Raw genomic sequence first — 43,759 nt, 5'->3', positions numbered from 1 at the left:
TGCTGTCGGGGATGACGCTGGCGCTCAGGGCTTCCAGGGAGTCGAAGCCCAGGCTGTTGAGCATGGCTTGCTCGTCGTCCTGACGCGGGCCGATGTGGCGCGCGATGAATTCGTTGTGGGTGTCGAGGAGGGTAGTCATACATGTTCCTCAAGCGTCGGCGTGGTCTTTGATCAGGAGGTCGTAAGCGTTCTGGTCGAGCAGGTTGTCCATTGCACCGGTGTCGCTGGGGCGCAGGCGGAAGAACCAACCCGTACCCAGTGGGTCTTCGTTGACCCGCTCAGGGGAGTCTTCCAGCGTCGCATTCACGTCGACTACTTCACCGTCCAGCGGCATGCTGATGTTGCTGGCCGCTTTCACCGATTCCAGTACTGCCACTTCATCGCCGGCGCAGTAGGTACGCAACTCGGGCACCTGAACGAAGACCACGTCACCCAGCGCCGCTTGGGCATAAGGGGTGATCCCAACGGTGACCAGGCCATTACTCTCAAGACGTAGCCATTCGTGATCGACGGTAAAACGCAATTCGCTCATATCAACTCCTCAAAGGTCAGGCGTACCCGCTGCTGTGGCGGATGACGATGTTTGCAGGCTCGTGACGGGCAGCGAGCGTTGCCTGAGGGTTGAGAGCAAGTGTGGTGCCAATATTATTTATTCTTTACAAATCAATTACTTAATGTGTTTTTGGTGTTCTGTGAAGGGCCCTTTCGTATTGAAATCAATACAGGTGGCGGGGGGTGAGTGGACGAAGGGGAGGCCAGGCGGGGGAAACGCGGGAGTTGCGGCGTTATGTCTTGTATTCGATACGCTGTATCGATTTTCAGACAACGGTGGGTTCAGGCCTTGCCCGCAATGCCGTATTTACGCAGACGGATGGCGATGGCGCTGTGCGAAGATTGCAAGCGTGCGGCCAGTAAACGGCTGGAGGGATAACTGCTGTAGAGCTGTTCCAGCAGGTTCTTTTCAAAACCTTCGACGGCATCCTCCAGACTTCCAACCTCGCCATCGTTCTGCCGCGCCACGGCCGTCCTGGCGATATCCAGGTCTTCAATGTCCACCAGCGGGCTCTCGCAAATGGCGGCGGCGCGGAAGATCACGTTCTGCAGTTGCCGCACATTGCCCGGCCAGCGATTGCCGAGCAGCGCCGGATAGGTGCCGGGCGCCAGGCGGCAGACCGGACGCTGAATCTGTGCGCAGGCTTGTTGCATGAAGTGTTTAGCCATCAACAGGATGTCATGGCCGCGTTCACGCAATGGCGGCACTTGCAGATTGAGCACGTTCAGGCGGTAGAACAGGTCCTCGCGAAAGCTGCCTTCGCTGACCATCTTTTCCAGATCGCGATGGGTCGCGCTGAGGACCCGTACATTGACCTTGACCTCACGATCGCCACCGACCCGGCGGAAGCAGCCATCGCTTAAAAAACGCAGCAGTTTGGCCTGAAGGTAGGGCGACATTTCACCGACTTCGTCGAGGAACACCGTGCCCTGGTCGGCCAGTTCAAGGAGGCCGAGTTTGCCGCCACGCTGGGCACCGGTGAAGGCACCAGAGGCGTAACCGAACAGCTCGCTTTCGGCGAGGCTCTCGGGCAGCGCTGCGCAGTTGAGGGCCAGAAAAGGCGAATTATGTCTTGCGCTGATCGCGTGGCAGGCACGGGCCACCAGTTCTTTACCAGTCCCGGTTTCACCCTGAATCAGCAGCGGTGCGTCGAGCGCCGCGACCCGTTGTGCACGGGCCTTGAGGGTGCGAATCGCCGGGGACTCACCGAGCAGTGCATCGAAACCTTCGGCGTGGTCGTGGTGCAAGGCCGACAGTCGTTCGCCGATACGGTTCGGTTGATACAGGGTCAGCAGGGCGCCAGCGTCGGTGATCGGCAGGGCATCGAGCAGCAGGGTCTGGCCGCCGAGCGTGACCTCACGCATGGACAGGCGGTAACCGTGCTCGATCAATGTGAGTTGCAAGCTGGGGTCATCGAATAGCGCGGTCAGCGGCTCACCCGCCGGTTCACGGCCACACAGTGCGATCAGCGCCGGGTTGGCCAGCAGCACATGGCCGCGACCATCCACCGCCAGGACCGGGTCGGTGCTGGCCGCCAGCAAGGCATCCAGTTGCAGGCGTCGGCGTTGTCCCGGGAGGATGTCGACCATCGTCACCGATTGCACGCCTTGCACACCGAGAAAGGCTTCGCGCAGCTCCTCCAGGACATCGGCTTCAAGGGTCGGGGCATCGATGTAGACGTTTGGGGGCGCCATCTCGACGGCATCCAGATTGAAACTGCGTCGACCCAGCAGCGCGAGCACTTCCTGGGTGATGCCGACGCGGTCGATGAATGTGACGTGGATACGCATAGGTGGCCTGCAAGGGTTGCGAACGGGATCGCTGCGTCAATGAGTATGCCGGGCTCCGTTCGTTTGTGGCGAGCGTGACGCTCGTATCAGGTGCTGCGTGCCTTGCTCGAACAGGCTGCCAGATCCTCGAGGAAGGCCTGAAGTATCGGCGGCGGGGCAATGCCACGCCGGGTGATCACATCGAAGGGTGACATCAGCTGCAAGCTGGTGGGTGCCAGTTGGTGCATTTCGCCGGTCTTGATCCACTGGGCGGCAAAGTGCATGGGCAGAAAGCCCAGGTAGGCTCCGGAGATCAGCAAAATGGCCAGGGCTTCGATGTTATCCACGGTAGCCGCAGCCTTGTTGACGCCCAGATGCTCCAGGTCGTATTGCTGCATGTAGCCCCTGGCGACAATTCGGCTGGCGCCAATTTCTTCGAGCAGTTCGCTACCCTCGGCCTTGCTGCCATAGAGCGGGTGACGCCGCCCGCAATACAGCCCCAATGCTTCCTGATACAGCGGTGAGTGCAGCAGGCCTGGAACGTGGATCGGGAAGTGCCCGATGGCCAGGTGCAGTCGGCCGTCGAGCACGCGTTCCTCCAGTTCTGCGGGGGTGCCCACATACACGTTCAGATGCACATCATGCCCCCTGGACACGAAGCGCTGGGTGGTTCGCGGTATCGGTGAACCGGGGTCGGTAATGGTCGTGTCGATGATCCCCAGGTTGAGCTTGCCACTGATGTGCTGCTTGAGCACGTCGGCGTCCATGCAGAAATTTTCCACCGCCGAGAGCAGGCGCTGAGTGGCCTCATGGATTGCCACGCCTTGCTCGGTCAGGCGAAAGCCGCTGCGACCGCGTTGGCAGAGTTTGACCCCAAGTCGGGTTTCCAGATGGGTCATCTGTTCGCTGATGGTCGACTGGCCGGCATTCAACGCCGCCTGCGCGGCAGAAAAACCCCCGCACCTGACAATCGCGGCAAACACCCTGAGCAGCTTCAGATCGACATCGTGCAGCTGAATCACCTTGGACCTCCCATCTGTGGATGAATCGGAAATACCGATATGAGTATCTGATGTTTAGCATTTTTACCACGAAAACCTGCGCTCATAGTCATTCCAACGGCGGTCGTCCAGCAAGCCCGCTTAGCCAATAACAAGAATTGGAGATACCTGAAATGTCGAAGAATGGTTATGAATCCGGTCGCCTGAACTTACCGTTCGTGGGGCACTGCACCTTTGCAAAATCCGCGGTGTGCACCGATTGGGATGCGCTCGATGCCGACGTGGCGGTCCTTGGCGTCCCTAACGATATGGGGACTCAGTGGCGTTCCGGCGCACGCTTCGGACCACGCGGGATTCGCGAGGCATCGACGCTGTTCTCCTTCGGCCACGCCGGTGCCTATGACCACGAAGATGACGTCATGTACCTGACCGCATCGGACGTGCGCATGGTGGATGTGGGGGACGCCGATATCGTGCATACCGACATGGTTACGAGCAACGAGAACACCGAGTATGCCGTCCGCAAAATTCTTGATGCCGGTGTCATGCCCGTTGTGCTCGGTGGCGATCATTCAGTTCACGCTCCGGTGATCAAGGCATTCGAGGGCCGCGGTCCGATCCACATCATCCACTTCGATGCACACCTGGACTTCGTCGACGAGCGCCATGGCGTGCGCTATGGACATGGCAACCCGCTGCGTCGTGCTTCGGAAATGAACCACATCGTCGGCATGACCCAGATGGGCATCCGTAACGTGTCTTCTTCCAATCGCGATGACTACGAAGCGGCTCATAGCGCCGGCTCGAAGATCCTTTCGGTCCGCGATGTGCGCCGCCTCGGCACTGAAGGCGTGCTGGAGTTGATCCCGCAAAACATCAACTACTACATCACCATCGACATCGACGGTTTCGACCCGTCCATCGCCCCCGGTACAGGCACGCCCAGCCATGGCGGCTTCCTGTATTACGAAGTGCTGGAAATCATCCAGGCCTTGGCCAAGCGCAGTAAAGGCAACATCGTTGGTATGGATCTGGTCGAGGTGGCGCCCGTCTATGACCCTTCCGGCATTACCTCGATTCTGGCTGCGCAACTGTTGCTCAACAGCATCGGCTTCATCTTTCACGAGCGGGCTCAAGCGCGGCACTTAATGAGCGAAACCACCCCGGCCTGATTGTCCGGATCGATCATCGAACCACAGTGACCCGGCGTCACCTGGCCGCCGGGCAGAGAGAATAAAAATGGACACGATCGTCAAGCATTACCTGCAAAAATTCGGAGTATCCGAAGCCACCCAAACCTTCCTCGGCAAGGTTCAGAAGATGTTCATCGGTGGCGCCTGGGTCGAGGCCAGCGACGGGCAGACTAGCGATGTCATCGAGCCGTCGACCGAGGGGCTGATCACCCGTATTCCGATGGGTACCACGCAGGATCTGGATCGCGCCGTGCAAGCCGCCCGTGCACAGTTTGACGGCGGCGCCTGGCGTCAGGCCAAGCCAGCGGAACGCGAGCGGATGATGCACCGCTTGGCTGACCTGATTGAAAACAACGCCGCTGAACTGGCCGAAATCGAATCGATCGACATGGGTAAGTCCGCTGCCCAGGCACGGGATGTCGATATTCAGGGTACGGTCGATACCCTGCGTTATTTCGCCGGCTGGGCGACGAAGCTCCACGGGCGTACCGTCGAGCCGTCGTTACCCGGCAACTATCTGGCTTATACGCGTAAGGAACCAGTGGGTGTCGTCGGTGCCATCGTGCCCTGGAACTTCCCGTTGCAGACCATGGCCTGGAAGCTCGGTGCTGCCCTGGCAACCGGTTGCACCGTGGTGGTCAAACCCGCCGAGCTGACCTCGCTGTCGGCCTTGCGCTTCGCCGAACTGGTTCAGGAAGCCGGGATACCAGATGGGGTGATCAACATCGTGACCGGACGCGGCAGCGTGGTCGGTGCGGCCATGGCCACGCACCCAGGCATCGACAAGCTCACCTTTACCGGCTCGACGCCAGTAGGCCGCACCGTCGGACGCGCTGCGCTGGACGAAATGAAGCGACTCACCCTCGAACTCGGAGGAAAATCACCGGTAATCGTGCTGGCCGATGCGGACCTTAAGGCCACCGCCCAAGCCATCGCCAACGGGGTGTTCTTCAACTCGGGGCAGGTATGCGATGCCGGCACACGCGCTTATATTCATCGCAGCATCTACGACGAATTCCTGCGCGAGCTGATCGCCTACACACGGACGTTGAAGATTGCACCGGGTCTGGATCCAGACTGCTTCATCAGCCCGTTGGTATCAGCGTTGCAGAAGGAGCGAGTGACCGATTACATCGAAACCGGCAAGCGCGAGGGCGCCGAACTGGTCTACGGCGGTCAGCCTGTCGACGGCCCGGGGTTTTTCGTCGAGCCGACGATTTTTGCCCATTGCCGCAATGATATGCGCATCGTCCAGGAGGAGATTTTTGGTCCGGTTCTGGTGACCGCGCCTTTCGACGATGAAGAGGAGGCGTTGGCGCTGGCCAATGATTCACCTTACGGGTTGGCGGCCGCACTCTATTCCAATGACCTTGGACGTGTGCACCGTCTGATTCCACGGTTGCGGGCGGGTTCGGTCTACGTCAATGCCCACAGCACCATCGACCCGTCTATGCCGTTCGGTGGTTACAAGCAATCTGGATTCGGCAAGGATCTGGGGTCGGAACAACTCGATTACTTGCTGGAGACCAAGGCGGTCTGGATCACGCTGCCCTGAGTCTCGGCTGACGCTCATCTTTACCCGGCGCCAGTGGCGCCTTCAGAAATCGGGAACGGCAAGGACGCGCCCGGGCTTCGTTCACCCGAAAGAATGCGGTTATCTCGTCATGATCTTCCAACAATAAGAGTACGTCATGAACACTAACGCCAAGTCCGCCTCGAGCGTGTCCAGCCTTGACGACAAGTCCGTCGTCGAGGGGCATTCGATTGACTTCATCCCCGAGAACGAGCGCACCGACAAACTGTCGAGTCAGGGTCCGTTCTGGTTCCTCGGCAACTTCACGTTCTTTACCATGACCATCGGCTTCGTCGGTCCCAGTGTCGGACTGACCGCCTTATGGACCACGCTGGCCGGTACGCTGGGCATCATGTTCGGCACGCTGTTCATGGCCTTTCATGGCTCGCAGGGGCCGCACCTGGGGCTGCCACAGATGATCCAGTCGCGTGCGCAGTTTGGCTATCGTGGCGTTATTCTCGTGCTGCTGGCGACGCTGTTTGTGTTTGCCGGTTTCAACATCGTCAATCTCGTGTTGATGATGCAGGGCCTGCACACGCTATTCGGCTTCAACCCCGCGGTGGTGGCGGTGGCCGTGACGGTGCCGGCCGCCATATTGGCCATCCTCGGCCATGACTGGATGCACCGCAGTTTCAAATGGGCGTTGTATCTGTCGATTCCACTTTACGGTCTGGTGACGTTGGCGGTGTTGATGGGCTGGGTTCCCGATGCGCCGTTGCCGGCACTCGCGGTCGGTGAGGTTGCTCCGGCGCCACTGGGTTTCAACTGGACCGGTTTCATCGCCCAGTTCGCGGCGGCGGCGAGTTACAACATCGCTTATGCACCCTATGTTTCCGACTATTCGCGCTACCTGCCAAAGAACACCTCGAGCGGGAAACTGATCGCGGTGGTGTTTCTCGGGGCCTCGTTGTCCGGCGCCTGGATGATTTCCGTGGGTGGCTGGCTGGCCGATCACCTGCATTCCACTGACGTGCTGGTAGCCCTCGGCCAAGTGGGCAACACGGTGTCGCCGCTCATCGGTACCGCAGTGGTGGTCGTCACGATTCTGGCCTTCCTGCCGGTCATCGCCATGAATATTTACAGCGCGAAGCTGACCACGCTGACCTGCGTCGACTCTATCAAGCACATCGAGCCGACGCGCAAGGCGCGCATTCTGGCCATTGGTTTCGTGATCCTGCTGCAACTGGGCGTCGCCCTGAGCATCCAGAGTTCGGGTAAAGGACTGTCAGTGCTGGGTATCTACCTGGTGGTGATGTTGTACTTCCTGGTGCCATGGACCTCGGTCAACCTGACTGACTATTTCTTCGTCCGCAAGGGCCGCTACGCCATCCCGCACTTCTTCATGCCGCACGGCAACATCTACGGCAGTTGGGGCCTGCGCGGCATCGCCGCGTACGCGATCGGCTTCATATCCATGATCCCGTTCTTTTACATCTTCGACGGCGTTGAACAGCGTGAGGTCTATGTCGGCCCACTCGCAAAAGCACTCGGCAGCATCGATATCGCCTGGCTCGTCGGGTTGATCGTGTCGGGGTTGGCGTACTACTGGCTCAGCCGCTCGATTGACCTTGCGGGTGAAGAAGCCGTCATCCAGCACATCGAAAAAACATCTCCGCAATACACCACTGGCGACAAGCTGACCAAGCAGGCATTGCCGGTTTTCAACGGATCGACAGTCGGGAGATAACCATGACTATCCAAAAATACGATTACATCATCATCGGTGCAGGCTCGGCAGGTTGTGTACTGGCCAACCGTCTGAGCGAAGACCCCGACACCTCAGTGCTGGTGCTGGAGTTCGGCGGCAGTGACCGCAGTGTGGTGATCCAGATGCCAAGCGCGTTTTCGATCCCGATGAACACCAAGAAGTACAATTGGCGCTACGAGACCGAGCCGGAGCCTTACCTCAATGGACGTCGCATCCACTGTCCGAGAGGCAAGGTTCTGGGCGGTTCATCGTCGATCAATGGCCTGGTCTACATCCGTGGCCACGCTTATGACTTTGACGAATGGGCATCGCTTGGAGCTCAGGGCTGGGGTTACCGCAATTGCCTGCCTTACTTCAAGCGGGCAGAAAGCTACGAGGCAGGTGGCGACAGCTACCGTGGGCAAACCGGGCCGTTGCACACCACCAACGGCAATAACATGAAAAACCCGCTGTACGGCGCCTGGGTTGAAGCCGGTGCCGAAGCGGGCTACATCAAGACCGACGACTGCAACGGCTTCATGCAGGAAGGTTTCGGTGCCATGCACATGACAGTGAAAAATGGTGTGCGCTGTTCCACGGCCAATGCTTATCTGCGGCCGGCCATGGGGCGCCCGAACCTGACCGTGGTCACTCACGCGATGACGCGGCAGATCATCCTTGAAGGCAAAAAAGCCGTCGGGATCAGCTATGACCACCAAGGCCAGACTCACCAGGTCTATTGCAACCGGGAAATCCTCGTGTCGGCAGGTCCCATCGGTTCGCCGCACCTGTTGCAACGTTCCGGTATCGGTCCGGCTGAAGTTCTGCGCAAAGCCGGGGTCGAGGTCCGGCATGACCTGCCGGGGGTAGGGGAGAATCTGCAGGATCACGCAGAGGTCTACATCCAGTTCGGGTGCAAGGAACCGGTGACGCTCAATAGCAAAATGGATCCCCTGAGCAAGCTGTTGATCGGCCTGCGCTGGCTGTTGTTCAAGGACGGGCTTGGCGCCACCAATCATTTCGAGGCCGGTGGTTTCATCCGCTCCGAGAAGGGCCTGCGCTGGCCGGACATCCAGTTCCACTTTCTGCCCGCGGCGATGCGTTACGACGGTAATAAACCGATCAAGGGCCACGGCTTCATGGTGCTCACCGGGCCGAACAAACCCAAAAGCCGCGGCTATGTGCGAGTCCGTTCCGCTGACCCTTACGAGCATCCGCAGATTCAATTCAACTACCTGCAAAGCGAACAGGACCGGGAAGGTTTCCGCCGCTGTATACGCCTGACTCGGGAGATCATCGGGCAGCCTGCGATGGACCGTTTCCGCGACGGTGAGATCGCGCCTGGGCCGCAGGTGAGCAGCGATGAAGAGATCGACGCCTTCGTGCGCGAGAATCTGGAGAGCACCTACCACCCTTGCGGCTCGTGCCGCATGGGCGAGGACGACATGGCGGTGGTCGATTCCGAGCTGCGTGTGAGGGGTATCGCGGGTTTGCGAGTGATCGACTCTTCGGTGTTTCCAACGGAGCCCAATGGCAACCTCAATGCGCCGACCATCATGCTGGCCGAGCGGGCATCTGATCTGGTTCGCGGGCGCAAGATGCTGCCTGCGTCCGATGCAGCCGTCGGTCTAGCCAAAGATTGGGAGACCAGCCAGCGAACATCGCTGCCGGGACGCAACGTCAGGGTTTGATCCAACCGAGCGTATCGCCTGCGCCAGGTTAACGGGAAGTTGGCCTGGCTCAGCCACGAAGGCGTCTCGTGTGGGGTTTCAACGTTGACGTGATTTAAGGCACTGAGTCTGAGGATGCGCTGGAGGTGGTGCGCTGACGACGGCAGGGAAGTGCCGAGCCTGCCTAAATCAACTTTTCCGGTACGCGATGTTGGGCAAGTACAGCTGCACCTCCATGGCGTCATGAAGGAGTCTGAGGACCTCAATCACTTCGCTTGCATTCTGATAACGGCCGGACTGAACCAGGTCATTGATAACCTGTTCCTGGTGAGGGGTGAGAACAACTTGAGATCTCATTTTGCGGGGGAAGGTTTTTCCGATGCGGTCATGCGCATGGGCCTTTCTTCCCGACGTCGTTAAGTAGCGAAGCAGAATGCCTGGGCAGGCCTATGGAAATCAAGGCTGCGAGCAGCACGAATGCGCTCGATATCCATAAGCACGCACCCAGTCCATGCACCTGATAAACCCAGCCGGAGAGCACAGTGCCTATCAGCCGTCCCATGGCGTTCGACATGTAATAAAAACCCACATCCAGCGACACGCCGTCTTCCTTGGCATAGGACACGATCAGGTAGCTGTGAAGTGAGGAGTTCACCGCGAACAGCGCACCGAAAACCATCAATCCCCCTAACAGCACCACCTGTTGCGACAGCCCGGTGTTCAACCCGAGGGCGATTGCCACAGGAAGCCCCGCCAGAGCCAGCGCCCAAAGGAATGCGGTGCGGCCATCAGGGACATGTCCACGTTTCTTGCCAGTGATGCGCGGGGCGAACGATTGCACGATGCCGTAGCCAATCACCCAGGCCGCGAGGAATCCGCCGACCTTCCAGAAATCCCAACCAAAGACGCTGCTCAGGTAAACCGGCAAGGCCACCACGAACCAGACATCACGAGCACCGAATAGAAACATCCGCGCTGCTGAGAGAATGTTGATCGCCCGGCTCTTGGAAAGGATTTTACGAAACCTGGGCTTGGCCTTGGCTTTGCCCAGGTCCTTCTTCAGCAGAATCAGGCTGCTGATCCAGATCAGCGCCAGGACGCTCGCCATGGCCAACAACGCACCCTTGAAGCCCATCAGGGCGAGCAATGCCCCACCGAGAAAGAAACCGACACCCTTGAGTGCATTCTTCGAGCCGGTGAGGATGGCTATCCATTGGTAAAGCTTGCCCTGTTGCCCATCGGGCACCAGAAGTTTGATGGAGCTTTTGGCACTCATCTTGTTCAGGTCTTTGGCGATCCCGGACAACGCCTGAGCGCCCATCACCCAGGGGATGGTCAACAAGGCTAAGGGCACCGTCAGCATCAACAGCGCCGCGACCTGGATGCCCAGCCCAATGTTCATCGTCCGGTTCAGACCCAGCCGGGCGCCGAGATAGCCGCCCACAAGGTTGGTGATCACGCCAAAGAATTCGTAGAAAAGAAACAACGCCGCGATTTGCAGCGGGCTGTAGCCCAACGCGTGAAAGTGCAGCACCACCAACATGCGCAAGGCACCGTCGGTGAGGGTGAAGGCCCAGTAATTACCGGTGACGAGCAGGTACTGCCGCACTTCTGGAGCGAGGGCTGACAACGCTTTCATGACCGCTCCTTAGACTGCCAGCCCGACCATTCTGGCCAGTTCGACGGTGCGGTTGGCATAGCCCCATTCATTGTCGTACCAAGCGTAGAGTTTGACCTGGGTGCCATTGATGACCATGGTCGACAGTGCATCAATGATCGACGAGCGAGGGTCGGTGCGGTAGTCGATGGACACCAGCGGGCGTTCCTCGAAACCGAGGATGTCCTTCAGCTCGTTTTCCGAAGCATCCTTGAGGAACTGGTTCACTTCCTCGACGGTCGTGGCGCGCTCGACTTCGAAGACACAGTCGGTCAGCGAAGCGTTGGCCAGCGGCACACGTACCGCGTGACCATTCAGACGTCCGCGCAGCTGCGGGAAAATCTCGGCGATGGCGGTTGCCGAGCCGGTGCTGGTCGGGATCAGGCTCATGCCCGAAGCACGCGCCCGACGCAGATCCTTGTGGGGCTGGTCGAGGATGCTTTGGGTGTTGGTCAGGTCGTGGATGGTGGTGATCGAACCGTGGCGAATGCCCAGTTTCTCGTGGATCACTTTGACCACTGGAGCCAGGCAGTTGGTGGTGCATGAGGCCGCTGTGACGATGCGATGTTCGGCGGCATTGAACAGCTGATGATTGACGCCCATGACGATGTTCAACGCACCTTTTTCCTTCACTGGGGCGCTGACCACCACGCGCTTCACACCTTGCTCGAGGTAAGCCTGAAGCACAGCGACGGTCTTCATCTTGCCGCTGGCTTCAATCACCAGATCGCAGTCAGACCAATCGGTGTCGGCAATCGCCTTGTTGGCAGTTACCTTGATTCGTTTGCCATCGATGACAATGCTGTCGCCCTCGGAGTCGGCCTGGTAGTTCCAGCGGCCATGCACCGAGTCGAAGTTCAGAAGGTGCGCGTGAGTCGCCGCGTCACCTGCTGGATCGTTGATCTGCACGAACTCAAACTCTGGCCAGCTCCAGGCTGCTCGCAGAGCGAGGCGACCGATCCGGCCAAAACCATTGATGCCAACTTTGATAGTCATGTTGTTGTGCTCTGTATCTGTTGTCAGTGGGAGTTCGACTGGGCGTCGAACTGGCCGATGTGTTCGATATGGGCTGGATGCTGAATGGCGTGGCGGCTATTAGCGGTGCAGAGAAACAGGATTTTCATCGAGCGATCTCGTAGTCGAGGGCGCAATCAGGCGATTTTGCTTTCGCAGCAAGCGGCTGCCCGTTCAGGACGGTCACCCATTTGATGCGCTCATGAATTTCGTGATGGGTGTGACGGAATGCGTCGGGTTTGGTGTTGGTGGCCGGATTCTCAAAGCTCCAGGCCAATGCCTCGCCGGCATCAGGTAGAGACAGGCATTGCGCTGCGGGTTATCGAATATATGATTTCCCGTATGAGAGGTAAAGCGTCAGCAGCAGATGAACTCGATAAGACCGTTGAACTCTGCTGAGCATCATTATTGCCCCCTGAATCCAGAGAGAGCGGGAGATCCAACCGGGGACGGCCGGAGGCGACCTGTGGGCGCAGGAGTGCTGGACATCAATACGCTTGGCTACTCCTGCGTGTAGCCAGCCGTGTTGGATCTCGAATTCCAATCGAACAGGGGCGGATAAATCGCCCCTGGTTTTGCTGACGGATGAGATCGACCGCATCGAACCGGTTGCAGCCCCCCAGTACCTGAATCCAGATCAGGTTCCAGGGTATTGCGCGATGATCTGATCGATGCCTGCTTTAGTCAGGCCGACAATCTGATAAGCGTCGTGCTTTCCATCGACTTCCATCCCTGGCGAGCCTGCCGGCATACCGGGCGCAGCGATCCCGACCAGGTCATCGCGTTCGCTCATCGCAATTATTTGCTCAGCGGGTACGTGGCCCTCAACGAACTTCCCGTTGATCACCGCGGTGTGGCACGACGAGAGTCGTGGAACGACACCGAGGTCCTGTTTAACCGCACTCATGTTGGTTTCTACATGGTCAATGACGGTGAAGCCGTTGGCCTCAAGGTGCTGAATCCACTTCTTGCAGCACCCGCAGTTCGCATCTCGATGAACATCGATTGTCAGGGCCTGTGCCGCGTGAGCAGTTGAACCAATGAACAGTGCCGCGAATGTCGCGATGCGTAATGTTCGCAGACGAAAGTTATTGTGCATGGGTAATATCCTTGCCTTGGCAGCGGTGTGAACCTTTGAAGTTTCGACACCCGCTGCATGGGTGTGCTTGATGTTTCTACCTTGAGCGGGGGAGAAGTCTCCCCGATCACTCAAAGGGCTTGATGGTGTTGCTCAGGCAAATGACTCAGAACCACATCCGAATACCAGCCACAAATCGAGCCTCGTTGGTCTTTTGTCCTTCGTCTTCGGCCAGGTCGGCGGTTTTGCCGTAGGAGCGATTCCAGGTCACCCCGATATAGGGCGCAAATTCGCGGACAATTTCATAGCGCAAACGCAAGCCCACTTCGGTATTTGCCAAGCCCGAGCCAATGCCGCGCTGAGGATCGTTTTTCCCGTAAAGGTTCATCTCGGCGGTGGGCTGCAAGATCAGGCGATTGGTGAGCAGAATGTCGTAGTCACCCTCGAACCGAGCGGCGCTCTGGCCGTTCTCGCCGATGTAAGCAGTCGCTTCGGTTTCGAAGTTGTAGAGGGCCATCCCCTGAATACCAAGAGCCCCCCAAGTCTGTGGTGAGCCGGGTTTGAAGTCTTGGCGTACACCGGTGACGACATCCCACCACGGACCGATCGAATGCCCCCAAAGCGCCTGGAGTTCGGCGCTCTCGGTTACGCCGTTGGTACGTTCACCTTCCGAGCGCAACCACAGGCGATCAACGTCTCCACCAATCCATCCCTTTGCATCCCAGCTCAGTGCGCTGCCGTTGTCAGCATCCTGGTACTCGAACTTATCAAGCAGGATGAAGGCGTTGAGTTTTTTGTCGTGCACGCCATGACCAGCGACGGATGGAAAGGCGGCGGCACGATCAGCGTCGGTCAGTACCGGAATGGGGGTACGACTGGTGGTGGTCGCTCCTGAATCCATACTCATATTGCTGTGGTCCATGCTCTCCATGCCGTCCATTTGGCCTTGGTCCATGTTCATCTTGCCGTGATCCATGGCCCCCATCTTGCTATGGTCCATGGTTCCCATCGAACCGTGATCCATCTCTTCAGCGGCGTTGGCCAAGGCAGAGAAAGCAGGACTGACGGAGACTGCCAGTGCAATCAAGGCTGGGCGTAAAAGCATACTGGTCATGATCTCAATCTGCCTGTTTGGTTTTTGGGTCATGATCCATCGACTCATGGCTCATCGTGTTGTGGTCCACTGCCCCGTGTTCAGGTTTGGACTCGCTCATCAGCGATTTACGATTTAGGTAAGTGCTCATAACCCGTCTCATTTACTCATCAACCCGTACTTCACGGAACATGCCCATTTCCATATGGAACAGCAGGTGACAGTGATAGGCCCAGCGACCCAGAGCATCGGCGGTGACTCTATAGCTGCGTTTGGTTCCGGGCGGCATGTCAATCGTGTGTTTGCGCACCATGAATTTGCCGTTCTCATCTTCAAGGTCGCTCCACATGCCGTGGAGGTGGATGGGGTGGGTCATCATGGTGTCGTTCACCAGCGTGATGCGCAGGCGCTCGCCATATTTGAGGCGCAACGGTTCGGCGTCAGAGAACTTGATGCCGTTGAACGACCACGAGAACTTCTCCATGTGACCAGTCAGGTGCAGCTCGATGGTGCGATTGGGTTCGCGGCCATCAGGATCCTGGAAAGTACTTTTCAGGTCAGAATAGGTGAGCACGCGACGACCATTGTTTCGTAAGCCAATGCCGGGATCGTTGAGCTTTGGCGTTGGGCTCATGGCCTGCATGTCAACCAAGGGGTTGTTGGTTTCGGAAGCGGGGTGAGTCTGCATTTCTCCCCCCATACCACTCATGCCGGCCATTCCCGACATATCGCCATGGTCCATCCCAGCCATCTTGCTGTGATCCATGCCGGCCATGTTGGACATGTCGCCTTGGTCCATACCGGTCATCTTGCTGTGGTCCATGCCAGCCATGTTGGACATATCGCCCTTGTCCATGCCGGTCATCTTGCTGTGATCCATGCCGGTCATGCCGGTCATATCACCTTGATCCATGCCGGTCATTTTGCTGTGATCCATCCCGGCCATCCCCATGTCATCCATGGTCAAAAGAGGGCGGGGATCAATCGCCGGTACCGGCGCCTTCAACCCTTCGCGTACCGCCAGGGTTCCGCGTGCATAACCGGTGCGATCCATGGATTGGGCGAAGATGGTGTAAGCCTCTTCGCTGGAAGGTTCCACGATCACGTCATAGGTTTCTGCTACGGCGATGCGGAATTCGTCGACGCTGACCGGTTTGACGTGTTGGCCGTCGGCGGCCACAACGGTCATTTTCAAACCAGGAATACGAACGTCGAAGTAGCTCATGGCCGAGCCGTTGATAAAGCGCAGGCGCAGCTTTTCACCCGGTTTGAAAATGCCGGTCCAGTTGCCATTGGGGGCCTGGCCATTCATGAGGTAGGTGTACGTATCCCCACTGACGTCTGCGAGATCGGTGGGGTTCATTTTCATTTCGGCCCACATCTTCCGATCGGCCACGGCTGCGGACCAGCCTTGCTTGCTGACATCGTCGATGAAGTCGCCAACAGTACGTTTGTGGTGGTTGTAGTAGTCCGATTGTTTCTTCAGCTTGGCCATGACGCGACCAGGATCTTCATCGGTCCAGTCGGTCAGCATCACCACGTAATCGCGGTTGTATTGAAAAGGTTCAGGCTCTTTTGAGTCGATCACGATTGGACCGTAGACGCCTGACTGTTCCTGTAAACCAGAGTGGCTGTGGTACCAGTACGTACCGTTCTGATGAACTTTGAATTTGTACTCGTACATGCCATCGGGTGCGATGCCATGGAAACTCAAACCAGGTACACCGTCCATATTGGCCGGCAGAATGATCCCGTGCCAATGGATAGAGGTGTCCTGGTCCAGGCGGTTTTTCACACGCAGTGTGACCGTTTCTCCTTCGCGCCAGCGCAGCAGAGGCCCCGGCAGAGTGCCATTGATGGTCATGGCTGTGCGCGGCGAACCGGTGATGTTTACCGGGGTTTCACCAATAAACAGATCAAACTCGTTGCCAGTCAGTACGCTCGGCAGACCAGGACTGGTCACTGCCCATACAGGGGTGCGCCACAGACCAAGGCCGCCAAGAATGCCACCCGCTGCCAGGCCTTTGACAAAGGTCCGCCTGGAGGTTTTGGAATGCATGCCGTATATGTCCAATCAATCAAAAGGGGAGCTGTGCGAAACAACCAGTGAGTTGCCCATACAGGTTGAAGGCACTCTCTCGGGAGTTCGTATTGGTCCCGGATGAGCTTCGCCCGCCGTCACTAAAGACGAATTGATACGGCAAGCGAGCTCAGAAATTGCCACATTTGAACCACCACAGTGATTACATTTCTGTCAGCTTGAGAGTGCGCTCAGCTATTCAGCAATCAGTGTGCTCGAGTGCTTTGGTTTTACTTTCTGCGACGGGAGGTTGAGTGCCTTGGGTTTGGGCTACTTGGTACGATTCCATTGAATCCTTCCTGGCCGCGTCCATCCGTGCGAATGTCCGGTCACCACCACCTTCGGCCATAGCGAGAGAAGAGACGGTCAAGGCAGTGATGACAAGCAGGGTTTTGACGGATTTCATTTGGGTATCCTCGGATGAGTTTTGTTTTCCCCTTTGAATCCACATCAGGATGATGATTCTTGGGGCTGAGCTTCAGGCTCGATACAACTTTAAAACCCGTTCCCTGTCAGAAGCCTTAAGTGAGCATTACCGTTGTGTCAGGTTGCGACTTCCTTCTTGAACAGATGCGTAAGCGCAGCGCAGGTTCAAGACATGATGCCCATACCCATGATGAGTGCGCACATGGCCATATTTGAGTAGCGCTTGCTGACATCTATCTGAGGCCAGGATTACTTTTCTGTCAGTTTCTGCTTGGCTGGACCTATTCATTGCAAACTCAGTCCGTCCTCACTTTGAGATCCACCCTCATGAGACTTCTGGTTGCTGAAGACGAACCAAAAACAGGTATCTATTTGCAGCAGGGCCTCACAGAGTCGGGGTTCAATGTCGATCGCTTTACCAATGGTACGCAGGCGCTTCAGCACGCCTTGAGCGAGGCGTATGACCTGCTGATTCTCGATGTCGTGATGCCCGGCCTGGATGGCTGGGAAGTACTTCAGAAGGTGCGTGCATCCGGGAAGGATGTTCCCGTCCTCTTCCTGACTGCGCGAGACCGTGTTGAAGATCGAGTAAAGGGGCTTGAGCTTGGAGCCGATGATTACCTGATCAAACCCTTCGCGTTTTCTGAATTGTTGGCCCGCGTTCGAACGCTACTGCGTCGGGGTAACAGTGCGCCTTCGCAAACCCATATGAAACTGGCCGATCTGGAGGTGGACCTGCTCAAGCGCAGGGCCATTCGTGGAGGCAAACGCATAGACCTCACGGCGAAGGAATTTGCGTTGCTCGAGCTGTTGCTGCGCCGCCGGGGTGAGGTGCTGCCAAAGTCACTTATCGCCTCCCAGGTCTGGGACATGAACTTCGACAGCGATACCAATGTTATCGAGGTCGCGGTGAGGAGGCTGAGAGCAAAGATCGACGACGACTTTGAGGTCAAGCTGATCCATACCTCGCGGGGCATGGGTTACATGCTCGACGCACCAGACTCGGAGTCGCAATTCGCTCCTCATGAGTGATCAAGCACCGAATTGATAACCATGGTTTGCGACCTCGCTCTCAGATGGACTGAGCGCTTTGAAGTGTCCAGAAAGTCTTGAAGTCGGGGCGGATGGGACAGCGCGTTATGCCCCGTGAGGCCCCCTGATTCCGGGCATAGAGCCAGTCCCAAGCTGACTGAAATGTAATCGAACGGTCCGCGTTCATGTGGCATCGTGTATCTGCACTGTGACGCTGGAGTCTTGGCCAACGCCCCCATGTTCAGTATGTACCAGGACGCGGAATACGCCGGGTATTCGTTTGTGGTTATAACAAGAATCGGAAAGTAAAAACCAGATATCCCCCCCAACCAAACCTCGAATCAACAGCTCATGCTGTGAGGAGTCTTGCATGTCATTCTTTAAAACTACCACCGTAGCCGTTGCGCTTACCGCTGGTTTGCTGATTAGCGCAGTCGCTCAAGCACATCCCAAACTCCTTTCTTCCACGCCTGCTGAAGGTTCGGACTCTGCGGCACCTACAAAAATTGAACTGCACTTTTCTGAGAATCTCACGACTCAGTTCTCTGGTGCAAAACTGATCATGACCGATATGCCAGGCATGCCGAACTCTCCAATGGGTGTTAAATCCGGTGTTTCCGGCGGCGCCGATCCAAAAATGATGGTTATCACGCCTGCTTCTCCGCTGACCACTGGTACCTACAAGGTTGAATGGCGTGCTGTCTCTTCGGACACTCATCCCATCACCGGCAACTTCTCTTTCAAAGTGAAATGATTCATGAGCGACTCAATTAATATCGTGATTCGCTTTGCTCTTTATTTGGACCTGATGCTGCTGTTCGGATTGGCAATTTTTGGTGTGTACAGCCTCAGGGGAAAAGAGCGAGTATCTGGCACGGTCTTGAACTTTGAGTCGCTCCTTTTCGGTACATCCACTATCGGCGTACTTCTATCCCTTGCTGCTATGTTGCTGCTGGCAAAAACAATGAGCGGCGTTTCAGGGTTTATGGAGCTTCATCACCATATCTTTCAAATGGTCCTTATGGGGACTGATGTCGGTTTGACCTGGATGGTCCGAATAGCTGCTCTGCTATGGGCAATTATCGCCGTCACATTGAATAAGCGCTTTCCGACACTCAGTCTCTGGATGGTCACCGCATGTGGAGCCATTGCACTGGCCACCCTGGCATGGACAGGACACGGTGCCATGGATGAAGGTAGCCGTCGCTATTGGCATTTCATTAGCGATATCTTCCATCTTTTAGCCGCAGGTGGCTGGTTGGGGGCTCTCGCGGCGTTTGCTCTGCTGCTGCGTTTGAAATCACTGAAGGGCGAGCAAGAGGCACGAATTCTTGCTCGGGTACTGACAGGATTTGAATCGGCTGGCGCGGTGATTGTAGTGATCCTAAGCATCACCGGTGTAGTGAATTACCTTTTTATCATAGGTCCAGCCCTCGATGAGGTGATGCTGAGCACTTATGGCATATTGCTGTTTTTGAAAATTCTACTATTTTCCGGAATGATCGTACTGGCCATTCTCAACCGTTTTCATCTAAGTCCGCTATTAGAACGATCAGTTCGAAATGGAGAGTATTCAGTCGCGGTCAACGCTTTGCGGCGTAGCATGACCTTCGAATTTTCAATGGCTGTGGTCATAGTGTGCCTTGTTGCATGGCTGGGGACTTTGAGCCCGGAGATGGAAATGAGCTCTGCATAGACGTTTGAATCGCCCCTGGTTTTGTAGGCACCTCCAAGCCTTGAAGTGAGGTCCATCAGGAGATGCCATGAGCACCAGCGTTACGATTCAGTGGGCGCATACGGGTAATCGATGGTTCTTGATCGACATCAACTTCATCGGCGTGCTGGCTCTGTAGGTAGAGGAACACCCATACGATGCAAGGGGATCGGGCAGGCCAAAACTTTTCCTTACATCCGAAGCACTCCTGGCGTGTCTGTTGGGGGGCGACAGGTACTGTTCGGCGAACTCCTTCGGTATGCGTCCGGCCAACACACCTTCTTGACACCGCCGCTTAAGGTAAGTGTCTGCCAAACACATCGGCCTCTCGAGCTTTCACACGGCTTGCAAAAGTTATGTGAATGGGGCTAGATCGCCTTTAAACGTCAATTCACCACATGCCTCGTCGCCAGGATCTATTTATGTCGCTGAGTTTTCATAAAATGCACGCAAATGGCGATGACTTCGTTATTGTCGACTCGCGAAACTCGGCCAATCCGATGACAAGTACCATGGCTCGGCGAATGGGTGATCGGAACCGAGGAGTCGGATTCAATCAACTCGCGGTGGTGCTCGATTGCGATGATGCAGTTGCGCGCTTGATGTTTTGGAATGCCGATGGCTCCACGCTGGATGCTTGTGGCAGCGCAACGCGAGGTGCCGCGGATATGCTGATGCGCGAATCTAATATTACTTCGGTAGCGCTCCGAACCAACCGTGGTCTACTAACTTGCGAACGAACCTCAAGCGGGGCAATTTCTGTCAACATGGGGGAGCCGCTTTTCGGCTGGTCGGATATTCCCCTGGCTCTGGAACTGGATACTGCTGTTTTGCCACTTGCTGGTGGCCCAACAGCGTGCAGCATGGGAAATCCGCACTGCACCTATTTTGTGGATGATCTAACAGCCGTTGATATAGCGACAATCGGACCGACAATTGAAACCAACCCACTATTTCCCCTCAGGACGAACGTGCATTTCGTCCAGATCATTAACCGAAAGCACATTCGGTTGCGCATTTGGGAGCGCTGGGGTGGTATTCCGCTCGGTTCAGGTTCCTGCTCTTGTGGCGCCGCTGTCAGCGGAATTCGTCGTGGCTTGTTAGACAATTCCGTTGAGGTTGAATGTGATGGCGGAACCGTAACGGTTCAATGGGATGGCGTAGGACCTGTCTTTCTCATCGGACCGGTAGAGACAATTTTTTCGGGAACAATCACGGATAGCTTATTACAGGTTTTATAGCTGCTATATCGTGATAAACAGAGGAATTAATCATTCCTTACAAAATTAAGCCAGTTGCCATCTATGCGGCAGCAGTTCGGCAATCGCACACTGCGTTGGCAGGCGCGTGAGGACGTCCTTCAAATAAGCATACGGATCATGCCCGTTGAGCCGTGCCGATTGGATCAAACTCATGATCGCGGCTGCACGTTTGCCGCTGCGCAATCCACTGGTAACAGCCGCGCAGCAGCTATTGTGATGGCCCCTCCGGTAGGCATTTGTACGCGTCCAACCGGGGGCACGACAGGGTCGCCACCTTCAGCCTTGAGCAAAGCGGTTCCTTCAAAGCAGTAGGACATACGTCGATCGATTCCCGATAGTCATCAAGCTTGGCGCTGCATTACTGGGATGGATTGCCGGCACCATGGCCATCACCGATATCAGCTTACCCTCGTCATCTTCCGCGCTGTATTACCCAGCCGGGTTGACGGGCGCGGTCCTGGTTCTGATTGCAGGAAGGCTGGTGGCCAAGCGCAATACATCGCACTCAGTAGAGTCTTCCGAATCCGGAAGGAGTGAGTAGCAATGGGACAGGATATTTTCGCTGTACGGGGCGAGTCAGCACCAAACGGTTGTCTGCGGGTTGCAATCAATCCGGGCAACCCTGTATTGGCGCAGCGAGACGAACTCTACGTCCAATGGTGCAATGAGCCCGGCAAGCTCTTTGAGATGCACTGCGACTTCTTCAGGCAAACCTCCAAATTGATGCGCAGCCCGCGCACGCCCAGCTCATGCATTTCTTTCAATCGCTCGGGTGAGACGGGTAAATCGAGCACAGCGACCGCCCGCGCCCGGTCACTGCCCAATTGCTTGAGTGCATCGATCATGCAGCGATTGTCCCCTGCATAGGGGCTTGGCTGCACGAGCACTATTGGGGCTGGATAATCTCATAGCGATGTCCGCAAGGGCCGCTGCGGCGTTTTCGAACCCAGGAACCAGGGGCTCGAAAATCTGCAACGGCCTCGGACCTTCCGTTATCGGCCCGCCACCCATCGGCCTGACCCTCAGCGCCTGTCGGCGTAAGGCGCTATGGGTTCGACCGGCAACGGCAGGTTGCCTTGCCAGGGGTCGAAGGTGTAACGCAGGTAGAGCAAGGCCCGGCTCGGCGCGTAGCCCTCGCTGTGCTGCCAGGTGATGCCGGAGCCCAGGACCAGGTTGTCCGATAGCCTGCGTTCGAACAGGCCTTGCAGGCGGACGTTGACCCCGTGGCTACTGCTACCGGGGTTGACCAGGCTGGTGTCATCGGAGAGCTCGTATCCGGCCTGATTGACCAGGCTGAGCAATTTATCGGTCTCGCCGTGCGGGTAAAGATCACTATCGCTCGTTTTGGCATAGGACCAGCCCACCGAGCTTTCCAACAGCACGGACCAGTCGGCGTTACGCCAGGCATAGTTGAGCGGTACACCGATGGAATAGTACTGCTGCGGGCTGTAGTAACCACCCTGACCCAAGGTGTACTCGCTCAGATTCTTGTTGTACCCCCAATACATGACGGTCAGACCGGTACGAAGACGCTCGTCGGCGCGGTCAGTCAGGCGGTAATAATAGCCAGCCATGGCTGATCGACGCTGGTTGTCTGCGACGTTCTTGCCTCGCAGCCAGTGAGCGCCAAGGCTGGCCCAGACACCGTCGACACCCCCTTCGTCATGGCTGAGCCCCAGCGTGAGGCCATTGGATGTGACACCTCCCCAGGTGATGCCAGTGACCGGGTCGACCGCGCCCGAGTAGGACACCAGAGAGTTGCTCATCGGCCGCCTCGAGGCCGTCAGGGACCAGCCGATAGAGCGCCAGTCACTGCTATAGCTGACCCCGCCGAGCCAGTTCGGCACCTTGAAACCCTCCGGCGAGTGCCCCAGATCCAGCGCCCAGCGCTCGTTTTTCCAGCCCATCGCCAGGCTCGTGCCGTTGATGCTTTCGGAGGTGCTCGGGCAGCCGTTGGGCACGAGTGCGCCGCTCGTCCGGTTGCGTAGCTGCACTGCACAGGTGCCGAACTGCTTGCGATGCAGGCCATCGGTATCGGTGTCGAAACTCCCGACATCCAGCTCGACCTGTTCTGCCTGTAGAAAACCCTGGCCTTCGGCAATCGGCGCATCCAGGCGCAGGATGGTGGTCTGTGTGGTCAGGTCGGAAATCCCCGACGACGAGTTGTCCGTACGCCAGGCGAAGTCATGGTAGAGGTGCACCGTCGGGTTCTGCGCCTGGTACAGGGTGTCCACGTCACTGCGCAGGCTGCGCGGCAGCCACTCGTCGGCGTCCTTCGCCCGGCTGGCCAGGGTCATGGCGCGATCGTCGCGGGGGTTGGCCTGCGCGGGATCGGTCAAGCCGGCGGCAGCCATGCTGCGGGCATAGTTGTCCAGCGCCTGCTGGGGCTGCTGGCGGGACATCAGCCGCGCCGCGTCTCGATACAGCAGCGGATCGCTCTGTGGCGTCTCGAGCAGACGGGCGTACAGCGCGCGCGCCTTGTCCGGCTGGTTCACCCCGGTCCAGGCATTGGCCAGGCGTCGCTGGTAGGCCGCCGGCGCATTCGCTGGCACCGCCAGTTGTTCCAGGGCGTGCTGCGCCGGCACAGGCTTGCCGCGGGCAATCAGGGTTTCGATCAGGCCCAGCTGCGCCTCGGCGTTGCGCGGCTCGCGCTGCAGGACTTGCCGATAGTAGGTCTCGGCTTGCAGCTGATCGCCGCGCTGGTAGGCCCAGTCCGCCAGGGTCGCCAGATCGTCGGTGCTCGGCGCGCGCAGCAGCAGGGCGATCGCCTGCGGCTCGTGACCGGCATCACGCAGGGCTCGGGCCCGGGCCAACAGTTGGCGGCGTTCGACCCGGCTGGACAGGTCGCGCATATTGTCGTCCCACTGCGCCGCGGGAATGGCGGCCAGGGTGGCGAGAGTCTCGCTGTCGCGCCCGATCGAGGCCAGGTACAAGCCGTGGGCGTAACGGGCCGGGGCATTGCTGCCCTGGCGCTGGATCAACTGGCGGAAGCTGTCTTCGGCCGCGCTGTCTTGCCCCTGTGCGTGCTGGGCATTGGCCAGGCGATAGGTCAGCCAGGGATCGTCCGGGGCGAGTGGCCGGGCCTTGAGCAGCACCCGCGAAACCGTCGGCCAGTCGGCGCGCCGGGTCGCGGCATCGGCCTGGAGGTTGAGACGATCGAGCTCCAGGCTCCGGCGCAAGGCCGCAAATTCGCGTTGGGTGGCCGCCGGCAAGGTGTCGAGGTAGGCCTGGGCCTTTTCCGGCGCTTGCGCCTGGTACAGACGCACCAGGGCGCGCACCGCCTTGCCGTTGTCGGGCTGCAGCTTGCGCGCCTGCAACAGCAGGGCCTCGGCCTGAATGTCTTCGCCTTCGGCCAGGGCGATGTTGGCCAGGCCCACCAGCCAGTCGGCTTCGTCGGGTTTGACCTGGCGCGCCTGTTGATAGGCCTTGCGGGCCGCTGCCAGGTCCTTGCGCTCCAGGGCTTCGTCGCCCTGTTGCAGCAGCATCCAGTTGCGGTTGGCCAGCTGCAGGTCTTTCCACTTGCTGATCCAGGAAGTGTCCTGTTCCTTGCGCAAGGCCTCGGTGAACGCCGCATAGGCCTGGTCATGCTTGTTCTGATGCATCAATGCGGTGCCCAGGAAACCGATCAGGCTGGCATCGTCCGGGTAGCTGCGCGAAGCGCGGCGCAGGAGCTTTTCGGCGCCGACATTGTCGTTGGCCTCCAGCAGCTCCTTGCCTTTGACGCCGGCCTGCCAGGCCGGATCGCCGAGCAACTGGCGCTGGTGCTGCAGCTGCTTGTTTGCCTGGTTCTTGAAGGTCGAATAGGGGTAATGCCGCTGGAAGTCTTCCCAGGCGCGAGCGGTTTCGCTGCTGACCGGCAGCTTGCTCAGGTAGTTGTATTCGCGCTCGGAGGCGGGGTTGCTGGTCTGGGGATCGCCAGCCAGCTGGTGCAGAATCGCCAGGGCTTCGGCATCGCGCTGTTCGGCGAACAGCAGGCCGGCGAGCATCTGGCGCAGCCCCGCGTTACCCGGGTACTGGCTGTCGAGGCTCTGCAACTGCTGGATCACCGCGGGGCGCTGGCCGCTGATGCCACTGCGCACGCCCCAGTATTCCAGCGCGCTGGAGAAGTCCGGCGGCTCACTGCCGAACAGCTCCTGGTACTGTGCCACCGCTTCTTCGGCCCGTCCGGCAGCTGTCAGCAGCCGGGCTTGTTGCAACAGATGCTGACCGTCCTTGCTCTGCAGCTTGATCAGGGCCTGGGCCTGGCGCAGCGCCGGCGAACCCGGGGCCTGGCGGCGCAATTGCTCCAGGCGTTGCTCGACCAGCGGCTGGTTATGTTGCAGCAGGGCCTGGCGAATCCCGCCGACCAAGACCTGCGGATGTTGCGGAGCAATCGACTCCAGGCGCGCCAGCGAGTCGCGCACCAGGTCCTCGCGATACATCGCTTCGCCCAGGCGTACCTGTTCGAGCAGCCACTGTTGCTGTTCCTGGGGTGTAACCGGCTGAGCCAGCGCGGTGCCCGACAAGCAGCTCAACACCAACGTCCATTGCGACACGACTTTGCGCATGAGCACTACTTGCATGATGAAGTCCACGCCGGCAGCAGCCGGCCGTCCTTGTCGAAACGATAACGCTGTTGGTCCCAGCCTTGGCCGAACATCAGCAGTGATTGGTTGTAATAGGCGTCCGCCGGGGGCGGGTTCTGGCGTAGGCGTTCGCGTTGGGCCGCCAACGCCGCACCGCCTTCGGCTGTGCTGGCCAGCAGCGGCAACAGCGCCGCCGAGAAGCCAACCGGGCCGACGCCCTCTGCAGTGCCCTGGGCGACATCCACACGCTCCGGCGGATGGCCGAGCCGCGCCGTCAGCGCCACCATGGGTTGCGCCTGCGCGAGCAACTCGGCCCTGCCCGGGACTTGAGGATCGAGCATGCCCAGCCAGAGGTAGACGCGGATCGCGTCATAGCTGCCGAGCGCGCCCTTGGCGTCCGCTGCCCAGCCTTGCCCGGTTTTCCAGACCACCCAGTCGGCGGGCTGGCCCTTGGGCGAGCTTTCCAGCAGCAGGCGCCGGGTACTGTTCGCCACGTCGCGCCACACGGGTGCGACCAGGGCAAAACGCGCCAGCAGTTGTGGCGGCAGGTAGCTGGGGTTGAGCCGCCAGCCGTCGGCGGATTCGAAGCCGGCATCCCCCGGCAACAGCATCAGGCCCAGCCCGGGCAGCGGGCGCAGGGTTTGCGCGGCGCTGCGCCAGAGCATGTTGCGGCCAAGGGTTTCATAATCCGGCCGCTTCCAGAGGCGGCCGGCCTCCAGCAGGCTGTAGGCCATCCACAAGTCGGCATCGCTGGCGTTGTTCGGATCCAGCACCTGCCAGCGACCCTCCTTGCTCAGGCCCCACTGCCAGGCGGGCAGTTGGCGGTTCAGGTCGCCGCCGGCGAGGTTGTCCCGGGTCCATTTCAGCAGCTTGGCGAAGCTGTCACGGTCGTTGCCCAGCAGGGCAAAGAACATTCCGTAGCTCTGGCCTTCCGAGGTGGTGATCTGCTGCATCGAGTGATCGATCACCCGTCCATCGGGGCTCACCATCGCCTTCTTGTAGCTCTCCCAGGCCGGCCAGGTGCACTCGGCGGCAGCCGCCAGACCCGGCAGGCTCAGGGCCAACGCCCATGCGATGGCGGCTTTCATCCCTTACTCCTCGTTCGCCAGTCGACGACGCGCGGCCCAGCGCAAGGCGCGCCACAGCAGGAAGGCGGCCAGCAGTACACTCAGGACCGCCATGCCAGCCAGCAGTACCGGATGTTCCGAGAGCTGGAACCAGAGCATCAGCCACCATGGCAAGTAGCCGACAAAGTACTGCTCGCCGACCAGCTGGCTGTTCACGCCGCTGCTCCGGATCATGGCCACGGAACCGGACACGGCGTCGATTTTCCCGTTATCGCTCAGGGTTTCGCGCAGCATCTGGTAGTCGGGGGTATTGGTGGCCAGCAGCGCGACAATGCTGCGCTGGCTATGGAAGGGCGACTGCATACCGACGATCGCCGCCATCGGGGCCTTGGCCGACACTTCGACCCGGTTGGCTCCCAGGTTGCGCTCATCGTTGATCTGCCCGGCCCGGGCCGAAGCCTGACCGGCGGCGGCATTCGACGCCTGTATCAGGGAGTCGAGGGTGTGGTCGAGCCACAGGTTGAGGTCCGGCTGATTGCGCAGGTCCGCGGGCAGGGCGCCCAGCACCAGCAGGTCGACGTCGGCTTTCCTGGCGTCTTCCCAGTTGTCGCTCAGGTTCAGCGCCAGCGCCGGGAAGCCGGTTTGCGAGGAGATCTTGGCGAGCGCCTCGAACAAGGTGCTGAGCTGGGTGGCGGTCGGATTGGCCGGCACCACCACCAGGGTCTCCGACAGGTCGGCCATGCGGCTGAACGGGAAGCCGCTGCGGGCGAAAGCGCGCAGGTCCGGCATGGCGATGTAATGGTGATAGCCCGACAGGTCGATGGTCGACTCATCGTCGATCAGAGCCCGGGTGTCCACCGGCAGGGAGGTCTGGCAACGGTCGCGCTGGGAGCTACCGAAGGTGCTGGCGAAACTGAAGTCGAAGCGGATGCTGTTGCGATCGCCGATTTTCAGCGCCGGTACCAAGAGATGGTCGCTGGTGTTCGCCGACTCGTTGGACAGCACCGCCAGGCGCAGTTCTTCCAGACGGCTGTTGGTGTTGCGCAGCAGCGGCAGGCTGGTGATGAACTGGTTGTTGAGGCTGATGTTCAGGCGCGACTCGTCGTTGGTCGACGGCGGCGTGTAGCGGTACTTGGTCTGCAGCGGGATGCCCTGGTTACGCCAGACGAACAGGTCGGGCGGCAGGTTGATGTCGAGGATGATCGGCCGCGGCAGAAGGCCGCTGACCTGCAACTGCTCAGGGTACTTGAGCAGTTCGGCGAAGCGCACCGGGCGATCGGTACGCATCCAGTTGGGGGCGTCGTAGGGTTTGCGCGGCTGCAACTGCTGGACGTTTTCCACCGTCACCCGCGAGCTGCGGAACAGGTCGCCGCCCAGGGCCAGGGCTCGGGCGGCCACCGCCAGGTCGGCGTCATTGCGCCCCATCACCAGCAGCACTTTGCTGTAGCGGTCGTTGGGGTTGTCGATCAGCTGCACCACCGGCGCTTGCACCGGCGGGAACTTCTCCAGGTCCGCGAGGAACTGTGGCCGATGATCGTTGGTGGCGAACACCACCGAAGGGTTGAGGTTGTCCTGGTCCTGGCTCGCCGGCAGCTGATCGAACAGCACCGGGAACTGAGCGCCGCGCCAACCCGCCAGGCTGCCGAAGTAAGAGGCCAGGATGCCGGCGGCGCGCTGTTCGCCTATGGTCGGGGAGGCGGCGAACAGCAGGTTGATGACCGGCTTGCCATCGCCCAGTGCGTCGAAGAATGGCCTCGGGAAGTACGCCAGATCGTTCCTGGTCGCCAGTGCCTGTTCCTGCAGGGAAACCTGGCTGGCGCGGCTGACGTTGACCCACAAGGCGCTGTTGGCCGGGTCTTCGCACATGTCGGTGTAATGGCCGATGAATTCCAGACGCACGCGGTTGAAATCGGTGACCAGCCGGGGATCCAGGGCGATCTGCTGCGTGGTCTTGCGCCCCAGTTGTTCTTTCTCGATGGGCACCACGCTCATCAGGGTGTCATTGAGGTAGACCCGCATATGCGAGAGCGTCGGCAGCAGCGCCGGAGACGGGGTGTATTCCAGCTTAAGCCTGGCATCACTGGCGATACGGTCGCGCCGCAGGGTGAACTCGATTTGATCGCTGTTGTGGATCCCCAGCAACAGGCTGTCGGCCGAACGCCCCAGCTGTTCGAAGGTGCGCGCGGTGGCCCAGCTCGGGACTTTCTGCTCCTGCGCCAGAGGGGGGGTGACAGGCGCCGGGGCGGCCTGTGCGCAGGCAACGGCCAGGAGCGCCAGGCTGGCAAATAGAGATTTGCTGAAATAGCGGCTCATGATGCGTTCACCGTTATAGAAGAAGAGGAGGGGGAAGACGCCAGGGGCATACGCGGCAGGTAACTGCCCAGCCAGGCCAGCAGGCGCAGGAACGGACCGATCACCACTTGGGTCCAGGCCGGCAGGTATTCGTAGAGCCGGTAGTAACCCTTGGCGCCCAGCTTGAGAATGTCCAGGAAGCTGTGCAGCGGCCGGTCCTGGGCGAAGTCTTCGCCCCAGTTAATCCAGGCGTCGGCCCGGGCGAAGGTGCACTGCACGAAATCGATCTTTTGTTGCTCCGTGAGCCGGGTGAAGCTGATGCCCACGAAGTTCTTGTGGCTACGGCAGACCTCGCCGGGAAACAGGAACTCGCGCTGCCCACGCTGCATCAGCAGAGACACGCGACCGCCCACCGGCAGCGACAGTGGCACATCCACCTGGAACCCGGCGCCGCCGTCGGAGTAGTCCACCAGCGTGCCGGAGTAGAAGCGACCGTTATCCAGACGCACGGCCGCTGGCAGCTTGGACTGCACCCTGTGGGTCTGGCGCACCTGCCGCACTTCAGCGGCAATCGCCACCGCGGCACCGGTGATCAGCAGGTTGTAGACCACCCAGAGAGTGCTCACCAGCACCGTGCCGATCTCGGTCGCCGGGCCAGTGAGCAGGCGCCAGAAGGCGAATCCCAGGCCCGCCAGGTTCAGGGCCGAGAGCACCAGATAGGGCTGGGCGATCTTCCAGTCGAACTGGTTGTGCTCCATCAGGCCGCCTTTGGCCGTGACGTTGAACTTGCCTTTCCTGGGGTTGAACAGCGCCACGGTGGTGGGTCGGGCGATGTACCAGGCCAGTACCGTTTCGTAGACCTCACCCCAGAACGTCTGGCGATAATTGCCCTGCATCCGCGAGTTGGTCAGGCTGGCATGGATCATGTGCGGCAGCACGTACAACAGGATCATCAACGCCGGGGCGTAGATGATGTAGGCGTGCAGAAACAGGAAGGCCAGCGGCGCGGTGAGAAACAACAACCGCGGCAGCCCGGCCAGGAAGTGCAGCATCGCATTGGCATAACAGATTCGCTGGAAGATCGTCAGGCCCTTGCCCAGCAAGGGGTTGTCGGTGCGGAAAATCTGCGCCATGCCGCGGGCCCAGCGAATCCGCTGGCCGATATGCGCCGACAGGCTTTCGGTCGCCAGCCCGGCAGCCTGGGGAATGCGCACGTAGGACGAGTTCCAGCCGCGCCGGTGCAGGCGCAGCGCGGTATGGGCGTCCTCTGTCACGGTTTCGACCGCGAAGCCGCCGATGTCCTCCAGCGCGGCGCGGCGCAATACCGCACAGGAACCGCAGAAGAACGCCGCGTTCCACATATCGTTGCCGTCCTGCACCAGGCCGTAGAACAGTTCGCCCTCGTTGGGCCGGCGACGGAACATGTTCAGGTTGCGCTCAAACGGGTCGGGAGACAGGAAGTGGTGCGGGGTCTGCACCAGGGCCAGCTTCGGATCGCGCAGGAACCAGCCCACAGTGAGCTGCAAGAAGGAGCGCACAGGGATGTGGTCGCAGTCGAAAATCGCCACCAGCTCGCCATCGATACGGCCCAACGCATGGTTGAGGTTGCCGGCCTTGGCATGCCGGTTATCGGTGCGAGTGATGTAGCCGACGCCGACTTCGGCAGCGAACTGGCGGAAGTTCTCGCGCTTGCCATCATCGAGAATGTAGATGCGTAGCTTGTCCTGCGGCCAGTCGATGCCCAGGGCAGCGTAGACCGTACCGCGGACCACCGAGAGGTCCTCGTTGTAGGTCGGTATCAGCAGATCGACGGTGGGCCACAGCCGGGTATCGCGAGGCATCTGCGCCGGCTGGCGCCCCAGCGGCCAGCAGGTCTGGATATAGCCCAGGATCAACACCACCCAGGCATAGGTTTCGGCCGCCAGCAGCAACAGGCCGACGGTCAGGTCCAGCGGGTTGTTCCAGTTCAGGGTCGAGGTATAGCGCCACCACAGGTAGCGGCAGGACACGATGGTCGACAGGACGATCATCAACAGCGTCGGGACGCGCCCCGGGATGCGCCGCACCAGCATGGCCAGCGCCCAGAGCAGAATCACGAACACCAGTTGGGCGATGTAGCCGAAGGGTTCGGTGATGCACAGCAGCATCAGCACCACTGCTACCGCGCCCACACCGATGTTCAGCCAGCGCTGACGGCGAGGCTCAAGGCCTTTCCACCAGATCTGGCTCTGCCGCACTCGCCGGCTTTGCTGGACGTGGCGCGGCAAGGCTTCAAGCAAGTGGCCCAAGCGCACGCCGAGCAGGCGTTGCCGCAGTCGCGCGGGGCGCGTCCAGCGCCGCCAGCTCAGCGGACGGCGTGGCCGCAGCGGCTGCACCAGCAGCAACCAGATGCTTTGCACCAGCAAACGCAGCGGATCACCCAGGCTCGGCGGCTTGTTCGCCAACTGCGGATACCAGCGCTGGCGCTGCTCGCGCAACTGCTGCCAGCCCGGCGCCTCCAGGCGCAGGAACAGCCAGGCCAGAGCATTGAGCGAGGCCAGCCAAAGCCCGGTCAGAGGGGGGGTATCGTACTCGCGACGCAGGTAGGTGTAGGGAAACCAGCGGGCAATCATGCCACCTCCAGGCGACGGGCCAGGCACCAGGTCGCCAGGCTCAGCACGTCCTGGGCCGCCAGACTGCCCGGCGCATACAGCCCGACCGGGGTCTTGAACGCGAGCGACTCGCGCATCGCCTCATCGTTGTGCACGGTCAGGGACAGCAACCGATCGGCGTGGTTCTTGCGCCAGATCAGCATCAGATCGCGCTGCAACTGGCTACCGGGATCGAAACGATTGACCAGCAACGGACCGCTCACCGTCTCTTGCTGTTGCAGCAGCACATGGCAGGCCGCGTCTGCTTCGGCGACCTGGATAGGGAAATGACAGGGGCCGGTGTTGCCGTGCCCGACCAGGCGCTGCGGCACATCGAACAGTACCCAGTCGTAGTGCTCGGCCAGGCTGGCCTGACGTCTGGCCCACAGGGTGTGGTCCTTCGCCAGGCGGCGTTCCATTTCAAGTTGTTCTTCACGGTCGAGGCGGCCATAGGGCAGCAAACTCAGATTTGGCGCCAGGCTCCAGGCCTGGTTGTACCAATTCTCGCCATCGAGCATGCCGCGGGCCCAGCCGCAACTTTCCACGGTCGCCAGGTTGAAGTACAGGCGCAGCAGGTTTTCCGGGCACATGTCGACCATCAGCACCCGCTCGCCCAGGCTGTGCAGGGCGTAGCCTATCCCCGCCAGCAGGGAACTGCTGCCGACGCCTCCACGCAACCCGCGCAGACTCAGCGATCTCACGTCCTCACCTCCTGTGGGGCCTTCAGTTGTGTTTCCAGCGGCAGTGCCTCTTCGAGCTCGGCCAATAGCGGCCAGCGCTGCAAGGCGCGGCGCAGTTCCAGTTCGGCGGAAATGTCCACGTATTCGAGGTCCGGCAGCTTCAGCTCAAGCTTCAGTCGGGCGATGTCATCGGCCCGCCCGTTACGGGCATGCGCCAAGGCACTCATTTGAAGCGCTGAGGGTAAGGTAGCCATGCACCTTTCTCCTTGATCCGGACATAGGGCTTGCCGGCGTAGTCGAGCACCACGGTGCCGGAGTTCTCCGACACCGCAGGGGTCTGCGGCAGATCGCTCAACAGCGCCTGCCAGTCCAGCCCCCGGCCCTCGGCCTGGGGAGCGGCGGCATACAAGCGGGCGATGATTTCGGACAAGGCCAGGTAACTGGTGGGTGCGCTGACATGCAGCGGCGCTGAATTCGCCGCGGAACCCATGCCGATCAGCTTGATGCCCACTGGCACGTGAGTGATCGAGGCGCTCGGAATCTCGCGCATGCCGGAGATCTGCATGCGGTCGCCATGCAGCGCCGCGCCGTGCTCGGGCACTATCACCACGGCCACGCGCCGACCGCTGCGCTCGAGTTCCTTGATAAAGGCCGTCAGGTCGTCGATCAGGGCCTGGGCGCGAGGCTTGTACTCGGCGCTCTTGGTGCCGCCGTCGGCGGTCAGCGCTCGGTTGCCGTCGTGCAGCGTGGTGGTGTTGTAGAACAGCGCCACGCGCGAATCCTGGTTGTTCTCGCGGTGCTGCCACCACTTGTCCAGGACTTCCCGGTCGCGCCAGATTGGCGAGCCGTCGAAGCCCACCAGCGCCCGCGACAGGTTTGAGGCGTTCACCGCCGGATTGGGCAGAGCCCCCTGGCTGCGGACTTCATCGAGGAAACCTTCGAACTGACCGGTGTGGTTGAGCATCACTTCGCTGGCAAACCCGAGCTTGCGCAGATCGTCCATCAGCAGGCATTGCTCCGGCGCCACGCCGTAGAGCTTGTTGTGCGGTTGCTGGCCACAGCTGGCGCGCAATAGGCGTATCGCCGCCGGGCCGCTGTAGGCGGTGGCCGAGTTGAAGTTGTCGAACACCACATCCATCTGCTGCAACAGCGGGTTGTCCCGCAGGCCCACGGCGTCCAGGTCGTCCCAGGCCATGGAGCAGATGTTGATCAACAGCAGATCGAACGGCTGGGCCGCCGAGGTCGAGGGTTTGAACTCGACGCGCCGGCCGGCCTCGGTTTCATAGAACTTCTGCAGGTAGTCGTCCAGCGTCGCGCTGTCGGGCTCGGCGTTGCTGACCACGGCGCTGGCAGAAGCCGTGCCGGGGTTCGCAGCCTGTTGCGCGGGCGCTTGCAACGCCAGCAGGTTGGCGCTGCCCAGCAACGCCAGCCAGCCCAGGGTCAGGGTGGTCAGGCGCAGCCACTGGCTGACGAACAGGTAGGCCACCACCACGATCAGCAGCAGCCCGCAAAGGTTCCAGTCGATGAAGCGACCGGCCAGCTCCAGCAGGTATGCACCGGTGAAGTTCAGTACGCCGGGTTGGTCCAGCAGGCGGCTGAACGGCGGCAGCCAGGAGTCCTGATAGAACAGCGCCACCCCCAGCGGCACGGCGATCAGCCAACGCAGAAGGCTCGCATAGCGATTGCGCAACGGCACCAGCAAGACGGCAGCGAACACCAGATTGGGCAGGACCTGCAGATTGAGGTAACCGCCCCAGAACAACAGCAACTTGATCAGAAAGTACAGGTTCCACAGGCCCAGACCCGGCCAGATCCACGCAGGTTGCGCGATGACGGGGATTTCAGGACGGCTCATGGGGCTTACTCTGGGTAGGTTGCGGGGGCGTACGCCGACGTACGCCACGGGATTTCAAGTACCGCGGGCGCAAGTAACGCTCAAGCCCGTGCCTGATACGCTGACTGAAACGGCTCAGCAGCATCGCCAGCGCCAGCGTCAACAGACTGCTGGCGGCAATCACCTGCAGCAACTCGGAATACATCATGCGCAAGGTTCCGTGAGCGAAAGGGTGATGCGGTGTGGCGTAAAGCCGGTCAACCCGACGGACTGCGACAGATTGTCGATGACCCGCTCATCCGCCAGCCGGAAGGTCTCGGGCAATTCGGTCGCCTCGATAAAGGCCTTGCGCGGCAAGTGATCCACCGACGGCAACGACTCGCAGGCGCTGAAAATATCGGCCCATGGCAGGCGGCATATATTGCCCAGGGCCGGCTCCAGGCCATCGGCGCGGCAGGCGAACAGAAACAGATAGAAGGTGCCGTCCAGCACACAAGCGATGTCGCCATAGCGGCGCAGGCTGATCTGACTCAGGTATTGCTCGATCTCGAGTCCGCCACGTGACTGCAGTTTCAGCAACTGGTGGCTGATCTCGCCCGAGGCGCCGCGGTACACCTGGTCCAGGGTTGCGATGAACGTGCTCGGCGTCAGCAGCCCGCGAACATGAGGGGGGTGCATGCGGTCGTACAGGGTCTGGAAATCAATGTCGCTGCGGTAATGCCAGAGTTGCCCCTGCACGCTATCGGTCAGGCTTAGAAAGTGCGCCAGCGAGGCCTTCAGCGGCACGATCAGATTGGCGCCGCAGGCCAGCAGTAGACGCTCGTCGCGGTAGCGCAGGCAGGGCTCCATTTCGCGAACGATGATTTTCAGTGCCGTTCCGCACTGATTGCGCAATTTGTGCAACTGACGGGCAAGGTCTTCGACCTGGTCGTTGCCTTCGATGGCCACGATCACGCTAGCGGCTCGCGCCTTGAGGGCGTGCAGCAGCAGTTCGTCGCGCCCCTCGAACAGTCGCCATTGCTGGGACAGCGGCGGTGCGCCTTCGAGTACGCTGCGCTGGGTCAGGTAGACGCGCTGGTCATCGGTGCGGATGGCTTGCGGGCTGCCACGTTGCGCCTGGCTCAGGCCAAGAACGCCGTCGGCCTGCTCCAGTTCGAACTCTCGGGCGGTGCACACGCCCAGCTCGTTGTGCCAGAAGTGCTGCTGATAGCGGATGCTGCCATCACGCCGATATAACTGCGCCAACCCCGACAACTCTTCGTTGAGGCCCACCAGTTCGGCATGCAGCGCCGGTTCCTGGCCGTGGCACAGGACCACCAGGGTACAGCGACGCTGGCGCAACCACTGGCGTACTTCTTCACACCATTGCTGCAGATGCCGGGCGTCAAAGCGCCGCCAGGCCAGGGCCGGTAATAGCAGGAGGATTTGACTGCCTGGGCTCCTGACGCCGCGATGCAACTCGGACACCAAGGATTTCAGGGCCATCCCGAGATCGTCGTCGGCTACTTCGAAGAGCCGCAGACGCTCCGGGCCAGACTCGCCGTCGAGGTTTTCCAGCAGGGGCCGGGGATCGCATCCGCCGCACACCAGTGTGGTTGGCTGGGCTTGCGGCAAGGCGCTCAGGAACTGAAGCGCAAGCGTCTGGGCATCGCTGTTCAGGTCGACGGAGACCCAGTACAGGCCTCCTTGACGCAATAACACTTGCTCATCCTGCAAATGCCGGATGCCTAAGCTGACATGACTCAAACTGACCTCTCCGTGCCCGAAAAATGCCTTAAACCAATCGGGCCGAGAGCCCTATGCAACAATCGATCCTCTACCGCCTTCTTACCGTGAACCGGGTGTGCAACGGCCGCTGCAAAGGCGCTGTCATCTGGCCGGAAACCTCGAAAAAACCAGGGACGTTCAGGGATGAACCCTGCGCCTGACATGACCTGAATCATCCTTGCTGCTGGACGGGGCAGACCCGTTCATGTGCCTGTTGCCATATCGAATGCGAAAACCATCCTCGGCGCTCGCCGGCACTCGGTGTCTGGCTCGTGTGACTTCTTGAACCATCCACGGCAGAGCCTCGGGGTCCCGAAAAGCCGGGACTCGCGGCGTGCAATCATCAAGTGTTTGTTTCGAGTAATGAATAACGTCCTTGTCATCTTTCAGCGAATTTTCCTTGGCTATCAAGGCTTTACGGCAGTTATTGGTGAACTTCGCGGCTCAGGGCCGAGGGCGCTGTCAACGCGGCGCCTCACTGGTGTGGCGCAAGTCCCATGCAACTCGAACCAGCCCTGTCGTCACCAATCACTCAGTCGAGTGTCTTGTCTGAATACTTCTGTGTTCAACCGGGTGCACGGCAAATCAAGCTGCTGGTCCGTGCATTTTGATCCGGGCCCGGTACGCAATGATTGCCGCAAGCAGCGCAACGTACAAACAGGTGCAACCAAGGTTTCGAAGCTTATCCGCTGCTTGTCGTGTCGGCTAAGCAAGTCGACAGCAGAGTTGATATCAAAATGATACCGCCAATTTTTTGAATTGTCCAAGCGTTACTTCAAGAATTGTCATTAAAAACAACCAAATGGCGCCATAAAAATGACGGTATGCGTTCAGCTGGTCAACGCAACGTACTCTTGTCGCTCGTTGATTGGAGCACGGTAAGACTGGCGACTTGCAGTCCAGTCGTCAGGCAATTGAGGGCACTGTAATATCGCCTGCAAACGTTTCGACGCAGTCGAGGCAACTTCACAGGGCTCTGTAGTGAACATCGACACCCGCGTCAAATTCCGTCACCTCGTATGCTTTCTTGAAATGGCTCGTCAGGGCAGCCTGGCGCGGGCGGCGGATGTGTTGGCAGTGAGTCAGCCGGCGATGTCGAAGACGCTCAAGGAGCTGGAGGAACTGCTGGCGACAAGCCTGTTTATGCGCAGTAAAAGTGGCGTGAGCCTGACCGAGGCCGGGGTCGCCTTTTTGCGTTATGCCGGGCCTTCGGTGCAGGCGCTGCGCGATGGGGTGAATACCTTGCGCGGTGGCGAATATGCGGCGGGCAGGGTGCGACTTGGGGTGTTGTCGACGGTGGAAAGCTTGCTGGTGCCTGAGGTTGTGCGGCGTTTGCACGAGCGCCATTCGGCGCTGGTGGTCAGTGTGGTGACCGGGCCGAGCGCGTATTTGTTGTCGCAGTTGCGAGTGGGTGATGTCGACCTGGTGGTCGGTCGTATGACCGACAGTCCGGAGATTCAGGGGCTGACTTTCGAGCATCTGTACAGCGAATCCATGACCCTGGTGGTGCGCCCCGATCATCCCTTGCTGGCCGGGCCACTGGAGCGTGGCGCCCTGGAAGATTTCCCGCTGGTGCTGCCACTGGCAGGGACGACGATTCGCAAGTTTGCCGACAGCCTGTTCGTGCAATGTGGCATCAGCCAGTCGCGGCAGCGTCTGGAAACCTTGTCCGTGACCCTGAGCCGCCGTTATGTGTTGTCCAGCGAGGCGATCTGGATCGCGCCGCTGGATGCAGTGCGCCTGGATCTGGCAAGCGGCGAACTGGTCGAGATCAATCCGGGGCAGCGCGAACCGGGTGGTTCAGTGGGGATTTCCAGTAACGCCAGCCTGCCGTTATCACTGGCGGCCCAGTGGTGTGTCGAGGTGCTGCGCGAGGTAGGGCAGGCGTATCGCGAAGGGTTTTATCCATAACCGTCTGGTTATGTTTAAGTGGCTGTTTTTCAATATTCACGGTGGGTCTGTTGTTTGAAACTGCGAGGCACCCCCTCCATAAATCAAACAACAGGAGATCGACATGTCTGATGCAGACAGCAGTCGCTTCGTCATCCGTGACCGAAACTGGCACCCCAAAGCCCTGACCCCTGATTACAAAACCTCTGTCGCCCGTTCTCCACGCCAAGCCTTGGTGAGTATTCCCCAGTCGACCAGCGAAACCAGCGGCCCGGATTTCTCCCACCTGAAAATGGGTCGGTTCGATAACGATCTGCTGCTCAACTTCAACAACGGTGGTTTGCCGGTGGGGGAGCGGATCATCGTTTCCGGCCGGGTCTGTGATCAATATGGCAAGCCAATTCCGCATACCCTGGTGGAGATGTGGCAGGCCAACGCCGGCGGTCGCTACCGGCACAAGAATGATCGCTATCTGGCGCCTCTGGACCCGAATTTCGGCGGTGTCGGCCGGGCCCTGACCGACCGCGATGGCTATTACAGTTTCCGCACCGTGAAGCCCGGCCCGTATCCATGGCGCAATGGCCCGAATGACTGGCGACCGGCGCATATTCACTTTTCCATCAGCGGGCCATCGATTGCCACGCGGCTGATCACTCAGCTGTATTTCGAAGGCGATCCGTTGATCCCGATGTGCCCGATCGTCAAGTCGATCGCCAACCCAGAGGCGGTACAGAGCCTGATCGCCCGGCTCGATATGGGCAGCGCCAATCCAATGGATTGCCTGGCTTATCGCTTCGACATCGTGTTGCGCGGCCAGCGCAAGACCCACTTCGAAAACTGCTGAGGAGTGACGCTCATGCCTATCGAACTGCTACCCGAAACCCCTTCGCAAACGGCCGGCCCTTACGTGCATATCGGCCTGGCTCTGGAAGCTGCCGGCAACCCGACCCGGCCTGAGGAAATCTGGAACCAGATGGCCAGGCCCGGCGCGCCAGGTGAACAGATTCTGCTGATCGGTCATGTCTATGACGGCAATGGCCACCTGGTGCGCGACTCGTTCCTGGAGTTCTGGCAGGCCAACCATGAAGGGGTTTATGACCCGGTCTTCGACTCGGAAAAAGCCTTCAACAGCTTCGGCCGGACTGCCACCACCTTTGATGCCGGTGAGTGGACGCTGAACACCATCAAACCCGGGGTGGTGAAGAACGCCGCCGGTGTGCCGATGGCGCCGCATATCAATGTGTCGCTGTTTGCTCGCGGGATCAATATTCACCTGCAGACCCGGCTGTATTTCGCCGATGAGCCACACGCCAACGCGACGTGCCCGGTGCTGAATCTGATCGAGCAACCGCAGCGTCGGGAAACGCTGATAGCGCAGCGTTGCGAGGTGGACGGCAAGGTGGCTTATCGTTTCGATATACGTATTCAGGGGGAGGGTGAAACGGTGTTCTTCGATTTTTAAGCCTGCATTGCGCCGAGCCAATGAAATTTACGAGCGAAGCCGACTACCACACGGCAGACCTCGTTGTTTACAACGTTTCGAGTCGTCATGGTTTGCTTCGGATCAGGACAAACAGGAATGTTCGATCATTGGCATATTGTGCCATTGCACTTGCGCAAGCATGATTTTTGCCTTGTGGATGATGGCAAATTGACGCTTTATCACCTCCGAACTGTTCCAGGCGCAGACGATCAACCATAAAAAATCGCCCTGATGGCTGGGGAGGGAGATGGCTAGCAAGTCAAACGAGACTTAGAGAGACACCGCTGGCCAAAGCCACGATTGAGGTCAGCACGACAAACCATGCCAGTGGCTGGATGACTTTTCTCATGACGACTCCGGGTAATCGAGGTGGAATCAAAGGTTTCTGTGAGTGTGCCCATGCTTGAGCAAGACGCGGGCCAGGCCCGGAGGCCCTTGTTTATTGGGGCTGTCAGAGTGTGAGGTGAAAAAGACCATGAGGTTTAGGGTGAAAACACCCATTTAATGGTCATTTTTACCCGGGTACATGGCTCGGGATGGGTGTATCAACCCAATCGCAGCCTTCGCTGGGTGCTCCGGCAGTGGTCGGTACATTCGTTTGGCTGTGTGTGTCACGAAGGAGGCGTCATGACGACGAGATGAAAGCGGCGGCATGACAATCCATGCTCCAAAGTGAATGGAGGTCGGCCCTCCGCTCAGGGCGTGCAGGCGCACTAATCAAACGGCCCGAAGCTGCGAGCATGTTCAGCATGCTGGTGGTGAGCGATTCGGGAAAAGCGCATCGTACGGTTCTGTGAGCAGCCGAGGGGTGAAATTCCCTTCGGCTGACTCGACTTACCGGGTCAGGACGCGCGGGTCGGCGGTCGGTGGCGAAGTAAAACTGATACCACCACTGCAATTCAGCCTTGGGTGGCAGCGGGTTCTTGCCGGCCGCCTGGTTACCGATCAGATAGCCGCTGACCGAGACCAGCGCCTTGACCCGTTCCGGCCACAGCGCCGAGACGATGTCGGCCGAACGCGCGCCCCAATCATAGCCACCGAGCACGGCTTGTTTGATCTTCAGCGCATCCATAAAGTCGATGACGTCACTTGCCAGCGCGGCCGTAGAGTCCCCACCTGCACCTTTAGCTTTATTGTTGCATGCAGTGCACTTATGAACTGCAATCTTCCTGGCTAGTGCTTTGTTTTCGACCAATTACACTCCTCGGCACAACGAATGCGCCAGGAGATCAAGATGGCAAGCTGCGTCAGGATTCAGAATATTGGTGGGCCTCAGGTCTTGCGGCTCGAACAGACAAGTACACAATCTCCTGGTGCCGGAGAAGTCTGGCTGGAGCAGGCGGCCATTGGGATCAACCCCCTGGACCTGAGCCAGCGCTGCGGCACTGTTCGTATTCCTCTGCCATCCGGTCTCGGTCTTGAAGGGGCCGGGCATGTTACGGCGATAGGGCCGGACGTCACCGAGGTGGCGGTGGGAGACAGGGTCGCGTACGCCACCGGCCCGATTGGCGCCTACGCCAGTGGTCGCCTCTATCCGGCCAATCGACTCGTGAAGATTCCCGATGATCTGGGCTTCGACGAAGCGGCAGCGGTGCTCTTCAAAGGCATTACCGCCCACTATCTGCTCAAGACAACCTATCGCGTTGGCCCCGGCTCCAGGGTGCTGCTGTATGGAGCTGCGGGCGCGTTGGGGCAAATCATGGTGCCGTGGGCCAAACATCTGGGCGCCTTCGTGATCGGCGTGGTCTCGAAGCAGGAAAGTGTCGAGCGCGCAAAGACAGCCGGTTGTGATGAAGTACTGGTGTTCAACGCAGCTACGCTCGCCGATCAGGTCGCCGAGGTAACCAAGGGGAAAAAGGTCGACGTCGTGTATGACCCTATCGGCCGGGTTTCTTTCGAGGCTTCCCTGGATAGCCTTCGCCCGCGTGGCCTGCTGGTATCATTCGGAATGGCCTCGGGAACGACGCCTGCCATCGAGGTCAGCACCCTGAACGCCAAGGGTTCTCTCTTCCTGACCCGACCGTCCCTCGCCGCGCACACGGCCACTGCGCACGAGTATCAAGAGCGCGCAAAGGATGTGTTGCAAGCGATAACCGACGGTATCATCCAGCCACGAGTCTGGCGTCGTTACCCGTTGGCCGACGTAGCCTCTGCGCACGCCGATCTGGAGAATGGGCGGTCGCAAGGCGCGATGATACTCACGCCCTGAGCGCAGGCCGGGACCAGGCGTATGCCCCGGGCCTTCGCCAGAGCCCTTTGTCTGGATGTGTCCGCGAGGTTTGTAGTTGTATGGATCTGTTCGATAGCCGTCAGGCGGATGAACTCGCCACACTCCTGGCACTGTCCGACCACGGCTCGTTTGCCGCGGCGGGAAGGATGCTGCAACGGCACCCTTCGGTGCTGTCCAAGCGGCTCAGCGCCTTGGAGCTTCGTCTCGGGATACGCCTGGTCGAACGGACCACGAGGCAACTGCGCTTCACGGACGAAGGGGCGCGCCTGGTCACGCGGCTTCGCCATGCAGTGAGCTTGATTACGGAAGCTGAGCATGATGCAGCTCAGGGCGCGGCGCAGGTCAGAGGGCGACTGCGGATTGCCTTGCCAGCGGCGATGGGGCGGCTATGGCTCAGCTCGATAGTGTCGGAGTTCGCCCTGGCGTACCCCCAGGTTTCGCTGGAGGTCGAGTACTCGGAGCGATTCGTGGACATTGTCGCGGAGGGTTTCGATGCCGCGATCCGAATCGGTGAGCTTTCAGATAGTCGACTGGTTGCCAGGAAGCTGTGCGACCACCGTCGTATTCTGTGTGCTGCGCCTGCCTACCTGCAGCGCCATGGAGAGCCGGAAGTTCCGGCAGACCTCGATGCCCACAATTGTCTCGGCTTCACCGGGCTGCACTCATACCCGGAGTGGAAGCTGACGCGCGATGGCGATCAGAAGTCCGTCAGGGTGCGTAGCGGTATGGTCAGCAACGACAATGAGGCATTGCTGTCCGCCGCCTGCCTGGGGCTGGGCATTCTTGCTGGAGGCGAGTGGCTCATGAAGAGAGACATCGATTCCGGTCATCTCGTCAGGGTACTTCCGCAGTGGCAGCTGGATGCCGACGCGGGCGTCTATCTGGTACGCCCGTCCGCCAGGTACAACACGGCAACGACGACGGCGTTCAAGCACTGGATCGAGGAAAGGTTTTCCAGGGGGGCACCTTGGCAATCGTTTTGACAGTGGGGATGCCCATAGCATGGGGCCATGGGGCAGAAAACGATCAGAAGCGGACCATGGACACAATGCATGTGACTCCGTAATGAACACTGTCATGGAGCCCATCCACCGCAAAAACTCACCGCACGATTGCGTGCGGAACTGGCGAACAAACCTATCGTCTGCCTGCACATTCCCGATGATTTTGAGTACATGGAACCGTTCCACGGTCACTCGGGCAACCCGGCCAACCGCAGTCCATCGACGAAGCGCGCGAAATCCTCGTGCCGTTGGATGGGCAGCCAGTCTTTCAGGTTGGAGATGCGCAAAGAGGGATCCAGCTCGCGAAGACGCTGCATCGCCAACCTCGCTTTATCCATTCGTCCGCTGAGGGCATGACTGGCCGCCACCAAGGCCACCGGGGCCAGGAAACTGGGCAGGTTGCCCAGCGCCTTTTCCGCCCAGTCCGTCGTGAGATCGAAGCGCCCGGCGAAGAAGTGCGCGAGCGCCATTCCGACCTGCATCCTGAACATTTCCGGATCCAGCGGACTCAAGCGAGTGGCATGGGTAAGCTGCTCGATGGCGGCGTCTGTTTCACCGCGCAGCGCGCGCAGGATACCGCCCAAGTACCAGGCGGGGGCGAGGTTGGGGTTGAGCAGACGTGCCCTGTCGAGCAATGCAATGCCGCCGTCAACATCGCCGGCGAGATGGCTTAATGCATGTCCGCCTCGCGTCAACGCGACTGCATCATCCCGGCCAAGCGTCACCGCCAAACGCGCAAGCCGTACGCCCTCAGCGATCTCTTGTATACGATCGGTCATCCAGCCATTCAGCTTGCGCCAGAAGTGGCACCAGGCTGCCATGCCATAGGCCGATGCAAATTCCGGATCGAGCTCGATGGCCTTGTAGAACAACGGCAGCGCCTGGTCGAGGGCTTCCCGGGTGCCGTTGTGCAGTTTTGCCATTCCGCGCAGGTAGTAGTCGTAGGCGTCCAGGCTTTCCGTCGGTTTGCGTTTGGCACGTTCGATTTCTGCCCGTTCGAGTTGCGGTGCGATGGCGCCGACGACGCTTTCGGCGATTTGATCCTGCAGCTCGAAGATGTCGTTGAGCGTGCCTTCGAAGCGCTCCGCCCAGATATGCGTCCCGCTCGTCGCGTCGATCAGCTGCCCGGTGATGCGTACCTTGTTCCCGCACTTGCGTACGCTGCCTTCCAGCACGTAGCGAACGCCCAGCTCCTGGCTGACGCCCTTGGCGTCCACCGTCCGGCCCTTGTAGGTGAAGCTCGAATTGCGCGCGATGACGAACAGCCAGCGGATACGCGACAGGGCAGCGATGATGTCTTCCACGATGCCGTCAGCGAAATATTCCTGCTCCGGATCGCCGCTCAAATTCTGGAAGGGCAAGACAGTAATCGAGGGTTTGTCCGGGAGAACGAGTGAGGAGGAGGGCATTTCCTTCGGGTCCATGTGCGCGCGTTCGTCGATGGCAGGCTGGTCAGGCTGTTGCGCTTCGCCGATCCCGCCGACCTTGATCTGGCCGACAAAGCGGTAGCCCTTG

The 43,759-nt window shown here is 59.8% G+C and carries 37 protein-coding genes and 2 pseudogenes (1 of these 39 running past the window's edge); 14 read left to right on the top strand and 25 right to left on the bottom strand.

Annotated features, from left to right (window positions below; genetic code table 11):
- The 4 genes from AC07O1_RS20430 to AC07O1_RS20415 form a co-directional block, all read right to left on the bottom strand.
- On the bottom strand, positions 1–139 hold a 139-nt coding region (locus tag AC07O1_RS20430; protein ID WP_495089931.1), incomplete at its 3' end, for a hypothetical protein.
- Positions 140–148: 9 nt separating this feature from the next.
- Positions 149–532, bottom strand: a complete 384-nt coding sequence (gene gcvH / locus AC07O1_RS20425) for a glycine cleavage system protein GcvH (protein WP_495089928.1) — start codon at positions 530–532, stop codon at positions 149–151.
- A gap of 302 nt (positions 533–834) precedes the next feature.
- On the bottom strand, positions 835–2,343 hold the full coding sequence (gene gcsR, locus AC07O1_RS20420; RefSeq protein ID WP_494993169.1) for a transcriptional regulator GcsR: 1,509 nt from the start codon (positions 2,341–2,343) through the stop codon (positions 835–837).
- An 86-nt stretch (positions 2,344–2,429) separates the two neighbouring features.
- Positions 2,430–3,344, bottom strand: coding sequence for a LysR family transcriptional regulator (locus AC07O1_RS20415; protein ID WP_495013294.1), 915 nt, complete (start codon positions 3,342–3,344; stop codon positions 2,430–2,432).
- Positions 3,345–3,496: 152 nt separating this feature from the next.
- Between AC07O1_RS20415 and speB the strand changes: the two genes are divergently transcribed.
- From speB to betA, 4 genes are all read left to right on the top strand, one after another.
- Entirely contained in the window at positions 3,497–4,495 is a 999-nt protein-coding gene (gene speB, locus AC07O1_RS20410; protein WP_494993167.1) for an agmatinase, read from the top strand.
- A 67-nt stretch (positions 4,496–4,562) separates the two neighbouring features.
- The gene (locus AC07O1_RS20405; protein WP_495089927.1) at positions 4,563–6,071 is read left to right on the top strand and encodes an aldehyde dehydrogenase family protein; all 1,509 of its coding nucleotides are present in this window, start codon (positions 4,563–4,565) and stop codon (positions 6,069–6,071) included.
- Positions 6,072–6,207: 136 nt separating this feature from the next.
- Positions 6,208–7,776, top strand: coding sequence for a purine-cytosine permease family protein (locus AC07O1_RS20400; protein WP_495089926.1), 1,569 nt, complete (start codon positions 6,208–6,210; stop codon positions 7,774–7,776).
- Positions 7,777–7,778: 2 nt separating this feature from the next.
- Positions 7,779–9,467, top strand: coding sequence for a choline dehydrogenase (gene betA / locus AC07O1_RS20395; protein ID WP_495089925.1), 1,689 nt, complete (start codon positions 7,779–7,781; stop codon positions 9,465–9,467).
- 168 nt (positions 9,468–9,635) lie between these two features.
- Here the strand turns inward: betA and AC07O1_RS20390 are convergent, their stop codons facing one another.
- From AC07O1_RS20390 to AC07O1_RS20360, 7 genes are all read right to left on the bottom strand, one after another.
- Positions 9,636–9,803: a ribbon-helix-helix domain-containing protein gene (locus tag AC07O1_RS20390; protein ID WP_495089924.1), complete on the bottom strand. Its 168-nt coding sequence runs from the start codon at positions 9,801–9,803 to the stop codon at positions 9,636–9,638.
- A gap of 28 nt (positions 9,804–9,831) precedes the next feature.
- On the bottom strand, positions 9,832–11,085 hold the full coding sequence (gene arsJ, locus AC07O1_RS20385; RefSeq protein ID WP_495089923.1) for an organoarsenical effux MFS transporter ArsJ: 1,254 nt from the start codon (positions 11,083–11,085) through the stop codon (positions 9,832–9,834).
- 9 nt (positions 11,086–11,094) lie between these two features.
- Positions 11,095–12,099, bottom strand: a complete 1,005-nt coding sequence (locus tag AC07O1_RS20380) for an ArsJ-associated glyceraldehyde-3-phosphate dehydrogenase (RefSeq protein ID WP_495089922.1) — start codon at positions 12,097–12,099, stop codon at positions 11,095–11,097.
- Between the two features lie 655 nt (positions 12,100–12,754).
- Entirely contained in the window at positions 12,755–13,216 is a 462-nt protein-coding gene (locus AC07O1_RS20375; RefSeq protein ID WP_495089921.1) for a DUF411 domain-containing protein, read from the bottom strand.
- Positions 13,217–13,361: 145 nt separating this feature from the next.
- Positions 13,362–14,342 (bottom strand): copper resistance protein B, encoded by a 981-nt coding sequence (locus AC07O1_RS20370; protein ID WP_495089930.1) that lies wholly within the window; start codon positions 14,340–14,342, stop codon positions 13,362–13,364.
- 109 nt (positions 14,343–14,451) lie between these two features.
- Entirely contained in the window at positions 14,452–16,347 is a 1,896-nt protein-coding gene (locus AC07O1_RS20365; protein ID WP_495089920.1) for a copper resistance system multicopper oxidase, read from the bottom strand.
- A gap of 220 nt (positions 16,348–16,567) precedes the next feature.
- On the bottom strand, positions 16,568–16,774 hold the full coding sequence (locus AC07O1_RS20360) for a co-regulatory protein PtrA N-terminal domain-containing protein (protein ID WP_495089919.1): 207 nt from the start codon (positions 16,772–16,774) through the stop codon (positions 16,568–16,570).
- A 347-nt stretch (positions 16,775–17,121) separates the two neighbouring features.
- On the opposite strand from AC07O1_RS20360, the gene AC07O1_RS20355 reads away from it, so the two are divergent.
- The 4 genes from AC07O1_RS20355 (at position 17,122) to dapF (ending at position 20,781) form a co-directional block, all read left to right on the top strand.
- Positions 17,122–17,826: a heavy metal response regulator transcription factor gene (locus AC07O1_RS20355; protein WP_495089929.1), complete on the top strand. Its 705-nt coding sequence runs from the start codon at positions 17,122–17,124 to the stop codon at positions 17,824–17,826.
- Positions 17,827–18,196: 370 nt separating this feature from the next.
- On the top strand, positions 18,197–18,580 hold the full coding sequence (copC, locus tag AC07O1_RS20350; protein ID WP_495089918.1) for a copper homeostasis periplasmic binding protein CopC: 384 nt from the start codon (positions 18,197–18,199) through the stop codon (positions 18,578–18,580).
- Between the two features lie 3 nt (positions 18,581–18,583).
- A complete protein-coding gene (gene copD, locus AC07O1_RS20345; RefSeq protein ID WP_495089917.1) occupies positions 18,584–19,522 on the top strand; it encodes a copper homeostasis membrane protein CopD in 939 nt (312 codons plus the stop codon).
- A 440-nt stretch (positions 19,523–19,962) separates the two neighbouring features.
- Entirely contained in the window at positions 19,963–20,781 is an 819-nt protein-coding gene (gene dapF / locus AC07O1_RS20340) for a diaminopimelate epimerase (RefSeq protein ID WP_495089916.1), read from the top strand.
- Between the two features lie 45 nt (positions 20,782–20,826).
- Here the strand turns inward: dapF and AC07O1_RS20335 are convergent.
- A pseudogene (locus AC07O1_RS20335) lies at positions 20,827–20,985 on the bottom strand (transposase domain-containing protein); the annotation flags it as partial.
- Positions 20,986–21,038: 53 nt separating this feature from the next.
- Between AC07O1_RS20335 and AC07O1_RS20330 the strand changes: the two are divergent.
- Positions 21,039–21,140 carry a beta-propeller fold lactonase family protein gene (locus AC07O1_RS20330; RefSeq protein ID WP_495089915.1) on the top strand — a complete coding sequence of 34 codons (102 nt, stop codon included), beginning with the start codon at positions 21,039–21,041 and terminating at the stop codon, positions 21,138–21,140.
- A 309-nt stretch (positions 21,141–21,449) separates the two neighbouring features.
- On the opposite strand, the gene AC07O1_RS20325 is transcribed toward AC07O1_RS20330, so the two are convergent.
- The 10 genes from AC07O1_RS20325 to bcsE all read right to left on the bottom strand — a co-directional run bounded on the left by AC07O1_RS20325 (position 21,450) and on the right by bcsE (position 35,616).
- Positions 21,450–21,647, bottom strand: coding sequence for a hypothetical protein (locus AC07O1_RS20325; RefSeq protein ID WP_495089914.1), 198 nt, complete (start codon positions 21,645–21,647; stop codon positions 21,450–21,452).
- Between the two features lie 177 nt (positions 21,648–21,824).
- Positions 21,825–25,364: a cellulose synthase complex outer membrane protein BcsC gene (bcsC, locus tag AC07O1_RS20320; protein ID WP_495089913.1), complete on the bottom strand. Its 3,540-nt coding sequence runs from the start codon at positions 25,362–25,364 to the stop codon at positions 21,825–21,827.
- The gene (gene bcsZ / locus AC07O1_RS20315) at positions 25,355–26,455 is read right to left on the bottom strand and encodes a cellulose synthase complex periplasmic endoglucanase BcsZ (protein WP_495089912.1); all 1,101 of its coding nucleotides are present in this window, start codon (positions 26,453–26,455) and stop codon (positions 25,355–25,357) included. The genes bcsC and bcsZ overlap by 10 nt, the downstream gene beginning before the upstream one ends.
- A gap of 3 nt (positions 26,456–26,458) precedes the next feature.
- Positions 26,459–28,747: a cellulose biosynthesis cyclic di-GMP-binding regulatory protein BcsB gene (bcsB, locus tag AC07O1_RS20310; RefSeq protein WP_495089911.1), complete on the bottom strand. Its 2,289-nt coding sequence runs from the start codon at positions 28,745–28,747 to the stop codon at positions 26,459–26,461.
- The gene (gene bcsA / locus AC07O1_RS20305) at positions 28,744–31,338 is read right to left on the bottom strand and encodes a UDP-forming cellulose synthase catalytic subunit (protein WP_495089910.1); all 2,595 of its coding nucleotides are present in this window, start codon (positions 31,336–31,338) and stop codon (positions 28,744–28,746) included. The genes bcsB and bcsA overlap by 4 nt, the downstream gene beginning before the upstream one ends.
- Positions 31,335–32,057 carry a cellulose biosynthesis protein BcsQ gene (gene bcsQ, locus AC07O1_RS20300; protein WP_495023491.1) on the bottom strand — a complete coding sequence of 241 codons (723 nt, stop codon included), beginning with the start codon at positions 32,055–32,057 and terminating at the stop codon, positions 31,335–31,337. The genes bcsA and bcsQ overlap by 4 nt, the downstream gene beginning before the upstream one ends.
- Complete coding sequence (bcsR, locus tag AC07O1_RS20295) at positions 32,054–32,290, bottom strand: cellulose biosynthesis protein BcsR (protein ID WP_494993145.1); 237 nt, start codon at positions 32,288–32,290, stop codon at positions 32,054–32,056. Before bcsR ends, bcsQ begins: the two co-directional genes overlap by 4 nt.
- Positions 32,260–33,891, bottom strand: a complete 1,632-nt coding sequence (gene bcsG / locus AC07O1_RS20290) for a cellulose biosynthesis protein BcsG (protein ID WP_495089909.1) — start codon at positions 33,889–33,891, stop codon at positions 32,260–32,262. The genes bcsR and bcsG overlap by 31 nt, the downstream gene beginning before the upstream one ends.
- Positions 33,878–34,078 (bottom strand): cellulose biosynthesis protein BcsF, encoded by a 201-nt coding sequence (gene bcsF, locus AC07O1_RS20285; RefSeq protein ID WP_494993143.1) that lies wholly within the window; start codon positions 34,076–34,078, stop codon positions 33,878–33,880. Before bcsF ends, bcsG begins: the two co-directional genes overlap by 14 nt.
- Positions 34,075–35,616 (bottom strand): cellulose biosynthesis protein BcsE, encoded by a 1,542-nt coding sequence (gene bcsE / locus AC07O1_RS20280; RefSeq protein ID WP_495089908.1) that lies wholly within the window; start codon positions 35,614–35,616, stop codon positions 34,075–34,077. The genes bcsF and bcsE overlap by 4 nt, the downstream gene beginning before the upstream one ends.
- A 1,002-nt stretch (positions 35,617–36,618) precedes the next feature.
- On the opposite strand from bcsE, the gene pcaQ reads away from it, so the two are divergent.
- From pcaQ to pcaG, 3 genes are all read left to right on the top strand, one after another.
- Entirely contained in the window at positions 36,619–37,548 is a 930-nt protein-coding gene (gene pcaQ / locus AC07O1_RS20275) for a pca operon transcription factor PcaQ (protein WP_495023490.1), read from the top strand.
- A gap of 103 nt (positions 37,549–37,651) precedes the next feature.
- Complete coding sequence (pcaH, locus tag AC07O1_RS20270; RefSeq protein WP_494993140.1) at positions 37,652–38,371, top strand: protocatechuate 3,4-dioxygenase subunit beta; 720 nt, start codon at positions 37,652–37,654, stop codon at positions 38,369–38,371.
- A gap of 12 nt (positions 38,372–38,383) precedes the next feature.
- The gene (gene pcaG / locus AC07O1_RS20265) at positions 38,384–38,989 is read left to right on the top strand and encodes a protocatechuate 3,4-dioxygenase subunit alpha (RefSeq protein WP_494993139.1); all 606 of its coding nucleotides are present in this window, start codon (positions 38,384–38,386) and stop codon (positions 38,987–38,989) included.
- A gap of 85 nt (positions 38,990–39,074) precedes the next feature.
- Here the strand turns inward: pcaG and AC07O1_RS20260 are convergent, their stop codons facing one another.
- Both AC07O1_RS20260 and AC07O1_RS20255 read right to left on the bottom strand, forming a co-directional pair.
- Entirely contained in the window at positions 39,075–39,227 is a 153-nt protein-coding gene (locus AC07O1_RS20260) for a hypothetical protein (RefSeq protein ID WP_495089907.1), read from the bottom strand.
- Positions 39,228–39,635: 408 nt separating this feature from the next.
- Positions 39,636–40,112, bottom strand: a pseudogene (locus AC07O1_RS20255) (alpha/beta fold hydrolase); the annotation flags it as partial.
- 132 nt (positions 40,113–40,244) lie between these two features.
- On the opposite strand from AC07O1_RS20255, the gene AC07O1_RS20250 reads away from it, so the two are divergent.
- Both AC07O1_RS20250 and AC07O1_RS20245 read left to right on the top strand, forming a co-directional pair.
- Positions 40,245–41,219 (top strand): quinone oxidoreductase family protein, encoded by a 975-nt coding sequence (locus tag AC07O1_RS20250; RefSeq protein ID WP_495089906.1) that lies wholly within the window; start codon positions 40,245–40,247, stop codon positions 41,217–41,219.
- Positions 41,220–41,299: 80 nt separating this feature from the next.
- Entirely contained in the window at positions 41,300–42,223 is a 924-nt protein-coding gene (locus AC07O1_RS20245; protein WP_495089905.1) for a LysR family transcriptional regulator, read from the top strand.
- Positions 42,224–42,432: 209 nt separating this feature from the next.
- Here AC07O1_RS20245 and AC07O1_RS20240 read toward each other — a convergent pair whose 3' ends face one another.
- Positions 42,433–43,759: the 3' portion of a winged helix-turn-helix domain-containing tetratricopeptide repeat protein gene (locus AC07O1_RS20240; protein ID WP_495089904.1), read on the bottom strand. The gene runs 272 nt beyond the window's last position; 1,327 of the gene's 1,599 nt are visible here — the last part of the coding sequence; its start codon lies beyond the right edge, outside the window; its stop codon occupies positions 42,433–42,435.

The sequence above is a fragment of the Pseudomonas sp. GW821-FHT07G10 genome (genome assembly GCF_059418545.1).
This window is presented reverse-complemented; position numbering and strand designations above follow the sequence as displayed.

What these genes read in the sequence shown, in the direction of transcription:
- gcvH (WP_495089928.1), bottom strand. Translation starts at nt 532, where the DNA reads ATGAGCGAATTGCGTTTTACCGTCGATCACGAATGGCTACGTCTTGAG.
- gcsR (WP_494993169.1), bottom strand. Translation starts at nt 2,343, where the DNA reads ATGCGTATCCACGTCACATTCATCGACCGCGTCGGCATCACCCAGGAA.
- speB (WP_494993167.1), top strand. Translation starts at nt 3,497, where the DNA reads ATGTCGAAGAATGGTTATGAATCCGGTCGCCTGAACTTACCGTTCGTG.
- AC07O1_RS20405 (WP_495089927.1), top strand. Translation starts at nt 4,563, where the DNA reads ATGGACACGATCGTCAAGCATTACCTGCAAAAATTCGGAGTATCCGAA.
- AC07O1_RS20400 (WP_495089926.1), top strand. Translation starts at nt 6,208, where the DNA reads ATGAACACTAACGCCAAGTCCGCCTCGAGCGTGTCCAGCCTTGACGAC.
- betA (WP_495089925.1), top strand. Translation starts at nt 7,779, where the DNA reads ATGACTATCCAAAAATACGATTACATCATCATCGGTGCAGGCTCGGCA.
- AC07O1_RS20390 (WP_495089924.1), bottom strand. Translation starts at nt 9,803, where the DNA reads ATGAGATCTCAAGTTGTTCTCACCCCTCACCAGGAACAGGTTATCAAT.
- arsJ (WP_495089923.1), bottom strand. Translation starts at nt 11,085, where the DNA reads ATGAAAGCGTTGTCAGCCCTCGCTCCAGAAGTGCGGCAGTACCTGCTC.
- AC07O1_RS20380 (WP_495089922.1), bottom strand. Translation starts at nt 12,099, where the DNA reads ATGACTATCAAAGTTGGCATCAATGGTTTTGGCCGGATCGGTCGCCTC.
- AC07O1_RS20375 (WP_495089921.1), bottom strand. Translation starts at nt 13,216, where the DNA reads ATGCACAATAACTTTCGTCTGCGAACATTACGCATCGCGACATTCGCG.
- AC07O1_RS20370 (WP_495089930.1), bottom strand. Translation starts at nt 14,342, where the DNA reads ATGACCCAAAAACCAAACAGGCAGATTGAGATCATGACCAGTATGCTT.
- AC07O1_RS20365 (WP_495089920.1), bottom strand. Translation starts at nt 16,347, where the DNA reads ATGCATTCCAAAACCTCCAGGCGGACCTTTGTCAAAGGCCTGGCAGCG.
- AC07O1_RS20360 (WP_495089919.1), bottom strand. Translation starts at nt 16,774, where the DNA reads ATGAAATCCGTCAAAACCCTGCTTGTCATCACTGCCTTGACCGTCTCT.
- AC07O1_RS20355 (WP_495089929.1), top strand. Translation starts at nt 17,122, where the DNA reads ATGAGACTTCTGGTTGCTGAAGACGAACCAAAAACAGGTATCTATTTG.
- copC (WP_495089918.1), top strand. Translation starts at nt 18,197, where the DNA reads ATGTCATTCTTTAAAACTACCACCGTAGCCGTTGCGCTTACCGCTGGT.
- copD (WP_495089917.1), top strand. Translation starts at nt 18,584, where the DNA reads ATGAGCGACTCAATTAATATCGTGATTCGCTTTGCTCTTTATTTGGAC.
- dapF (WP_495089916.1), top strand. Translation starts at nt 19,963, where the DNA reads ATGTCGCTGAGTTTTCATAAAATGCACGCAAATGGCGATGACTTCGTT.
- AC07O1_RS20325 (WP_495089914.1), bottom strand. Translation starts at nt 21,647, where the DNA reads ATGATCGATGCACTCAAGCAATTGGGCAGTGACCGGGCGCGGGCGGTC.
- bcsC (WP_495089913.1), bottom strand. Translation starts at nt 25,364, where the DNA reads ATGCAAGTAGTGCTCATGCGCAAAGTCGTGTCGCAATGGACGTTGGTG.
- bcsZ (WP_495089912.1), bottom strand. Translation starts at nt 26,455, where the DNA reads ATGAAAGCCGCCATCGCATGGGCGTTGGCCCTGAGCCTGCCGGGTCTG.
- bcsB (WP_495089911.1), bottom strand. Translation starts at nt 28,747, where the DNA reads ATGAGCCGCTATTTCAGCAAATCTCTATTTGCCAGCCTGGCGCTCCTG.
- bcsA (WP_495089910.1), bottom strand. Translation starts at nt 31,338, where the DNA reads ATGATTGCCCGCTGGTTTCCCTACACCTACCTGCGTCGCGAGTACGAT.
- bcsR (WP_494993145.1), bottom strand. Translation starts at nt 32,290, where the DNA reads ATGGCTACCTTACCCTCAGCGCTTCAAATGAGTGCCTTGGCGCATGCC.
- bcsG (WP_495089909.1), bottom strand. Translation starts at nt 33,891, where the DNA reads ATGAGCCGTCCTGAAATCCCCGTCATCGCGCAACCTGCGTGGATCTGG.
- bcsF (WP_494993143.1), bottom strand. Translation starts at nt 34,078, where the DNA reads ATGATGTATTCCGAGTTGCTGCAGGTGATTGCCGCCAGCAGTCTGTTG.
- pcaH (WP_494993140.1), top strand. Translation starts at nt 37,652, where the DNA reads ATGTCTGATGCAGACAGCAGTCGCTTCGTCATCCGTGACCGAAACTGG.
- pcaG (WP_494993139.1), top strand. Translation starts at nt 38,384, where the DNA reads ATGCCTATCGAACTGCTACCCGAAACCCCTTCGCAAACGGCCGGCCCT.
- AC07O1_RS20260 (WP_495089907.1), bottom strand. Translation starts at nt 39,227, where the DNA reads ATGGTTGATCGTCTGCGCCTGGAACAGTTCGGAGGTGATAAAGCGTCA.
- AC07O1_RS20250 (WP_495089906.1), top strand. Translation starts at nt 40,245, where the DNA reads ATGGCAAGCTGCGTCAGGATTCAGAATATTGGTGGGCCTCAGGTCTTG.
- AC07O1_RS20245 (WP_495089905.1), top strand. Translation starts at nt 41,300, where the DNA reads ATGGATCTGTTCGATAGCCGTCAGGCGGATGAACTCGCCACACTCCTG.